The sequence below is a fragment of the Enterobacter sp. DC4 genome (assembly GCF_000568095.1).
GTDB lineage: Bacteria > Pseudomonadota > Gammaproteobacteria > Enterobacterales > Enterobacteriaceae > Enterobacter > Enterobacter pseudoroggenkampii.
In genome coordinates this window covers 344259-401929 of record NZ_AZUB01000001.1, presented here as the reverse complement: position 1 = coordinate 401929, position 57671 = coordinate 344259, and the positions used below count along the sequence as shown (strand labels likewise).

Genomic DNA, 57671 nt, shown 5'->3' with positions numbered 1-57671 from the left:
CGTTGCGGAATTCGACATCGCCACGGGCGCGCTCAATTTCGCGTGTACCTTCATCTTTTTCCTGCTCGGAATCCAGAATGCTGAACAGCGTCTGGCAGGCGGCCATCCCGCGCTGGAACTGGGCGTTGACGTTCGTCAGTGATTTCAGCGGACGCATCAGGGCGATCATAGAGGAGAAGACAACGGTGATGGTACCCGCCGTCAGCGTCTCCATGACGCTCGGGAAGCTTGCCGCATACAGGACGAATGCCAGTGCCAGAGAGGCAATCAGCTGAATAATCGGGTCAGAGATGGAAGAGGCCGAGACCATTTTCATCCCCTGCAGACGCATTTTATTGCTGACTTTGTCAAAGCGGTGGGTTTCGACGTCCTGACCGCCAAAAATCAGAACTTCTTTATGCCCTTTCAGCATCTGTTCCGCGCTGGTCGTCACCTGCCCCATCGTGTTCTGCATATTCTTACTGATATTGCGGAAGCGCTTTGAGACGACGCGAATAGCAATAGAAACTATCGGCGCCAGAACGATAAGGATGATCGACAGCTGCCAGCTGTAATAGAACATCATTGCGAACAGGCCGATGATCGATGCGCCCTCACGCACGACGGTGATCAGTGCGCTTGATGACGAGGAGGCAACCTGCTCGGAGTCGTAGGTAATACGGGATAGCAGCGTCCCGGTAGACTGCTTATCAAAGAATGAGACCGGCATCCCCATCATGTGACTGAACAGGCGACGGCGCATGGTCATCACCACTTTCCCGGATACCCAGGAAATACAGTAGCTGGAGATATAGCTGGTGATGCCGCGCAAGATCATCAGTCCGATAACCACCAGAGGCATCCATAGCAACACTGAGCGATCCGTTTTACCAAAACCGTCGTCCAGTAACGGTTTGAGAAGCGATAGCATAAAAGTATCGCTGGCTGCGTTGAGGATTAACGCTACTCCCGCCACGATCAGGCCTGTTTTAAAGGGCGCAATCATCGGCCAGAGTCGGCGGAAGGTTTGCCACGTGGAGAGATCTTTGTCGTTATGCATTCAAAAAACCAGCATTCGTTGAAATAGCCGCATATTCTACCCGTTATCGACGGGCGCGCCAAACCACTGATGATACCAAACGGGTAAAAATTGCTCTCGCAAGCGCCGGATTTGCCAGTGATGTTGCGAGAATGTCACCGATATTTGTCCAGAATGGGGAGTATCGTGCCAGATATACCCCTCTTTTCGATAACGTCGGACAACTTTTGCCGACGGGAATCGCCATGCGTTATACCGTGCCGCTGAATCCAGGGCGATCTGACCTTCCACCCGCTCTACCAGCGGCAATGAAGACGAGGTATTGCTGCCATGATGGGGCACCTGGATTAGCGTGGACGTCAGATAACGCCAGTAATGGCTAAGCATAGCCTGTTCCGCTTGCGCTTCAATGTCCCCTGTGAGCAGAACACTCTGCTCGCCGTCGCCCACCTTTACCACGCAGGAACGGTTGTTTCCCTGAGCCGGGTAACTTTCAGGGGGCCAGTGGACGCTGAAGGTGAGTCCCTGCCATTGCCATCTCTGCCCACGAAAACAGGGGCGATGTCCCGCCTGGTGCAAGGGGCTTCTTACCCACACGTCAGGCCACGTTTTTTGCAACGATGCGAGTCCTCCCGCATGGTCGAGATGTTCATGACTGAGAATAACGCCTTCTGGCCGCAGGTGATGCCAGCGCAGCCACGGAATAATTAACCGCTGCGCGCTATCCCCGCCCGGCCAGGCGAGCCCGGTATCATAGAGAATGGCTTTCCCCTGCCGTTCAATAACCATCGCCAGCCCCTGCCCCACGTCCAGCATATGCAGCGTCCAGCTCTCGCTTTTTGCCGTTCGCCAGAGAGGAAATGCCAGTAAGACGCTTCCTGCAAGACAAACGGCAGGAAGGGTTTTCCATGCGCGAAAACGCCAGACAATGATGCTCAACCACGGCAGTAATGTCGTGTATTGCCAGCGTTGGTCGACACTCTGCCAGCCATCAGGCAGGCGCATGAGGAGCCAGAACAACCCCGCCAGTGACTTATCGGCTGCGAACCAGACGACGCTTTCCAGTGCCGCCAGCGGCAGCAGATGAAGCAGCATACCGAGCAGGATCAGCGGCACGGAGACAAACGTCACCAGGGGAACGGCGAAGAGATTCGCGACCAGGGAGGAGATACTGAAGCCATGGAAAATCAGGACCTGTAACGGCATGAGCAACATCAGCATGCCGACCTGCAGATGGATCAGGTTTAGTAGCGGCCGTATACGTCGTGCCCGGTGCCAGTCAGGAAGAGGCAGCCACTGGAACCAGAAAATCAGCGCGGCGACGGCAAATGCGGACAGGGCCAGACTCTGCGAAAGTACGGCTAAAGGATCGCTTATGAGAATCGCCGCGATACAGCACACCCATACCTGCCAGGGAGACCATTGACGGGCAGCGATCCGCAATATGGCAAGCACAGCAAGCGCGATGGCCGTTCGTAGCGCAGGAGGTTGCAGACCGGTAAGCCAGGCGTAGAAAGCGGCAAAGCACAACCCGGCCAGGAGAGGCATCTGCCAGTGGACCCGGTGGCTGGGTAATAAAAACTGGAGCCCACGTGCGAGTAACCAGACGAGGGATGCCGCCAGCGCGATATGCAGACCCGAAATCGCCATCAAATGCAGCGTGCCGGTTTCACGCATCAGGTCTTTTATTTCCCGGGGAACATCCAGACGTTCTCCCATTCCCAGTCCGAGGATAACCGCCCCCCAGCGGTAAGCCGAAAGTCGGTTCTGCAGTGACATCAGGTATTGCGCTCGCAGGCTGCAGCGGCCATCGACGAGTTCAGCGCGGGTGAAGCGCCCGCTTAGCGTTTGATGTTGGGCAAAAGCGCTGCGCTGAGAATCATATCCTCCTTCGTTCAGTTCGCCATGGGCAGGCCTGAGTCTGAGCGTCATGGTCCAGCGCTGACCGGCGCACGATTTCTGGGGCAGATAATTGCCATACAGCGTTACGCCGGTGGAGGCCCACCAGCGCTTGCCATCGACGCTGCGAATGTTTCCCTGATGCAGAGTGGCGCCGTCGGTCGCGGTGAGCTCTACCTCAGCCTGCACAGCTCCTGTTGTTAAATGCTGCATCGGCCAGACGCTCTCCTGCGCGGCCAGAATGCCCCACGCACAAAATAACAGCGTAATACCAGCATACTTCACTCGATGGTTTTGCCATGCAGCAAGCACTATCCCGCCAGCCACCATGACCCACACGGTGTAAGGTGATGGCAGTTCAGGTAACCAGAGTAACGGAACTATCGCCAGAATGGCGCAGACGCTAAGCGCGGGAATTCCCATTGCTTCCTCCCTGTTTCAGGGTGGCAGTATGCAAGCAGGTTGAGCGGGTCGTCAGGTGTGAAGGATGCGATTTACAGCAAGCGCAGCAAGGTATTTAACGGGTTGCAGAAAACGAAACGAAAAATGCGGGACACATTCAGAATGAAAGCGACAGAGACAAAAAAAGCACCCGCAGGTGCTTTCTTTCGAACCCAGTTTAACCGGCTGGCTAAACTCAGTTGCCGTAAATATTGGCGCGATCGCGCAGTTCTTTACCCGGCTTAAAGTGTGGAACGTACTTACCTTCCAGCTCGACTTTATCGCCAGTTTTCGGGTTACGCCCGGTACGTGGAGCACGATAGTGCAGAGAAAAACTACCGAAACCGCGGATTTCAATGCGCTCGCCCTGGGCAAGAGTGGAGGCCATATGCTCCAGCATCTCTTTTACGGCATCTTCCACTGCCTTGGCAGGGATATGCGGTTGCTGACTGGCAAGTCTTTCAATCAATTCTGACTTGGTCATGATTCCTCCGGTTCCTTTCAAACCAATTAGCTGAACAGCTCATTAAACAAGGGCGGCCGTAGCCGCCCTTTGTTATTGATTACAGGACGAATCCTGCAATCTGTCAAGTTTGCTCCTCATCCTTCGCGCTGTAAATGCGTTACAGCGCAAATGATGCTGAGAACCTGATATTACTCGCCTTTAGCTGCTTTGAAAGCTTCAGCCATTGCGTTGTTAGAGAAGTTTGCATCTTCCTGTTTGTTAACAGTTGCGATTGCATCTTTCTCATCAGCTTCGTCTTTAGCACGAACAGACAGGCTGATTGCACGGTTCTTACGGTCAACACCGGTGAACTTAGCTTCAACGTCGTCGCCTACGTTCAGAACCAGAGTGGCATCTTCAACGCGGTCACGTGAAGCTTCAGAAGCGCGCAGGTAACCTTCAACGCCGTCAGCCAGTTCTACGGTTGCGCCTTTAGCGTCAACTGCAGTTACTTTACCGTTTACGATTGCGCCTTTCTTGTTCAGTGCAACCCAGTTGTTGAACGGATCTTCTGCGAGCTGTTTAACGCCCAGGGAGATACGCTCACGCTCTGCGTCAACCTGCAGAACAACTGCAGCGATTTCGTCGCCTTTTTTGTATTCACGAACTGCTTCTTCGCCTGCAACGTTCCAGGAGATGTCAGACAGGTGAACCAGGCCATCGATGCCGCCGTCCAGGCCGATGAAGATACCGAAGTCAGTGATAGACTTGATTTTACCTTCAACACGGTCGCCCTTGTTGTGGGTTTCCGCGAACTGCTGCCATGGGTTGTTTTTGCACTGTTTCAGGCCCAGGGAGATACGACGACGTTCTTCGTCGATATCCAGAACCATCACTTCCACTACATCACCAACGTTAACAACTTTGGATGGGTGGATGTTTTTGTTGGTCCAGTCCATTTCGGAAACGTGCACCAGACCTTCAACGCCTTCTTCGATTTCAACGAAGCAGCCGTAGTCAGTCAGGTTGGTTACGCGACCAGTCAGTTTAGTACCTTCTGGGTAACGCTTAGCGATAGCTACCCATGGATCTTCGCCCAGCTGTTTCAGGCCGAGGGATACACGAGTACGCTCGCGGTCGAACTTCAGCACTTTAACAGTGATTTCGTCGCCCACGTTCACGATTTCGCTTGGGTGCTTAACGCGTTTCCACGCCATGTCGGTGATGTGCAGCAGGCCATCAACGCCGCCCAGGTCAACGAATGCGCCGTAGTCAGTGAGGTTCTTAACGATACCTTTGACTTCCATGCCTTCCTGCAGGTTTTCCAGCAGCTGATCGCGTTCTGCGCTGTTTTCGGATTCGATAACGGCACGACGGGAAACAACAACGTTGTTACGCTTCTGGTCCAGCTTGATTACTTTGAACTCAAGCTCTTTGCCTTCCAGGTGCAGAGTGTCACGAACTGGACGAACGTCTACCAGAGAACCTGGCAGGAACGCACGAATACCATTCAGCTCAACAGTGAAGCCACCTTTAACTTTGCCGTTGATAACACCGACCACAGTTTCAGCTTCTTCGTAAGCTTTTTCCAGCGTGATCCATGCTTCGTGACGTTTCGCTTTCTCACGAGAAAGCAGGGTTTCACCGAAGCCGTCTTCTACTGCGTCCAGAGCAACGTCAACTTCGTCGCCAACCTGGATTTCCAGCTCGCCCTGGGCGTTTTTGAACTGCTCTGCCGGAATGGCGGACTCAGATTTCAGACCGGCGTCAACCAGTACTACGTCTTTGTCGATAGCAACAACAACACCGCGAACGATGGAACCCGGGCGGGTTTCGATTTCTTTTAAGGATTCTTCAAACAGTTGAGCAAAAGATTCAGTCATGTTTAATCTTCAGGTTAATATTAACGTCCACCTGGCTCCGTGCCGGATGGGGTTGTTTCACATACCCGCCGTCAATCCATTGCAGCGGGGGTACTGCTAAATCGGTCGCGATTACGCGAGTGCCAGTTTTTGGCGCGCATATTGTAGCGCTTTTTCAATCACTTGCTCAATAGTTAAACTGGTTGAATCCAGAACTAATGCATCTTCTGCTGGAACAAGTGGGGCGACGGCGCGGTTACGATCGCGGTCATCGCGCTCTTTTATCTCGGATAAAAGGCGATCAAAGTTAACACTAAACCCCTTTTCCTGCAACTGAAGCATGCGGCGTTGCGCACGTTCTTCCGAAGAGGCGTCAAGGAAAATTTTCACAGGTGCATCAGGGAAGACCACGGTTCCCATATCACGTCCGTCCGCGATCAGACCCGGGGCTTCACGAAACGCGCGCTGACGACGCAACAGCGCCTCGCGAACGCGCGGGAAGGCCGCGACCTGCGAGGCCGCATTCGCCACTTCCTGAGTACGGATTTCCCCGCTCACGTCTTCCCCTTCAAGGATGACTTCCAGGTTGCCATCGGTTGACACGAAGCGCACATCCAGATGCGCAGCCAGCGGAACCAGCGCCTCTTCAGACGCGACATCCACGTGATGATGCAGCGCGGCCAGCGCCAGCACGCGATAGATTGCTCCCGAATCTAAAAGATGCCATTGCAATGCTTCCGCCATCGCTTTGCACAGAGTCCCTTTCCCTGCGCCACTCGGCCCATCAATGGTGATTACCGGGGCAATTGCCGTCATCTTTTTCTCCTTAAATAAGGCATACCGTTTACATGAACGCCGCGCATTATACGCGCCAACGTGCGCAACTGTTACCTTTGCGTGCAAATTACGGAATGATTGAAGCAGAGTGTAGAAGAAATGAGCGGAGGTGTTCGTAATGAAGCGTAAGCAAATGCCGCATCGGGTGATGCGGCAAGGCGTTATCAGGCCAGCGTGCTAATGCGTGCCAGCTGTTCGAAGTAGTCCGGGAAGGTTTTCGCGGTACATTTCGGGTCAAGGATCGTGACAGGCGTATCTGACAGCGCCACCAGCGAGAAGCACATCGCCATACGGTGATCGTTGTAGGTTCCGATTTCCGCAAACTGCAGTTTTGCAGGAGGCGTGACGCGAATGTAGTCTTCGCCCTCTTCCACCTCGGCACCGACTTTTCGCAGCTCTGTCGCCATCGCGAACAGGCGGTCCGTCTCTTTTACGCGCCAGTTGTAGATGTTACGCAGCGTGGTGGTGCCTTTGGCGAACAGCGCCGCCGTGGCAATGGTCATCGCCGCATCCGGGATATGGTTCATGTCCATGTCGATGGCGTTCAGCTCACCGTGGGTACAGGAGATAAAGTCATCGCCCCAGGTGACAATGGCGCCCATTTTTTCCAGCACGTCCGCAAAACGGATGTCGCCCTGCACGCTGTTACGGCCAATACCGGTCACTTTTACCGTTCCGCCTTTAATCGCACCCGCGGCCAGGAAGTAGGACGCGGATGACGCATCCCCTTCAACCAGGTAGTTGCCCGGAGACTGGTACTGCTGTGCCCCGCGCACCACGAAGCGCTGATAAGACTGGTTTTCTACCTCAACGCCGAAGGTTTTCATCAGGTGCAGCGTGATATCAATGTACGGTTTGGAGACCAGCTCGCCTTTAATCGTGATAACTGTATCCTGCGGGGCCAGCGGCGCGGTCATCAGCAGTGCCGTCAGGAACTGGCTGGAGACGCTGCCGTCAACCTCGACGTGACCGCCGGTAAAACCGCCGCGCAGACGCAGTGGCGGATAGTTTTCCTGCTCCAGATAGTCAATCTGCGCGCCGCCCTGACGCAGGGCATCCACCAGGTGACCAATCGGGCGCTCTTTCATGCGCGGCTCGCCGGTCAGCACGATGTTGTTGCTTCCCAGGCACAGGGCCGCCGCCAGCGGGCGCATCGCGGTACCCGCGTTGCCCAGAAAAAGCTCAAGCTCTTCACCCGAGCGCAGCGCGCCGCCGTTGCCGGTCACTTCGCAGCGGGTACGATCGTCGGAGAGAGTGTAATGAACGCCCAACGCTTTCAGCGCATTGAGCATATGGCGCACGTCATCGCTGTCCAGCAGGTTTGTAAGGACGGTGGTGCCGTTTGCCAGAGCTGCCAGCAGCAGAGCGCGGTTCGAGACACTTTTTGAACCAGGCAGATTAATGGTGCCATCTACCCGCGCGATAGGTTGTAACGTCAGGGATTCCATGAAAACTAAACTCTCAACTCAACATAATAAAAACCCCGCAGGAGCGCTGCGGGGGTGAAAAACAGCAAATTAACCGTGACGACGTTCGAAGTCGATCATGAAATCCGTCAGGGCTTTAACGCCTTCCAGCGGCATCGCGTTATAGATGGAGGCACGCATGCCGCCAACGACACGGTGACCTTTGAGCGCATGCAGACCTGCCGCGAAGGACTCTTCCAGGAACACTTTGTCCAGGTTGCTGTCCGCCAGCTGGAACGGTACGTTCATGCGGGAACGGTTAGCGTTCGCTACATCGTTGCGGTAGAAATCGCTCTTGTCGATCACACCATACAGCAGTTCAGCTTTCTGCTGATTCACCTTGTCCATCTGCGCCACGCCGCCGTTTTGCTTCAGCCATTTGAAGACCAGGCCGGAGAGATACCAGGCAAACGTGGGTGGGGTGTTGAACATAGAATCGTTGTCGTTCAGCACGGTGTAATCAAGAATCGACGGGCAGGATTTATGTGCTTTACCCAGCAGATTTTCACGCACGACGACGATAGTCAAACCGGCCGGACCGATATTTTTCTGCGCGCCCGCATAGATAACGCCGTAGCGGCTGACATCAATTGGGGCAGACAGAATGCTGGAGGAGAAGTCGGCGGCAACCACGACATCGCTGCCGAAGTCTGGCGTCTCGTCGATGGCAATCCCGTCAATGGTTTCGTTCGGGCAGTAGTGCAGATACGCTGCATTATCAGAAAGCTGCCACTCGCGCATTGGCTTCACGGCGCGGAGACCGTCAACGGTCACTTTGGCGTCGATCACATTCGGCGTGCAGTATTTATGCGCTTCTTTAATGGCGCTTGCTGCCCAGTAACCCGCATCAACGTAGTCAGCCGTCGTTTTGTCACCGAGGATATTCAGCGGAATACCCGCAAACTGGCCGCGTCCACCGCCGTGACAGAACAATACTTTGTAGTTCGAGGGAATATTCAGCAGATCGCGAAAATCCTTTTCTGCCTCTTCTGCCACCTGAATAAACTCTTTACCCCGGTGGCTGATTTCCATCACCGACGTACCGAGACCGTTCCAGTCACAAAGTTCCTGTTGAGCCTGTTTAAGCACGTCTGCCGGCAACATTGCCGGACCTGAACTGAAATTAAAGACTTGAGCCATTTCCCCTCACCACGCTAAAAGCCATAAGTTATAACTGTGGATATCGGTTTTATCATTCAGTGACACGCGCCGCAATGTCTAAAACTTATGACCCGTGAAACGTGCCCCGCGTCACACAAAACAATCTGCCGCCTCGTTAAGACAAAACCGACAAAATGGCTGTCAGGTGATGCGTTTGGCCCGGCTAACCTTCGTCCATTCCGGATTTGCACAGCGGGGGCATAATTGACGATCCCCCGGCTGCATCGCGACGACATGGCTACATCTCACGCAGGCATACTCGCCTGACTCAGGTATGGTTCTGAAACGCTCGACCAGCATATCCGGCAGGATACACAGTCCCGGCTTCACCTCGTCGTCAGAATAGTAATAAACGCTGATCTGCCCGTTGGTTTCCATGATCGCCAGACGCACCTGCCCGAGCTGTTCAACGCTGTTCAGGCGTAGCTCCATAAAGAACTCAAACTCGGTCATATTGGCGCTTTGTACATTTTCCCAGGCCAGCTGTCCGTCCTCGACGATAACAACCGGCTTCCCTTCAAGCAGATCTTCCAGCTTTTCGCTTTTCGACATCAGCCACATGACAAGACGGTAAAGTAGCGCCAGTGAGACAAAAACGATAAACACCGGCACCATCGGCACATCATCATAGAAGGCGACGTCCCCCGCCGCTGAACCCAGCGTCAGAATAATCAACACCTCAAAGAGCGACATCTGCCGTACGCCGCGACGGCCGGTGATTTTAAGAAACAGGAAGACAAGTACGAAGGTATACAGGCTGCGCAGCGCCACTTCGCCCAGAAATTCAGGAGGAACTTTATCAAACGCCATCCGCTGGAGATCAAATGCTTTCATTTTTCTATGCCTTAACAGTCAGTTACTGCCACTAAGCATAGTCCAGCCATTTATTTTCGCCGAAGATAGCACCCGTCACGCAAAACCCGTATCATTGCGCGCTTTACGTACGATAAAAGTGACCGCCATGACTCAAACGTTTATCCCCGGCAAAGACGCCGCCCTGGAAGATTCCATCGCTCGCTTCCAGCAGAAACTGACCGACCTGGGTTTTAACATCGAAGAAGCCTCCTGGCTCAATCCGGTGCCTCATGTCTGGTCCGTGCATATTCGCGACAAAGAGTGTGCCCTGTGCTTTACCAACGGTAAAGGCGCGACAAAAAAAGCGGCACTGGCCTCTGCGCTGGGTGAGTATTTTGAGCGTCTGTCCACCAACTATTTCTTCGCTGACTTCTGGCTGGGCGAGACCATCGCTAACGGCCCGTTCGTTCACTATCCAAATGAAAAATGGTTCCCGCTGACCGAAGATGACGAACTGCCGACAGGTATTCTCGACGCGCGCCTGCGTGCCTTCTACGATCCGGACAACGAACTGACCGCCAGCATGCTGATCGATCTGCAGTCCGGTAACGAGGATCGCGGTATCTGCGCCCTGCCGTTTACCCGTCAGTCTGACGAGCAGACCGTCTATATCCCGATGAACATCGTCGGCAACCTGTATGTGTCCAACGGTATGTCCGCCGGTAATACCCGCAATGAAGCGCGCGTGCAGGGTCTGTCTGAAGTCTTTGAACGTCACATCAAAAACCGCATCATCGCTGAATCCATCAGCCTGCCTGAAATTCCGGCAGACGTGCTGGCACGCTACCCGGGCGTAGTGGAGTCCATCGCCAAGCTGGAAGCAGAAGGTTTCCCAATCTTTGCCTATGACGGCTCTCTGGGCGGTAAGTACCCGGTCATCTGCGTCGTGCTGTTTAACCCAACCAACGGCACCTGCTTCGCCTCCTTCGGCGCGCACCCGGACTTCGGCGTAGCGCTGGAGCGTACCGTTACCGAGCTGCTGCAGGGCCGTAGCCTGAAAGATCTCGACGTGTTTACGCCGCCAACGTTTGACGACGAAGAAGTGGCCGAGCATACCAACCTTGAAACCCACTTCATCGATTCCAGCGGCTTAATTTCCTGGGATATGTTCAAGCAGGACGCCGACTATCCGTTCGTGGACTGGAGCTTTGCCGGAACCACGGAAGAAGAGTTCGCTACGCTGATGGCGATCTTCAATGCTGAGGATCAGGAAGTGTACATTGCCGATTACGAGCATCTTGGCGTCTACGCGTGCCGCATTATTGTTCCGGGCATGTCCGACATCTACCCTGCTGAAGATCTTTGGCTGGCGAATAACAGCATGGGTGCGCACCTGCGCGAAACGCTGCTGGCACTGCCGGGCAGCGAATGGGAGAAAGAAGATTATCTGAACCTGATCGCTCAACTGGACGAAGAAGGCCACGATGACTTCACCCGCGTACGCGAACTGCTGGGTCTGGCGACCGGTAAAGACAACGGCTGGTATACCCTGCGTATCGGTGAGCTGAAAGCAATGCTGGCCCTGGCGGGTGGCGATTTGGATCAGGCTCTGGCCTGGACCGAGTGGACCATGGAATTCAACCAGTCGGTCTTCTCTGCCGAGCGCACCAATTATTACCGCTGCCTGCAAACCCTGCTGCTGCTTGCACAGGAAGAGGATCGCGAACCGCTGCAATACCTGAATGCTTTCGTGCGTATGTACGGTGCTGAAGCCGTAGAAGCAGCCAGCGCGGCCCTGAGCGGCGAAGCGCCGTTCTATGGCCTGCAGGCTGTTGATAGCGATCTGAAAGCCTTCCCGGCGCATCAGTCGCTGCTGAAGGCCTACGAAAAGCTGCAGAAAGCAAAAGCCGCTTACTGGTCAAAATAAGCGCACATAACATTACCAGCAGTAGGCGTATTCAATCGTCTGGGCTATATTACGGGGCAATTTCATTGCCCCGTTTTTTATTTTCTTCGGCAATGATTGTTGATTGTAATAATAAAGTTAAATACGGGTAAATATAATAATATTGATCTGGGCTTTACTGTTACTTTTTATGGTTAATACTCCATATTAATTAACTGCTTCAGAGGTGGCTGAACGAAAAAATTCAACTCTTTTCATAACTTTTAAAATTTATTTTTATACGGATAATCAAATACTTACTCCGCATTTGTCGTAAAACCATACACACTGCGGGCCTATAAGCCAGGCGAGATATGATCTATATCAATTTCTCTTCTATAATGCTTTGTTAGTATCTCGTCGCCGACTTAATAAAGAGAGAGTTAGTGTGAAAGCTGACAACCCTTTTGATCTTTTACTCCCCGCTGCAATGGCTAAAGTTGCCGAAGAAGCGGGTGTCTATAAAGCAACGAAACACCCGATGAAGACGTTCTATCTGGCGATCACGGCTGGTGTGTTCATCTCTATCGCTTTCGTCTTCTATATCACCGCCACCACCGGTACTGCCGGAATGCCTTTCGGCATGGCCAAACTGATTGGCGGCATTTGCTTCTCACTGGGTCTGATTCTCTGCGTCATCTGCGGCGCCGACCTCTTCACCTCAACGGTGCTGATTGTCGTGGCCAAGGCCAGCGGAAGAATTACCTGGGGTCAGCTGGCACGTAACTGGCTTAACGTCTACGTGGGTAACCTGGTTGGCTGTCTGCTCTTTGTTTTGTTGATGTGGCTTTCTGGCGAGTACATGACCGCCAACGGTGGCTGGGGCCTTAACGTCCTGCAAACCGCCGACCACAAAATGCACCACACATTTATCGAAGCCGTTGCTCTCGGCATCCTCGCTAACCTGATGGTCTGCCTGGCTGTATGGATGAGCTACTCGGGTCGTAGCCTGATGGACAAAGCCTTAATTATGGTTCTGCCGGTTGCGATGTTCGTTGCCAGCGGCTTTGAGCACAGTATCGCGAATATGTTCATGATCCCAATGGGCATTGTTATTCGCGACTTTGCGAGCCCGGAGTTCTGGACCGCAGTTGGTTCATCCCCGGAAAGTTTCTCTCACCTGACTATTATGAATTTCATTACTGATAACCTGATCCCTGTCACTATCGGGAACATTATCGGTGGGGGTCTGTTAGTTGGGTTGACATACTGGGTCATTTACCTGCGTGGCGACGATCATCATTGATGGTTTTCTCAGGCAGTAAATAAAAAATCCACTTAAGAAGGTAGGTGTTACATGTCCGAGCTTAATGAAAAGTTAGCCACAGCCTGGGAAGGTTTTGCGAAAGGTGACTGGCAGAATGAAGTAAACGTACGTGACTTCATTCAGAAAAACTATACCCCGTATGAAGGTGACGAATCCTTCCTGGCTGGCGCAACTGACGCGACCACCAAGCTGTGGGACAGCGTAATGGAAGGCGTTAAACTGGAAAACCGCACTCACGCGCCAGTTGATTTTGACACCTCCGTTGCTTCCACCATCACTTCTCACGATGCTGGCTATATCAACAAAGCCCTTGAGAAAATCGTTGGTCTGCAGACTGAAGCACCACTGAAACGCGCAATCATCCCGTTCGGTGGCATCAAAATGGTTGAAGGTTCCTGCAAAGCGTATAACCGCGAGCTGGACCCAATGCTGAAAAAAATCTTCACCGAATACCGCAAAACCCACAACCAGGGTGTATTCGATGTTTACACCAAAGACATTCTGAACTGCCGTAAATCTGGCGTTCTGACTGGTCTGCCAGATGCGTATGGCCGTGGCCGTATCATCGGTGACTACCGTCGCGTTGCGCTGTACGGTATCGACTTCCTGATGAAAGACAAATACGCTCAGTTCGTGTCTCTGCAGTCCGATCTGGAAAACGGCGTAAACCTGGAAGCGACTATCCGTCTGCGTGAAGAAATCGCTGAACAGCACCGCGCGCTGGGTCAGATCAAAGAGATGGCGGCTAAATATGGCTGCGATATCTCTGGTCCTGCTACCAACGCTCAGGAAGCTATCCAGTGGACCTACTTCGGCTACCTGGCCGCAGTTAAGTCTCAGAACGGTGCAGCAATGTCCTTCGGTCGCGTATCCACCTTCCTGGACGCGTACATCGAACGTGATATCAAAGCAGGCAAAATCACCGAGCAAGACGCTCAGGAAATGATTGACCACCTGGTCATGAAACTGCGTATGGTTCGCTTCCTGCGTACTCCAGAATACGATGAGCTGTTCTCCGGTGACCCAATCTGGGCAACAGAATCCATCGGTGGTATGGGCGTTGACGGCCGTACTCTGGTAACCAAAAACAGCTTCCGCTTCCTGAACACCCTGTACACCATGGGTCCTTCTCCGGAGCCAAACATCACCGTTCTGTGGTCTGAAAAACTGCCTCTGAACTTCAAGAAATTCGCCGCTAAAGTGTCCATCGACACCTCTTCTCTGCAGTACGAGAACGATGACCTGATGCGTCCGGACTTCAACAACGACGATTACGCTATCGCTTGCTGCGTAAGCCCAATGGTTGTTGGTAAACAAATGCAGTTCTTCGGTGCGCGTGCAAACCTGGCGAAAACCATGCTGTACGCAATCAACGGCGGCGTTGATGAAAAACTGAAAATGCAGGTGGGTCCTAAGTCTGAGCCGATCAAAGGCGACGTTCTGAACTTCGATGAAGTCATGGACCGCATGGATCACTTCATGGACTGGCTGGCTAAACAGTACGTCACTGCGCTGAACGTTATCCACTACATGCACGACAAGTACAGCTACGAAGCCTCTCTGATGGCGCTGCACGACCGTGACGTTATCCGCACCATGGCGTGTGGTATCGCTGGTCTGTCCGTTGCTGCTGACTCCCTGTCTGCAATCAAATATGCGAAAGTTAAACCAATTCGTGACGAAGACGGCCTGGCTGTAGACTTCGAAATCGAGGGTGAATATCCGCAGTTTGGTAACAACGACTCTCGCGTTGATGACATGGCGGTTGACCTGGTAGAACGTTTCATGAAGAAAATTCAGAAACTGACTACCTACCGTAACGCTATCCCGACTCAGTCTGTTCTGACCATCACCTCTAACGTTGTGTATGGTAAGAAAACCGGTAACACCCCAGACGGTCGTCGTGCTGGCGCGCCATTCGGCCCAGGTGCTAACCCAATGCACGGTCGTGACCAGAAAGGTGCGGTTGCCTCTCTGACCTCCGTTGCTAAACTGCCGTTTGCTTACGCGAAAGATGGTATCTCTTACACCTTCTCTATCGTGCCAAACGCGCTGGGTAAAGACGACGAAGTGCGTAAAACTAACCTCGCGGGTCTGATGGATGGTTACTTCCACCACGAAGCGTCCATCGAAGGTGGTCAGCACCTGAACGTGAACGTAATGAACCGTGAAATGCTGCTCGACGCGATGGAACATCCTGAGAAATATCCTCAGCTGACCATCCGCGTATCTGGCTACGCAGTACGTTTTAACTCCCTGACTAAAGAACAGCAGCAGGACGTTATCACCCGTACTTTCACTCAGTCCATGTAAGTGGAATTGACTGAAATCACGCGTTAACAAGCGTACAATAAAGGCTCCACGTCAGTGGGGCCTTTTTAGCACCCTCTCCACCTCAGTCTCTTTTGTCCGCTATCTATACTGAATGGATAACAGCCAAAACAGACTTAACACAGCCGGCTTTGAGCTGTGCATACACAGGCCCGGGACGGGCCGATGATGGAGATATCACCGCAATGTCAACTATTGGTCGTATTCACTCCTTTGAATCCTGTGGCACCGTCGATGGCCCGGGTATCCGCTTTATCACCTTTTTCCAGGGCTGCCTGATGCGCTGCCTGTACTGCCATAACCGTGACACCTGGGACACGCACGGCGGTAAAGAAGTCACCGTCGACGATCTGATGAAAGAGGTGGTGACCTATCGCCACTTTATGAACGCCTCCGGTGGCGGTGTGACCGCATCCGGCGGTGAAGCCATTCTGCAGGCTGAATTTGTCCGCGACTGGTTCCGTGCCTGCCGCAAAGAAGGCATTCATACCTGTCTCGATACCAACGGCTTTGTACGTCGCTACGATCCGGTGATTGATGAACTGCTTGAGGTGACCGATCTGGTGATGCTCGATCTCAAACAGATGAACGATGAGATCCACCAGAACCTCGTTGGTGTTTCAAACCACCGTACGCTGGAGTTTGCCAAATACATTGCCGATAAGGGCATCAAAACCTGGATCCGCTACGTGGTGGTGCCAGGCTGGTCAGATGACGACGACTCCGCGCACCGCCTGGGGGAATTTACCCGCGATATGGGCAACGTCGAGAAAATCGAGCTTCTGCCCTATCACGAGCTGGGTAAACATAAGTGGGTGGCTATGGGTGAAGAGTACAAACTCGATGGCGTGAAGCCGCCGAAAAAAGAGACGATGGAACGCGTCAAAGGTATTCTTGAACAGTACGGTCACAAGGTGATGTATTAAAGAAAAGGCCCGGTAAAAACCGGGCCTTTTTATATTCTATTTAAAGACGCCGTTAATAACGGCCGTCACAATCGCAGTACTCAGCGCAATTAAGACCAGGTCGTCACCCACTACGCGCCATTCATAGCCGGGATAGGAAGGAAGCTGGTCCAGCATTGAGGCCGGCACGGCCTTCTTCGCAATACCTGGAGGCAGTGGTTTACCGCGCGCCAGGTTTTTTGCGATCCCCGGAGGCAGAGACTTATAGCCCGTTAAGCCGTAATTCACGGCCAGATGGCGGGCATGATCGAAGCTCACGCGAGCATCAACGTCATTACCGACATCTTTGCTGTTTTTGAAGTTCTTATCCGATTTACCAGGGTTATCCTGACCGTTATTTTGCTTATTACCATGGTTACCAGCATTACCAGAATTCCCGTTACCATGATTGCCGCTGTTACCCTGTCCGCCTCCGTTTCCGTGACCATTGCCGTTCCCGTTGCCAGGATTAGCCATGACCGGAGCCGTTGCAAACGTTAAAGACAACACTACGGCCAGTGCGGTAGTGGAAAAACGACGAATAGACATGATTGCTGCCTTATTGTGGTAGGAGTCACCTGAATTATCGTCCGGCACAATAAACAAACAATAAGTAAAACTCTGAGTTGTGGTGGGGACAAAAAAGCCTGTCATCGACAGGCTTTTAATTCATCAGGCATGAGCCACAGGCGTTGGGTGTTCGCCGGCTTTACGCAGCAGCATTAACAGATAAATAAACGATACGCTGGCGATCATGATAAATAATAAATTATCAGAGTAATTCTGCATCAGCATCGCGGTAAACGTCGGCCCTAATAAACTGCCGATGGTATAGCTCAGTAACAGCGCCTGGTTCATTGCCACCAGCTGGTGATGTTCTACTTTCTCACAGGCCCAGGCCATCGCAACCGGATAGAGCGTAAAGCCGGCGGCCCCGAGAATAAACAGCGCAGGCGCCATCGCGGCGTTGCTGAGCATGGCAAGACAGCCCATGATCACCACGAAGACCTGAACGCGCAGCACCAGCAGACGACCGAAACGATCCGCCAGACGGCCAATCGGCCACTGCCCGACAATACCCGCGCTTACCATGACCGCCATCCAGAAGCCAATTCCGGAATCGCTGACGCCCTGATGATTAAGATAGAGCGGCATCAGGCCATAGAGCGAGCCCAGTACAATCCCCGAGATAATGCAACCGTTAACGCCCAGACGCGCCTGACGGAGTCTGAGCATTGGCCAGACGTGTGTCGCTTCCTGATGCTCGCTGTTCTGGTTCACAATGCGCGTGAAGAGCAGCGGCAGGATCGCGGCCAGCACCATGCCCGTTACCCACGGCAGAACGCTCATCAGGTCGGTTGGCAGCTTGCTGACCATCAGTTGTCCCAGCACGGTGCCGACGTAGTAAACCATCATATAGGCCGCCAGCAGGCGTCCACGGTTGCGGGAGGTGCCGCTGCACATGAGCGCACTTTCAACCACCACCCAAATCATCGCGCAGCCTACGCCAGCGATAAAGCGCCATGCCATCCAGCTCCAGAAGCCGACCATCAGGCCCAGCCCGGCACACCCGGCGGCGAAAATCAGCGATGCCAGATAATAGCTGCGATTAAAGCCAAAGCGCTTAATCAGGCTCCCGGTCACCAGCGTACCCAGCAGGTTCCCGGTAAAAAAGGACGAGCTGACCATACCCACCTGCCAGGTCGGTAAGTTTTCATGGGCGAGCCACAGCGGGACGAGCGTATTTAACACTGCTATCGCCAGGGTCAACAGAAGCAGGCCACAGAGCAACAGCAGCACTGGCCGGGTATAGGTGGTCATGGATTAAAAACCGTGAGGAAGTTCAGATTTCGTGCGCATCATGCCACTGGCAAAAACAAAGTCAATCCACTGATTTAGCCGCCTCGCACAATATGTTCCCTGTCGATTTAAAAAACTTATCCTGCTAATGCCACGCCTGCTATAGATATTAATTATGTCTCTGTTTTCATTTATTAATGGGCAAAATTAAAACAAAACGACAGTCGAAAAATTTCATGATCGAAAAAATAAAAAGCCGGGCACTCAGGCCCGGCTTGATATAACCCAATACACCGTTAACTGGCGACAGCCATACCAACGGTCATATGCAACCCGTAGAACACGCCGCGACCAATCAGTTCACCCGCCAGTACAAGCACAAAAGCCAGTGACAGCAGCGGCAGCGCTGGCTGATAACCTTTGAGCTGAGGGGCAATCCAGAATACCAGCGCGGCGACCAGCAGAACGATACGCCAGGCCATCAGAGAACCGTAGTCCGGCACCAGGGCAGAGGCCTGCTGGATAGAGCTGTGAATGGTTGCCAGTTCAGAACCCTGCATCAGGGCGACCATCGCACTCACTACCAGCGCCAGCAGCGAAACAGCGGGCAGCAAACGCATTGCCCACCCGTCTACGCCCGCCACGCGCAGCAGCAGGTAGCCCAGCAGCGGCCCGCCGATAAACATCGTCAGGAAGAAGCTCATCGGCGTCCAGACGCTGTACCAGGTGGGAACGGTATCGATAGTGTTATAGACACGCACCATCATCCACACGAACACCACGCCCAGCACCATGGTCACGATCAGCCACAGGCTGCGCAGACCCGCAGGTAATTTCTTCAGCACGGCCAGCAGCCAGCCCAGGCCACCGACGGCAAAGAAAATTGCCCCGCTGGCAATCTCATTACTGAGAGACGAGGCCCCCACGCGGTTCAGAGAATTGAACGCGCGCATTGGTGAACCGAGGTGCAGCGTAGAAGCAATAAAGCCAAGCCCCATCAGTACCCACAGGCCAAACATGCTCAGCACCAGACGCTGCTGCTGTTCAGCATTGAGATTACCCTTCAACAGCGCCAGCGCGAGCACAATGAAGCCACCCGCCACGCACTGACCAAAGACCGTGAAGATCATCAGCGGCCATTCATGCCATCCACTTCCCATCTCACACCTCCTTCGGATTTGCCAGGTAGCCGGTGGTGTCACCTGTAGGACGGCTGTTGGCGTTAGGTTTAATCACAATACTTGGCTTCGTGAAGTGCGCAGACGGCAGCGGCGCCACGGCGGCAAGCTGACCATGTTTTTGACGCAGCTCTTCAATAGGACCCAAGTCCAGCGCGCGCAGCGGACAAGACTCGACGCAAATCGGCTTTTTGCCATCCGCTACGCGGGTGTGGCAACCATCGCATTTGGTCATATGGCCTTTAGCGGCATTGTACTGTGGCGCGCCATACGGACAGGCCATATGGCAGTAGCGGCAGCCGATACAGACATCTTCATCCACCACCACAAAGCCATCTTCGCGCTTGTGCATCGCCCCGCTCGGACAAACCTTCGTGCAGGCAGGATCTTCACAGTGGTTACAGGCAATCGACAGGTAGTACGCAAAAACGTTCTGATGCCAGACGCCGTTATCTTCCTGCCAGTCACCTCCGGCGTATTCGTAGATGCGGCGGAAGCTGACGTCCGGGGTCAGGTCTTTGTAATCTTTACAGGCCAGCTCGCAGGTTTTGCACCCGGTGCAACGGCTGGAATCAATAAAAAATCCATACTGGGTTGTCATCGGCTACTCCTTAAACCTTTTCAACCTGGACAAGGTTTGTGTGGGATGGGTTGCCCTTCGCCAGCGGCGACGGACGCTGCGTGGTCAGCACGTTAATACTGCCCGCCTGGTCGATGCGGTTGGCATCAGGGCTGTACCAGGCCCCTTCCCCCAGCGCCACCACGCCTGGCATCATGCGCGGCGTCACTTTGGCCTCAATGTGCACCTCGCCGCGACCGTTGAAGATGCGTACGCGATCGCCATTGCTGATGCCGCGTGCTTTAGCATCCATCGGGTTGATCCACATCTCCTGACGGCAGGCGGCTTTCAGCACGTCGACGTTGCCGTAGGTCGAGTGCACGCGCGCTTTGTAGTGGAAACCGGTCAGCTGCAGCGGGAATTTCGCCGTCAGCGGATCGTTGTAGTTTTCGAAACCTGGCGTGTAGATCGGCAGCGGATCGATAACGTCCCCTTCCGGCAGCTCCCAGGTCGACGCGATTTTTGCCAACTCTTCGGAGTAGATTTCGATTTTGCCCGACGGCGTGGTCAGCGGATTCGCCTGAGGATCTTCACGGAACGCTTTATACGCTACGTGATGCCCTTCCGGATCGCGCTGTTTGTACATACCCTGCTTGCGGAAAGTATCGAAGTCCGGCAGGTCAGGGATCGCTTTACGGGAGAGTTCATGCAGATGACGCATCCACCCTTCCTGAGTACGTCCCTCGGTAAACTGCTGCTCAACGCCAAGACGTTTCGCCAGCTCAGAGGTCATCTCATAGATGGTTTTGCACTCGAAGCGCGGTTTAATCGCCTGGTCGGTAAAGATCACATAGGACATGTTGCCGCAGGAGGCGTCCAGCGCGAAATCCATCTGCTCAGAGGCGGTGCAGTCCGGCAGCAGGATATCGGCATATTTCGCCGAGGAGGTCATGTGGCAGTCGATCACTACAATCATCTCGCACTTCTTGTCATCCTGCAGGATTTCATGGGTGCGGTTGATTTCTGAATGCTGGTTGATGAGACAGTTACCGGCATAGTTCCAGATCATCTTGATCGGCACGTCCAGCTTGTCTTTGCCGCGTACGCCGTCGCGCAGGGCGGTCATTTCCGGACCCCGTTCGATCGCATCGGTCCACATAAACATGGAGATGCTGGTCTGAACCGGGTTATCCAGCGTCGGCATACGTTCGAACGGCACTTCATATGAGCCTTCACGCGCGCCGGTGTTACCGCCGTGAATGCCGACGTTGCCGGTCAGAATGGAGAGCATGGAGATGGCACGGGTCGCGATTTCACCGTTCGCATGACGCTGCGGCCCCCAGCCCTGGCTGATGTAGGCCGGTTTGGCTGAGCCAATCTCACGCGCAAGCTGAACGATACGCTCTGGCGGGATGCCGGTGATGGTGGACGCCCATTCCGGTGTTTTTGCTACACCATCGCTGCCCTGACCGAGGATATACGCCTTGTAGTGACCGTTTGCCGGCGCGCTGGCGGGCAGGGTTTTCTCGTCATAGCCGACGCAGTATTTATCCAGGAAAGACTGATCAACAAGGTTCTCTGTGATCATCACCCACGCCAGGGCGGAGACCAGCGCCGCATCGGTACCCGGACGAATGGGGATCCACTCATCTTCGCGTCCGGCACCGGTGTCGGTATAGCGCGGATCGATGATGATCATGCGGGCATTGGATTTAGCGCGAGCCTGTTCGAGGTAGTAGGTTACTCCGCCACCGCTCATGCGGGTTTCACCCGGGTTGTTACCGAACAGCACGACCAGCTTACTGTTTTCGATATCGGACGGGCTGTTGCCGTCAGCCCAGCCGCCGTAGGTGTAGTTCAACCCTGCCGCGATCTGCGCCGAGGAGTAGTCGCCATAGTGATTGAGATAACCGCCGCAGCAGTTCATCAGGCGCGCCACCAGCGTTTTACCCGGTGGCCAGGAGCGGGTCAGCGTGCCGCCAAGCGTCCCGGTACCGTAGTTCAGGTAGATAGATTCGTTACCGTACTCTTTAATCAAACGCTGCATGTTGGTGGCGATGATGTCGTAGGCTTCGTCCCAGCTAATTCGCTCGAACTTCCCTTCCCCGCGCTTACCGACGCGCTTCATCGGGTATTTCAGGCGGTCCGGATTATAGACACGACGACGCATGGAGCGACCACGCAGGCAGGCACGGACCTGATGTAACCCTTCGTAGTTATCGTCCCCGGTATTGTCGGTTTCGACATATTTAATTTCACCATCCACCACATGCATACGTAGCGGACAACGGCTACCGCAGTTGACGGTACAGGCACTCCACACCACTTTTTCCGGCGAAGTGGCCGGAGACAGAGCCTCTGCCGCCGACGCCAGTCGGGTAAAGGGGAGCGTGAAGGCACTGCTGGCTACGGCCAGGCCACCTATGGCCGTGGTTTTCATCAACCCACGGCGAGTGACCTCGGCAGCCATTAATGCTTCAGGCGCGTTGATTTTCATAGAGACTCACTTTGGTTGCTCACAAAGAAAAGAGAGGCGGCGCATACCGCTATGTAGTTTTATATATAACGAATATCTTCGTTATCAGCTTTTTGTGCTGACTTTCATTCGGAGGAGTATTACTACTTTAGAGGGAGAGGTTATTGCTTCGTATCAAATCAAAGGCATAAAAAAAGCGCCCTGAGGCGCTTTTTTGTTTTAAGACAAATATTAGCCGATGTACTGCTGGCCTTTCATGTATGGACGCAGCACTTCAGGGATCTCAATACGACCATCTGCCTGCTGGTAGTTTTCCAGCACGGCAACCAGCGTACGGCCTACAGCCAGACCAGAACCGTTCAGGGTATGCACCAGACGGGTTTTCTTGTCAGATTTGCTGCGGCAGCGAGCCTGCATGCGGCGCGCCTGGAAATCCCAGACGTTAGAGCAGGAGGAGATTTCACGGTAGGTGTTCTGCGCAGGCACCCACACTTCCAGGTCGAAGGTTTTGCAGGCGCCAAAGCCCATATCACCGGTACACAGCGCCATACGACGGTACGGCAGACCCAGCAGCTCCAGCACTTTCTCAGCGTGGCCGGTCATCTCTTCCAGCGCGTCCATGGATTCTTCAGGACGGACGATCTGCACCATCTCAACCTTGTCGAACTGGTGCATACGGATCAGACCACGCGTGTCGCGACCGTAAGAACCGGCTTCAGAACGGAAGCACGGAGAGTGCGCCGTCAGTTTGATTGGCAGGTCGTCTTCGTCAATGATCTCATCACGCACGAGGTTAGTCAGCGGCACTTCAGCGGTTGGGATCAGCGCGTAGTTGCTGCTGTCTGCTTCTTCGTCCAGCGGACGGGTATGGAACAGATCGCCGGCAAATTTCGGCAGCTGGCCCGTACCGTACAGCGTATCGTGGTTAACCAGATACGGTACGTAGGTTTCGCTGTAGCCATGCTGCTCGGTGTGCAGATCCAGCATGAACTGCGCCAGCGCACGGTGCAGATGGGCAATCTGGCCTTTCATCACCACGAAGCGAGAGCCGGTCAGCTTAACCGCTGCCGCAAAGTCCAGGCCCGCGTGCATTTCGCCCAGCGTCACGTGATCGCGCACCTCGAAGTCAAACTCACGAGGCGTGCCCCAGCGTTTCACTTCAACGTTGTCGTTTTCATCTTTGCCGACAGGCACGCTGTCGTCAGGAATATTCGGGATAGCCAGGGCAATATCACGAATCTCGGCCTGAAGAACGTCCAGCTCAGCTTTCGCCTGATCCAGTTCTTCACCCAGTTTGTTCACTTCCAGGCGTAATGGCTCAATATCTTCCCCGCGCGCTTTCGCCTGGCCGATGGATTTCGATCGAGAGTTACGCTCTGCCTGCAGATTTTCAGTTTGTACCTGCAGAACTTTACGACGCTCTTCAAGAGCGCGCAGCTTATCTACATCCAGCTTAAAGCCCCGGCGTGCCAGTTTTTCAGCGACTGCGTCTGGCTCATTACGCAGCAGATTGGGATCGAGCATGCTTATCCTGTGCTTATCGAATTAAAATAGGAAAATGTGACCACAGCCTGCGGCCACAAGGATACATTGCCAACATTACCGCAACGATTGAACTAACGGTAGCGTTTTATAGGGCTATTTTGATCCTGTCCGGCGAGCCAGGTGAGCTTTTCACCAATCTTGCCTTCAAGACCTCTGTTTGTGGGGTGATAATAGCGCGTTTGTGCCATCTCCTGCGGGAAATATTCCTCCCCGGCAGCGTAGGCATTGGGTTCGTCGTGAGCGTAGCGATACTCCTGCCCGTAACCCATCTCTTTCATCAGCTTGGTCGGCGCGTTACGCAGATGAACCGGCACATCGTAGTCCGGGCGTTCGCGCGCGTCGGACATCGCCGCTTTGAAGGCGGTATAAACCGCATTGCTTTTCGGCGCGCAGGCCAGATAGACAATCGCCTGCGCTATGGCACGTTCGCCTTCCGCGGGTCCAACGCGGGTGAAGCAGTCCCAGGCCGACAGCGCGACCTGCATGGCGCGAGGATCGGCATTGCCGACATCTTCTGATGCAATCGCCAGGCAGCGACGCGCGACGTATAACGGATCGCCGCCCGCAGTGATAATGCGCGCGTACCAGTAAAGCGCCGCATCCGGCGCGCTGCCGCGCACGGACTTATGCAGCGCCGAGATCAGGTCGTAAAAACGGTCGCCTTTGTTATCGAAACGTGCGCTGCGCTCCCCGGCAATTTCGGTGAGCAGTTCCTGCTTCAGCACCCGCTTCCCGGCATCGTCAACTTCGGCCATATCGGCCATCATTTCCAGCGTATTCAGCGCCCGACGCGCATCGCCGTTGACCAGCTCGGCAATCGCACGACGCGTGTCGTCAGGCAGAACGATATCCTGCCCGCCGTAGCCCCGCGCTTTGTCGTCCATCGCCTGAGTAAGAACCTTTTCGATATCCTCGGTCGTCAGCGATTTGAGCAGGTAAACGCGCGCGCGGGAAAGCAGCGCCGAGTTCAGCTCAAACGACGGGTTTTCGGTGGTCGCGCCGATGAAGAAGATCGTGCCGTCTTCAATATGCGGCAGGAAGGCATCCTGCTGGCTCTTGTTGAAGCGGTGGACTTCGTCCACGAAGAGGATGGTGCGCCGCCCGGCATTGCGGTTCTGCCGCGCACGCTCGATCGCTTCGCGGATCTCTTTCACGCCGGAGGTGACCGCCGAGATGCGTTCAACGTCCGCGTTGGCATAACGGGCGATCACTTCTGCAAGCGTGGTCTTGCCGGTGCCAGGGGGCCCCCAGAGGATCATGGAGTGAAGATGCCCGGCCTCAATGGCGCGCGGCAATGGCTTACCGGCAGCCAGCAGGTGCTGCTGGCCGATGTACTGCGCTAAATTTTCTGGCCGCATGCGAGCGGCCAGAGGTTGAAACGCGTTATCTGAAAAATCGAGCGACAGATTGCCCACTCACGCCTCTTACTTATTGCGTTGGTCGTCCACCGTTACGCCCTTCGGCGGGGTAAAGGTGAATTTCGATGCATCAACGGCGCCGTTCTGCTGAGATTTAAGCTGGTAGCTGCTGCGCTGATCGTCCTGCTCAACCGCGCCGAACTGATTAATGGTACCGTTGGTGCTTACGTTAATGGTGAACTGTTTCAAGTTGCCGTTGCTGCCTTTCGGCGTCAGGACAAACTCGTCACCCGTCTGTTTAATATTGTACTGCTGCCAGTCGCTGGCCTGGTTACGGGCAATCAGCATAAACGGCGTATTGCTGGTGGCATCCTTCAGCCAGGTCGCCGTAGCCTGCTCAACGAACGGGTTGAAGAACCATAAGGTTTTGCCGTCAGATACCAGGATGCTCTCATCCGGCTGGGTCATGTGCCAGTTGAACAGATTCGGGCGTTTTACCCACAAATCTCCCTGGCCTTCCTGCACCGCGTTGCCGCTGCCGTCAGTCACTTTTTGCGTGAAGCTGGCGTGGAAGCTGCTTACTTTATCCAGTCGGCTTTTAAGGTCGCTGGCTGCATCAGCCCAGACGCCGCTGGCGACAAAACTGGTGAGTAATGCACAGGCGATGGCGATTTTTTTCATTGTTATTCCTTAAAATACGTCTTCCCGATATGGGGTTTCCGTCTTCTATTCTGGACCTGCCCGAAGGCAGGCGACAGAAGAAAATGCTTAATTTTGGCTGATTTACCCTTCTTTGCAATCGCTGAAGGTTAATCAAACGGCGGCGGTGCCAGCACCTCGCGGTTACCGTTATGCCCCTGCTCGCTCACAATGCCCTGCGCTTCCATCTGCTCGATGATACGCGCCGCGCGGTTATAGCCGATGCGGAACTGACGCTGCACCCCAGAGATGGACGCTTTGCGTTTTTCGGTAACGAAGCTAACCGCCTGATCGAATAACGGATCCAGCTCTTCGCCGCCGTCGAAGCCACCGCCGCCGCCTTCGCTTTCCGTATCGCTGGTGATCCCGTCAACATATTGTGGACGACCGCGCGCTTTCCAGTCCTGCACGACGGCGTGAACTTCCTCATCGCGGACGAACGCACCGTGGACACGCACCGGAGAGGTGGAGTTCGGGCCGGAATAGAGCATGTCACCCATACCCAGCAGCGACTCTGCGCCGCCCTGGTCAAGAATGGTACGGGAGTCAATTTTACTTGATACGGTAAAGGCGATACGCGTCGGAATGTTCGCTTTGATAAGGCCGGTAATAACGTCCACAGAAGGACGCTGGGTCGCCAGCACAAGGTGAATACCGGCCGCACGCGCTTTCTGCGCCAGACGGGCAATCAACTCTTCCACTTTCTTACCGACGGTCATCATCAGGTCAGCGAATTCATCGACCAGCACGACGATATAAGGCAGTTTTTCCAGCACCGGATGCTGGGCATCCATGCTGTCACCCGGTTTCCAGTAAGGATCCGGAATCGGACGTCCCATGCGCACCGCCTGGGCGATTTTCTCGTTATAACCGGCCAGGTTACGCACGCCCAGCGCAGACATCAGCTTGTAGCGGCGTTCCATCTCATTGACGCTCCAGCGCAGGGCGTTGGCGGCATCTTTCATATCGGTCACAACTTCGGTCAGCAGATGCGGGATGCCTTCGTAGACCGACAGTTCGAGCATTTTCGGGTCGATCATGATGAAACGCACATCTTCCGGCTGCGCTTTATACAGCATACTGAGGATCATGGCGTTCACACCGACAGACTTACCGGAACCGGTAGTACCCGCGACCAGCAGGTGAGGCATTTTGGCGAGATCTGCCACCACCGGATCGCCCGCGATATCTTTACCCAGCACCACGGTCAGCGGGGATGGGTTATCGCGGAATTTGGTGTTATCCAGCACTTCACGCAGGTAGACGGTCTGACGTTTCTTGTTCGGCAGTTCAAGGCCAACGTAAGGTTTGCCCGGAATCACTTCCACCACACGTACCGCCACGGTCGACAGAGAACGCGCCAGGTCGCGGGACAGGTTGGAAATGCGCGCGGCTTTAACGCCTGGCGCCAGGTTCAGTTCAAAACGGGTGATAACAGGACCCGGCGAGTAGTTCACCACGTCCGCCTTGATGCGGAAGTCAGCCAGACGGGCTTCGACCAGACGCGCCATTTGTTCGAGCGCGAAGGTATCGACCGGTTCCACTTCTGACGGCGGCGGCGTTAACAGATCCAGAGACGGCAGCGGCGTGCTTGGACGCTGCAGCGGACGGCTGTCACCGTTACGCATCAGCAGCGGGTGAATCAGGCTCTCCTGCGGCTGAGGCGCAGGCTGCTGGAACTGCGGCGGCTGTGGTGCCTGCTGCGGTTGCGCATACGGCTGCTGAACTGGTTGTTGAGGCTGCGAGTATGTCTGTGGTGTTGGCTGCTGGCGCACAGGCTCTGCTTCCGGCATCACGCTCGGGGTAAATAAAGGCTCGCTCGGGCCATCATCCACCAGATCCTTCATCGGCGAAAATTCAAAATCAGACAGCGAGAACGGGTTTGCACCCGCCGGTTGCTCACCGGAATAGCGCTGCTGCTGGGTGGCGGCAAACTGGCGCGCCAGTTCTGCTTCTGCCGCGTCCTCTTCATCTTCCAGCATCGGTTCATCGTGCTGGTATTCTTCACCGTAGCGCTGATTCTGCTGCGCAGCGAACTGGCGGGCCAGCTCGTCCTGCTGCATTTCATCGGCGTCATCTTCGTAGTCAGGCTCGCGCGCTTTCTCTTCAGCCATACGCTGGGAAGGCAGCTTGATACCATAAGAGGCAAGCTCTCGGCGGGTTGGAACGCGAACGCGGTTAGGGCGAGGCAGTTGCGGACCAATCCCCTCCTTCACCTGAGGGCGTGGCGCGCCCCCTGTTGCCAGACTAAAGACAGGTGCAGCCGCGGCAGCGGCCGCAGTAGCCTGCTTCACACTTTCCGCTACCGGTGCGACTGCAGGCGTCGGGTCGATCGGTGGAACGGAAACAGAAGGCGCTTTCGTCACCGGCTCCTGCACCGGTTCAGGCACCGGCTGGTACCAGGCAGCCAGCTGCTCGCGTTCACGCGCACGTCGCTCTTCGACTTCTTCGAAATAGTACAGCGGTGGACGGGCGGGCTTCACCTCTTCCACGATTTCAGGTTCAGGCTGCGGCTCAATATAAGGCTGCACAGGTTCAACCTTATCAGGCACATACTCCTGATAAGGTTGGGCCACCAGCTGTTCATCGTACGGGTAATTTTGCGGTTCACACGCAGGCTGCGGCGGCTGATAAGGCTGTTGCCACTGCTCCTGCTGCACAGGGACATAGCTTTCAGGTCCAGGTGCGATAACGGGCTCCGGCGTGTGAACACCGGGCGCAGTCTGCCAGTCAACCTGCGGCTGCTGAATAACGGATTCCGGCGGCGAAACCGGCGCGGATGGCATCACAGCGTCGACCGGCGCGGCATACGCCTGCGCAGCGGTCGTCGCGGCGGCTGCTGCCGCAACCGGCTCGGTAACCGAGTGGCCATTTAACAGCGGATCGTATTCGTCGAAGTCACCCGGCATGGCCCGGCTGCCGGAGAAGAGCACATCGTCAGGATCGACGGCGACACCCGCCGCACGATACGCCACCTGCTCGTCTTCATCCATGCGTTTACCGGAGAAGAGCGCCGCATCGGTTTTACGGCCAAGCGGGTTGGCAAATTTCTCAGCAACACGCTGACGACGCGCCAGCGCGCCGCGCAGGATACGCGCACGACGAGACTCGCGACGCTGCACAGGCGCGTCATCTTCCTCTTCCTCTTCGTACTCGTCTTCATCAACCCACGTATCGTCACGACGGGTACGGTTGCTGGCGAAGGTCAGAATGGTGAGGATAAAACTGCCGATTTTCTCGGCAATGCTCACCCAGGACCAGCCGGTAAACAACGTCAGCCCGGCCGCCCAGATGCAGAGCAATGCGAGCGTGCCGCCGCTGCTGTGCAGCATCGGCTGTAGTGCAGAGCTCAACAAACTGCCGATCACCCCGCCCGAGGCGAAGTACCAGATATCATCCGCATTAATCGCTGCCAGCCCGCACGAGGTGAGGATCAGCGCCAACGCGCCAATCAGGCGCAGCGACACGGCGAAATAGTCGATGTAATCATCGTTCTGACGATGACGCCAGGCAAACCAGCATCCGCCAATGATAATGACGGGAAGGGTATAGGCCATCACACCGAAAATGAAAAACAGCGTGTCCGCAAGCCAGGCACCGGGGACACCGCCTAAATTATGGATAGGCTCATGCCATGCAGTTTGTGACCAGCTGGGATCCGAGGGGTTGAAACTGAGTAAGGCTGCCATCAGCCAGACGGCAAAAAGGGCAATAACAATCAGCAAAGCCTCGAGGAGACGACGTCCGCTGCTTAGCTTCGATAGTGTGACTTCTTTGTCTTCAGTGTATTCCTGGCTCAAGAAAGGCTCTCCAGGTATCAGGCATATCCTGCCTGTTTGCTAAAACGGACAACAGTGCCGGGACTCCCCGGCACTGTTGCTGTATGGATTAACAGGAGTGTAATCAAACTACGCTGATTTTGCACCTGTTCCGTGTTAGCGCGTCTTAATAACCAGACGATTGCTCTGTTTGACCTCTTCCATCACCACATAGGTACGGGTGTCGTTCACGCCTGGCAGACGCAGCAGGGTTTCACCCAGCAGCTTACGGTAGGCGGACATATCAGGCACACGGGTTTTCAACAGGTAGTCGAAATCACCGGATACCAGGTGACACTCTTGAATTTCTTCAAGTTTCTGTACAGCGGCGTTAAATTGCTCAAACACATCCGGCGCACCACGATTCAGAGTAATCTCAACAAATACCAGAAGTGAGGCATCCAGATAATGCGGGTTCAGCAGAGCAGTATAGCCCTGAATGAAACCCTGTCTTTCCAGTCGGCGCACACGCTCAAGGCACGGCGTCGGGGAAAGTCCCACACGTTTTGAAAGCTCGACGTTGGAAATACGCCCATCCTTTTGCAATTCATTAAGAATGTTACGATCGATACGGTCGAGATCTTTGCCAGGGCGCTTCTTGCTATCTACCATTATTATTGTCTCTCTGTATTCCTTCCCTACTCCTGCCTGGACCCTGTGCACATCACTGTTCAGAGCCTGTACCCGTTAGTCATCACATCGCCTGATTATGTATTAGACGCGATGCGGATTCGGGTTCTGTTGGTAAGAAGACCGTTGCCCGAAGGCAGTCACCGACATCACGTATGGCGTCTGTCCACGCCATGCGTAGATTTCACTGACCCGGTAAAAATGGCATTTACGTGCATGCCTATGCGGCATACGGTTAACACGGTTTTTTCTTCTTCCTTGAATGTTTTCGCAAAAGCGCAGGGGATTGTCAAAGCAAAACATCGTTTTTTAGTACAACATGCCGGATATTCATTGCGGCAGGGTATTAATCCTCATTTTATTGCCTTACAAACGACCGGTTTTCAGGAGAAAGCGTGATGTTATCGCGCGCTATTCATCGTCCGTGGCTATTACACAGATTGATATCAAAATTGCTGCGCTCTTTTTTTACGACAACAAATTCCCTACAATCCAGCCAAATGTCTGCCAACAACAATGGGGATCTCATGGGCACGGCCAAACACAGTAAGCTGCTAATCCTTGGTTCTGGACCTGCGGGATATACCGCGGCGGTCTATGCTGCACGCGCTAACCTGCACCCGGTACTCATCACCGGCATGGAAAAAGGCGGTCAGCTGACCACCACCACCGAAGTGGAAAACTGGCCAGGCGACCCGAATGACCTGACCGGGCCGCTGCTGATGGAGCGTATGCACGAGCATGCTGCTAAATTCGAAACCGAAATTTTGTTCGATCACATCAATAAGGTCGATCTGCAGAACCGTCCGTTCCGCCTGACGGGCGACAGCGGCGAATACACCTGTGACGCGCTGATCATCGCCACCGGCGCCTCTGCCCGTTACCTCGGTCTGCCATCCGAAGAAGCGTTCAAAGGCCGCGGCGTTTCTGCCTGCGCAACCTGCGACGGTTTCTTCTACCGCAATCAGAAAGTCGCGGTCATCGGCGGCGGCAACACCGCCGTGGAAGAAGCGCTCTACCTGGCGAACATTGCCTCTGAGGTGCATCTGATCCACCGTCGCGACACCTTCCGCGCGGAGAAGATCCTGATCAAACGTCTGATGGATAAAGTGGCAAGCGGCAACATCGTGCTGCACACCAACCGTACCCTGGAAGAGGTGACGGGCGACCAGATGGGCGTTGCCGGTCTGCGTATCCGTGATACCCAGAACACCGATAACGTCGAAACGCTGGAAGTGGCGGGTCTGTTTGTGGCGATCGGTCACAGCCCGAACACCGCGATCTTCGACGGTCAGCTGGAGCTGGAAAATGGCTACATCAAAGTGCAGTCCGGCATTCACGGTAACGCGACCCAGACCAGCATCCCGGGCGTGTTCGCGGCCGGCGACGTGATGGACCATATTTACCGTCAGGCGATCACCTCTGCGGGCACCGGCTGTATGGCCGCGCTGGACGCTGAACGCTACCTCGATGGACTGGCTGAACAAGGTAAATAATCTTTACAAGTCAGTAACAAACGTAAATAAAGGCGGCGATAAGTCGCCTTTATTGTCTCCCCGTTGTAACATTGCGCTGCCCAATTTCTAATAACGTCACCTGCAAAGTACGCAATGGAAAAAACCCGTCAACAAGAGTTAACACGCTGGCTGAAACAGCAAAGCGTTATTTCCCGCCGCTGGCTTACGATCTCCCGTCTCCTGGGGTTCGTTAGCGGCCTGTTGATTGTTGCCCAGGCATGGCTGCTGGCCCGCATTCTTAATCACATGATCATGGAGAACATTCCACGCGAAGCGCTCCTGCTGCCCTTTATTGTCCTGATCCTGATTTTTATCCTGCGCGCCTGGGTGGTGTGGCTGCGTGAGCGCGTCGGTTTTCACGCCGGACAGCACATCCGCTACGAGATCCGTCGTCAGGTGCTCGACAGGCTTCAGGAAGCCGGGCCCGCGTGGATCCAGGGTAAACCAGCCGGTAGCTGGGCGACGCTGATCCTTGAGCAGATTGACGATATGCACGACTACTATGCGCGCTATCTGCCGCAGATGGCCCTTGCCGTCTTCGTTCCGCTGCTGATCGTGATCGCCATCTTCCCGGTGAACTGGATGGCTGCGTTGATTCTGATGGGCACCGCCCCGCTGATCCCGCTGTTTATGGCGCTGGTCGGCATGGGGGCAGCGGATGCCAACCGCCGTAACTTCCTGGCACTGGGTCGCCTGAGCGGCCATTTCCTCGATCGTCTGCGCGGCATGGAGACGTTACGCATTTTTGGCCGTGGTGAAGCGGAAACCGAAAACATTCGCCAGGCGTCACAGGACTTCCGTCAGCGCACCATGGAAGTGTTACGCCTCGCCTTCTTGTCTTCCGGCGTACTGGAATTCTTTACCTCTCTGTCGATTGCCCTCGTGGCGGTCTACTTCGGTTTCTCCTACCTCGGCGCGCTGGATTTTGGCCATTACGGCACGGCGGTGACCCTTTCTGCCGGGTTCCTGGCGCTGATCCTGGCCCCGGAGTTTTTCCAGCCGCTTCGCGATCTGGGGACCTTCTATCACGCCAAAGCCCAGGCGGTTGGCGCAGCCGATAGCCTGAAAACGTTCCTGGAAACGCCGCTGGCAAACCCGGAGCGCGGTGACGTTACGCTGAATGCTAAAGAGCCCGTGACCATCGAAGCACAGGACTTTTCCATTCTGTCACCCGAAGGCAAAGTGCTTGCGGGTCCGCTGAACTTTACCTTACCTGCCGGACAACGCGTGGTGCTCGTCGGCACCAGCGGTTCCGGGAAAAGTTCTCTGCTGAATGCGCTATCCGGATTTATGGCCTATACGGGTTCACTGCGGATCAACAGAACCGAACTGCGCAACCTCGATCCTGACGCCTGGCGTAAACAGCTCAGTTGGGTGGGCCAAAACCCACAGCTTCCCGCCTCTACGCTGCGTGAAAATGTGCTTCTGGCGCGCCCGGATGCGCGTGAAGATGAACTGCAATCGGTTCTCGACCGCGCCTGGGTCAGCGAGTTTCTGCCGCTGCTCCCGCAAGGGGTAGATACCGTGGTCGGTGACCAGTCCGCCGGGCTGTCGGTCGGACAGGCGCAGCGTGTGGCCGTTGCCCGCGCGTTGTTGAATCCTTGCCAGCTGATGCTGCTGGATGAACCCGCCGCCAGCCTGGATGCCCACAGCGAGCAGCGCGTAATGGAAGCCCTGAACGCCGCCTCCCGGCAGCAAACCACCCTGATGGTCACCCATCAGCTGGAAGGCATTGCCGACTGGGACCAGATCTGGGTCATGGAGAACGGCCGTATTGTTGAGCAAGGCGATTACGCCTCTCTCGTTGCCGCGCAGGGACCGTTTGCCGCCCTGCTGGCGAACCGTCAGGAGGACATCTGATGCGTGCTCTGCTGCCTTATCTTGCGCTCTATAAACGCCACAAATGGATGCTGACGCTGGGGATTGTGCTGGCCATTGTCACGCTGCTCGCCAGCATCGGACTGCTCACGCTTTCCGGCTGGTTCCTGTCGGCCTCAGCCGTCGCAGGGTTCGCCGGATTATACAGCTTCAACTATATGCTTCCGGCTGCCGGGGTTCGCGGTACCGCCATCACCCGTACTGCCGGACGCTATTTCGAACGGCTGGTCAGCCACGACGCCACTTTCCGCGTGCTGCAGCACCTGCGCATCTACACTTTCAGCAAGCTGCTGCCCCTCTCCCCTGCCGGGCTGGCGCGTTTTCGTCAGGGTGAGCTACTCAACCGTGTCGTTGCGGATGTCGACACGCTGGATCACCTGTACCTGCGCGTGATCTCCCCGATCGTGGGCGCATTTGTGGTGATTGTGGTTGTCACGCTGGGGCTGTCTGTTCTGGATGTTCCCGTTGCGCTGACGCTGGGCGGGATCATGCTGCTGACGCTCATCATTCTGCCGCCGCTGTTTTACCGCGCCGGGAAATCCACCGGGGAAAACCTGACGCGTTTGCGCGGAGACTACCGCCAGCAGCTAACCTCCTGGCTTCAGGGGCAGGCTGAGCTGACCATTTTTGGTGCCAGCAAGCGCTACCGCGCGCGGATGGAAAGTACGGAGCTGAACTGGCATGAGGCCCAGCGCCGCCAGTCGGAGCTGACGGCCTTCTCTCAGGCACTGATGATGTTAATCGGCGGCGTGGCGGTGATTGCCATGCTGTGGCTGGCCTCCGGCGATGTCGGGGGAAATTCACAGCCGGGTCCGCTTATTGCCCTTTTCGTCTTCTGCGCGCTGGCGGCGTTTGAAGCGCTGGCCCCGGTGACGGGCGCCTTCCAGCATCTGGGTCAGGTCATCGCCTCTGCCCTGCGCATCACCCAGATTGCGGAGCAGGAGCCTGAAGTTACGTTCAGTGCCGGGCAAACCGCTGTTCCAGAGCAGGTTGCGCTAACGCTTGAAGATGTCACCTTCGCCTACGACAAACAGGCGCAGAACGCGCTGGAAGGTATCAACCTTTCTGTTAAGGCAGGACAGCGAATTGCGATCCTCGGCCGTACCGGCTGCGGTAAATCGACGCTGCTGCAGTTGCTGACCCGCGCCTGGGATCCGCAGCGCGGTCAGATCCGTTTTAATAATACGTTGCTGACTGATTTCAGCGAGCAGGCCCTGCGCAAGGCCGTGAGCGTCGTTCCGCAGCGCGTGCATCTGTTTAGCGCCACGCTGCGTGATAACCTGCTGCTGGCCGCGCCAGAGGCGTCTGATGATGCGCTTCGCGCCGTGCTGGAGCAGGTCGGACTGCAAAAGCTGCTTGAGGACGAGGGGTTGAACAGCTGGCTGGGCGAAGGCGGCCGCCAGCTCTCCGGCGGTGAACTGCGCCGTCTGGCCATTGCGCGCGCGCTGCTGCACGATGCGCCGCTGATGCTGCTCGACGAGCCCACCGAAGGGCTGGACGCCACAACCGAGAGTCAAATCCTTGATTTACTGGCGAATGTTATGACCGGCAAAACCGTGCTGATGGTCACGCACCGCCTGCGCGGACTGGCGAGTTTTGATCGGATAATTGTGATGGACAACGGACACATTATTGAGCAAGGTAGTCACGCAGAGCTGTTGGCGAAACAGGGTCGCTACTACCAGTTTAAACAGCGTCTGTAGACTATATTTGTAGCGTCCTCACTCGCGTACTGGAGTTTTGCTGTCATGCGCCTGGTCCAGCTTTCTCGTCATAACATCGCGTTCCCTTCTCCGGAAGGGGCGCTGCGTGAGCCCAACGGGCTGCTGGCCCTTGGCGGTGACCTCAGTCCCGCTCGACTATTAATGGCGTACCAGCGCGGTATATTCCCCTGGTTTTCCCCCGGCGATCCGATTTTATGGTGGTCTCCCGATCCGCGTGCCGTGCTGTGGCCAGGGCAGTTTCACGTGAGCCGCAGCATGAAGCGTTTCCATGCGAAATCACCTTACCGCGTCACCCTCAACCACGCCTTTGGTCAGGTCATTGAAGGCTGTGCTGAAGACCGTTATGAAGGGACATGGATAACCCGCGATATTATTACCGCCTACCACCAGCTCCATGAGCTTGGCTACGCCCACTCCATCGAGGTGTGGGAAGGCGGAGCACTCGTTGGCGGCATGTACGGCGTGGCGCAGGGGACGCTGTTCTGCGGTGAGTCGATGTTCTCTCGTGCTGTTAACGCCTCGAAAACTGCACTGCTGGTCTTCTGCGAGGCGTTTGCCCAGCGCGGCGGACGCCTGATCGATTGTCAGGTGCTCAACGAGCACACGGCCTCCCTGGGTGCTGTTGAAATTCCGCGACGCCAGTACATCGAACAGCTGGATGCCAGCCGTCAGGAGAAGCTCCCGCGCGACTTCTGGATACCGAGAACGCTCTTTATGCCCAATGCCTAAATGTTTTCCGCATATTTTTTGTGAGGGTGTTATAATTACGCCGCAGAGTAGCTTCTGCCTGTTGCCCCGCCGCCGTTTGGGACCCTCGCTTCAGATAACGTCCTGACGTTTATCCTGTCGTCTCCCCTTTACGAATGCGCTTCCTGTACGGTTGTACCGTGACGCTTGGGCAATGCGCCGAAACTGTTTTGCTGCGTTTTAATCGCGCAATTCTTTACTTAATTGATGAATTTCGGCATTATCTTGCCGGTTCAAAACTTGGTAGTGATACCCCAGAGGATTAGATGGCCAAAGAAGACAATATTGAAATGCAGGGTACCGTACTTGATACGTTACCTAATACCATGTTTCGCGTAGAGCTGGAAAACGGTCACGTGGTAACTGCGCACATCTCCGGTAAAATGCGCAAAAACTACATCCGCATTTTGACGGGCGACAAAGTGACTGTTGAACTGACCCCGTACGACCTGAGCAAAGGCCGCATTGTCTTCCGTAGTCGCTAATTGTTTTCGCCTGTAATGGCAGATGAATATTTAAAAGGTCGGGATTATCCCGGCCTTTTTTATTTATGGCTTTAGTGTTGCTGCGTCGGAAGATGTATTGTCATCCATGGTTGTACAGGAGCGATTAAATCTCCTGCCATAGAATGCGCCATGTCGTGAAGTAATCCCGTAAGATGCGGCAGCATATTGCGGTCAAAATGCGACACCAGCAGCACGTGGTTTAACGCCCGGCAGTAGTCACATTTCGTTTCTGTATCTTCCAGCAGCCACTCTTTTTGTCGCGGCTGTGCCGCTTCTTCCTCAAATTCCAGTATCTGAAAATCACGCATGGATTCCGTGAGGCCGGTTTTCACCTCTTCCAGATAAGCCCCCAGGCAACGGCATACGGGCTGCGTTTGAGGGAGTGATTTGCAGTCGAGGAGGATTTCGGTGAGCAGTTTGCAGCGCTCGGCGAGGGTGGGGAGATCGGGGTTGAGGGAGAGTTCGCTGTAAAGTTGGGCGAAATTATTAATATCAGTCATATGTGATCCTTTATGCACGTAAGATTGTTTGTGCACACTTTCAGGACGCCAATCCCGGCACCTGATTTTGCAGGTGCGCCGCCATTTTATTACTGTGTATTTATCCAGCAACTGACTTCGAAAGAAACTGGAAAGCGCCTCGCAAAATTCCTCTGCGGCCTGTTGCCCTCACCCCAGTCCTCTCCCACGGGGAGAGGGAGAAAACAAAAAAAACGGCAACCGAAGTTGCCGTTTTGCTTTTATCTTACAACTCAGTGAGCCGCTTCCGGCTTGTGCTTCGCCGCACTCTGGAAATCGTACGTCAGTTCGTTCTTCGCCTGGTCCAGCGCCACGGTCACCTGGCCGCCGTCCACCAGCGAGCCAAACAGCAGCTCGTTCGCCAGCGGTTTCTTCAGGTTGTCCTGAATCACACGCGCCATCGGACGGGCACCCATCGCACGGTCGTAGCCTTTCTCGGCCAGCCAGTTGCGGGCCTCCTGGCTCACTTCCAGCGACACGCCTTTCTGATCCAGCTGAACCTGCAGCTCGACGATGAACTTGTCCACCACCTGATGGATCACCTCGGTAGACAGGTGATCGAACCAGATAATGTTGTCCAGACGGTTACGGAACTCCGGCGTGAAGATCTTCTTGATCTCCTCCATCGCATCGGTGCTGTTATCCTGGTGGATCAGGCCGATGGATTTACGCTCGGTTTCACGTACACCGGCGTTGGTGGTCATCACCAGCACCACGTTGCGGAAGTCCGCCTTGCGCCCGTTGTTGTCAGTCAGCGTCCCGTTGTCCATCACCTGCAGCAGGATGTTGAACACGTCCGGGTGCGCCTTCTCGATTTCATCGAGCAGCAGGACCGCGTGCGGATGCTTGATCACCGCGTCGGTGAGCAGGCCGCCCTGGTCAAAGCCCACGTAGCCCGGAGGTGCACCAATCAAACGGCTGACGGTGTGACGCTCCATATACTCGGACATGTCAAAGCGCAGCAGCTCAATGCCCAGCGCTTTGGAGAGCTGAACCGTCACCTCGGTTTTCCCCACGCCGGTCGGGCCAGCGAACAGGAAGGAACCGACAGGCTTGTGGTCATGCCCCAGTCCGGCACGGGCCATTTTGATCGCTTCGGTTAAGGCCTCGATGGCTTTATCCTGACCAAAGACCAGCATTTTCAGGCGATTGCCGAGGGTGCGCAGCGTGTCGCGGTCGCTCTGAGAGACGCTCTTCTCAGGGATACGCGCGATGCGGGCCACCACGGACTCAATATCCGCCACGTTAACGGTTTTCTTACGCTTGCTGGCCGGCATCAGACGCGCACGCGCACCTGCCTCGTCAATCACGTCAATCGCCTTATCCGGCAGATGACGATCGTTGATGTATTTCACCGCCAGCTCCACCGCCGCACGGACCGCTTTCGCGGTGTAACGCACGTCGTGGTGCGCTTCGTACTTCGGCTTCAGGCCGTTGATGATCTGCACCGTTTCCTCGACGGACGGTTCGGTCACGTCAATTTTCTGGAAGCGGCGCGCCAGCGCACGGTCTTTCTCAAAGATGTTGCTGAACTCCTGGTAGGTCGTGGAGCCAATCACGCGGATCTTGCCGCTGGAGAGCAGCGGTTTGATCAGGTTAGCCGCATCCACCTGGCCACCGGAGGCCGCACCTGCGCCGATGATGGTGTGGATCTCATCGATAAACAGGATGCTGTTGGTGTCCTGCTCCAGCTGTTTTAACAGTGCCTTGAAGCGTTTTTCAAAATCACCGCGGTATTTGGTGCCCGCCAGCAGCGAGCCGATATCCAGCGAGTAGATGGTGCAGTCGGCAATCACTTCCGGCACGTCGCCCTGCACAATGCGCCAGGCAAGCCCTTCGGCAATCGCGGTTTTACCCACGCCTGATTCCCCCACCAGCAGCGGGTTGTTCTTGCGGCGACGGCACAGCACCTGGATCGCGCGCTCCAGCTCTTTATCGCGACCAATCAGCGGGTCGATACCGCCAACGCGAGCAAGCTGGTTAAGGTTGGTGGTGAAGTTTTCCATACGATCCTCCCCGCCTGCTTGCTCTTCATTGTTATTGACCTGATTGCTGGAATCCGATGCCTGGTTAGGCTCGTCTTTGCGCGTTCCGTGAGAAATAAAGTTAACCACGTCGAGGCGGCTGACTTCATGTTTGCGCAGCAGGTAGGCAGCCTGTGACTCCTGCTCGCTGAAGATGGCGACTAAGACGTTTGCGCCAGTCACTTCGCTACGTCCGGAAGACTGGACGTGGAAAACCGCGCGCTGCAGCACGCGCTGGAAGCTGAGCGTCGGCTGCGTGTCGCGCTCTTCTTCACTGGCTGGCAGCACCGGTGTGGTTTGTTCGATGAAGGCTTCGAGTTCCTGACGTAGCGCCACCAGATCCACGGAGCAGGCTTCCAGCGCTTCGCGGGCAGATGGGTTGCTAAGCAGTGCGAGCAGTAAATGCTCGACGGTCATAAACTCATGTCGGTGCTCACGCGCTCTGGCGAAAGCCATGTTTAAACTGAGTTCCAGTTCTTGATTGAGCATAGGCACCTCCCCCAATTTTATGCCTTATCAGGCCTTTTCCAGCGTACACAGCAACGGATGCTCGTTCTCCCTCGCATAGTCGTTCACCATCGCTACTTTGGTTTCCGCCACTTCGGCTGTGAAGATGCCGCAGATAGCTTTGCCACGATAATGAACGGTAAGCATCAGTTGCGTTGCACGTTCTACATCATAAGAAAAGAACTTTTGTAGCACGTCAATAACAAATTCCATCGGCGTGTAATCATCGTTCATTAACATAACTTTATACATAGATGGCGGTTTTAGCGCGTCGCGCACTTTATCTTCCGCCAGCTGGTCAAAATCCAGCCAATCGTTGGTCTTACCCATTATGCATAACCACTTTGAATCTACCTCAGATGTTAGATAACAATCATCTATTACTGTCATCCGCGATGTCTGTCACAAACTATTGCAATAGCGTTAACTGCTTCAAACTTTGGTTGATTATTGTCCCATCTCCAGCGCCAAACGCTTGACGACTTCTTTCGTTTCTCTAAATTGTACAAGCGTGAGATGGCGAGGTTTTGAACAGCCCCCACTCCACCACCGGTTCATTCCATCTTAACTTATAAGATTTACGAAGGATGTCGAAGCATGGAAATGGGTACTGTTAAGTGGTTCAACAACGCCAAAGGGTTTGGCTTCATCTGCCCCGAAGGCGGCGGCGAGGATATCTTCGCTCACTATTCCACCATTCAGATGGATGGTTACAGAACGCTCAAAGCCGGGCAGTCCGTCCGGTTCGATGTACACCAGGGACCAAAAGGCAATCATGCAAGCCTAATCGTACCCGTTGAAGCAGAGACGGTTGCATAGCTCTCTGTTTTATTGTGTACATCCCGCAGTCAAAATGCCAGCCCGATCGGCTGGCATTTTTATTTTCGGGTTATTCCCGCGCCAGCGCGTCCACCGGATCCAGCCGCGCCGCGTTGCGGGCGGGCAACCAGCCAAACAAAATGCCGGTAAAGGTCGAACACAAAAATGCGGTAATAATGGCAACCGGCGAGAAGCCAATCTCCCAGCCGGGTAAAAAGAGCTGGAGTGCAAACGCGATCATCATCGAGAGCGCAATGCCCATCGCCCCGCCGACCAGACACACCAGCACGGCTTCAATCAAAAACTGCTGCAGCACGTCACTGGCGCGGGCCCCGACCGCCATGCGGATGCCGATCTCCCGGGTACGCTCGGTTACCGACACCAGCATGATGTTCATCACCCCGATGCCGCCGACGACCAGCGAAATCACCGCCACCAGCGTGAGGAACAGCTGAAGAGTACGTGTGGTCTTTTCCGCCGTTTTCAAGAGGCCGTCCATATTCCAGGTGAAGAAATCTTTCTTCCCGTGGCGCAGAGTTAACAGCCGCTCAAGCTGCTGTTCGGCGAGCGCGCTGTCGTAGCCCTCCTTCACGCGCACGGTGATGGAGTTGAGCCAGGACTGCCCCATAATCCGCCCGGAGATGGTGGTGTAGGGCAGCCAGACGCGCAGGATCTTGCTGCTGCCAAACATCGACTGCTTCTCTTCCGCCACGCCGATGACCGTGGCAGGCATGTTGCCGACCAGGATCACTTCGCCTACCACGTTGACTTTATTGGGGAAGAGCTGCCTGCGCGAGTTCGCGTCCAGCACCACCACCTGCGCCCTGCCCGCCAGCTGTTCGGCGTTAAAGGTAGCGCCTTCACTGAAGGTCATGCCGTAGACGTTGAAATAGTCTCCGCTAACGCCGTTCGCACTGGCGGCAACGTCGACATTGCCCACCCGCAGGCGCAGGTTCTGCGACACTGCAGGCGTGGCGGAGTTGACCCACGGCTGCTTCTGAATGGCCGCGAGATCGTCGTATTTCAGCGCCTGCTGATACTGTGGCTCGTCGTCGCCAAAGTCTTTGCCGGGATAGACGTCAATGGTATTGGTGCCGATGGCGCGGATATCTGCCAGCACCAGCTGCTTGGCCGCGTCGCCCACCACCACAATCGACACCACCGAGGCGATACCGATGATGATGCCGAGCATCGTCAACAGGGTACGCATTTTGTTGGCCGCCATCGCCAGCCAGGCCATGGTCAGCGCTTCACGAAAGCCGCTGGAAAACTGCCCCCAGCCGGTTGATGCCGGAAGCACTTCTTTCGGCGCCGCTGCTCTGGACTCACGCGGCGGCGGATTGCTGACCAGTTCGCCGTCGTGGATCTCAATAATGCGTTCCGCCTGCGCCGCCACCTGCGGATCGTGGGTAACAATGATGACCGTGTGCCCCTGATCGCGAAGCTGATGGAGGATCGCCATCACCTCTTCGCCGGAATGGCTGTCGAGCGCGCCGGTCGGCTCATCCGCGAGGATCACCTGCCCGCCGTTCATCAGGGCGCGGGCAATACTCACGCGCTGCTGCTGGCCGCCGGAAAGCTGCGAGGGCTGGTACTCCACCCGCTCTGCCAGCCCCAGACGCGTCAGCAGCATCTGCGCGCGCTCGAGGCGTTTTTTACGCTCGACGCCCGCATAGACCGCAGGTACTTCCACGTTCTGCGCGGCATTGAGGTGAGAAAGCAGATGGTAACGCTGGAAGATAAAGCCGAAGTGTTCCCGGCGCAGCTTCGCCAGCGCGTCGCCATCCAGCGTGGAGACATCCGTCCCGGCCACGCGGTAGGTACCGCTGGTGGGTTTATCCAGGCAGCCGAGAATGTTCATCAGTGTCGATTTACCGGAACCCGATGCGCCGACAATCGCCACCATCTCGCCCGCTTCCACGCGCAGGGAGATGCCTTTCAGCACCTCCACCGGGCCATCGCCGGAGGGATAGCTGCGACGAATGTTATTCAGCTCAAGCAGCGCCGTCATTTGGCGGCTCCGGGCAGGCTTTCGCTGACAACAACCTCCTCGCCCTCTTCCAGCCCTTTCACCACCACCACATCAGTGTCGTTGCGCGCGCCAATCACAACCTCGCGTTCGCGCGTCTCCCCGTTGCGCAGCACTTTCACTTTATAACGGCTATCCCCGGCGGATTCGCCGAGCGCAGAGAGCGGAATGGTCAGCACGTTCTTCACGCCGGTCAGCTGGATATGCACCTGTGCGGTCATGTCCAGACGCAGCACGCCCTGCGGGTTTGGCACTTCAAAACGGGCATAGTAGAAGATAGCGTCGTTCACTTTTTCCGGCGTCGGCAGAATATCTTTCAGCACGCCTTCGTAGCGCGTCTGCGGATCGCCCAGTACCGTAAACCAGGCGTTCTGCCCCGGCTTAAGATGGATCACATCCGCCTCTGAGACCTGGGCTTTGACCAGCATGGTGCTCATGTCCGCCAGCGTCAGAATGTTTGGCGCCTGCTGCGCGGCAATCACCGTCTGCCCCTGCAGCGTGGTGATCTGAGTGACCTCACCGGCCATCGGCGCCACGATCTGGGTGTAATCGAGATTGGTTTTCGCCGTATCCAGCGAGGCCTGATTGCGTTTGATTTGCGCGTCAATCGTGCCAATCTGCGCCTGTTTCACCGCCAGTTCAGTGGTGGCGGTATCTAAATCCTGCTTCGAGATCGCCTGGGTTTTGGCCAGCGCCTGCTGACGGGTCAGCGTCACCTGGGCCAGGTTACGTTCTGCCAGCGCCTGCGCACGCTGCGCGCGCAGTTCCATCAGCGTGGCTTCCACCTCGCGGATCTGGTTCTCAGCCTGCTCTGGATCGATAACGCCGAGTAGCTGGCCTTTTTTCACCTTGTCGCCAATCTCAACCGACAGCGTTTTCAGCTGGCCGCTGACCTGAGCGCCGACGTCAACCTTGCGCAGCGCGTCAAGCTTGCCCGTCGCGAGGACGTTTTGCTGCAGTTCGCCCGGGCGAACAATCAGTGTCTGATACTGTGGTACCGGCGCGTTCAGCACCTGCCAAAGCCAGTATCCACCGGCTAAAACCACGACCGCCAGCAGCAGAAACAGTGTTCTGCGTTTTCCCTTGAGGTTCATAAATATTCCAAATAAATGTTCTGGCAATGATAAGTGTTGATTCTAACTAAACGCCCCTTCAACGAAAGACCTGTTCTCCGAAATCGTCCTAATTTGTTTACGAGATGTTGACATTTCTCCTGCTGAAATAGCGATATTCCAAAAGGATCAGGATCTACCATGTCTTCTATCATCGATACATCGCTTTCAAACCTGCCGCAGCCAAAATCCGGCTGGCAGCTCTTCAAAAACCTGGCTTTCGGTGAGATCGCACCCGGGCTGGCATGGGAAAAAACCGCCTATCGACGCAAGTTCATGCTGCGTTCACTGGCGACACCGCTCAGCACCGCTCGCCTGCTGTCTGATCTTGCGAAACATCCGCACCTGATGCAAATGCTCCAGGTTCAGCCAGGGCTGCCCTGTCGCCTTCATCGTCCGTGGTTAACGGTCAATATGGATCGACAGCGTGTGCTGGAATCGCTGTCCTGGCACTATCAGATGATGTGCCGCCAGCTGCCGGCGACGCTCATTAATGGTTACCTTTCAAAGCCGGGCGTGGCCCTGCTGACCTTAACCGGAAAAGATGAACAGCAATTTACCGTCCGCCTGTGTGCCGACGCGTTTATGGATAAAGAGGGAGAAGCTACCCTCGTTTTCTGTGACAGTCAAAATACGGCGCTGGCGGAGATGACCTTTACGCTATGCCAGTTTGAGGGAAAATCGACGCTGTTCATTGGCGGTTTGCAAGGGGCAAAAGCGCATGTTCCCCATGAGCTGATCCAGGGAGCGACGAAAGCCTGCCATGGTCTGTTCCCGAAACGTCTGCTGGTCGAGGCCGCCATGGCCCTCGGCGCTGCGTTCCCGGTAGAGCAGATTATCGCCGTCAGTAACGATACCCATATTTATCGCAGCTGGCGCTACCGCAAGAAAAAAGAGGGGAAGCTGTTGGCCGATTACGACAGTTTCTGGATCTCTATCGGCGGTGAAAAACAGGACAACGGTAACTTTATGCTGCCGCTCGTCATGCTGCGTAAACCGATGGAAGAGATCGCCAGCAAAAAACGTTCCGAATATCGCCGCCGCTACGCGCTGCTGGATAGCCTGATTCAGCAGGTGAAACAGGCGACCCAACGCTAATCCGCTTTTCCGCGTGCCAGCCAAAGCACGCGGGAAAACATCTTCCGCAGCAGGGTCGGTACCGCCTCTACGCCCCGCCTTCCCGCTTCCGTCGCCACTTCAATGGCTAAATCCGGTTTTGACGAACGATGAATGGCTTTGGCGATCACGCGCCGCATGTTCATCGGGACATCGACCGGCACCATGGCAATGCGGTGGAAGACGTCATCGAACCCCTGACGATACATAAAGTGTTCCATGTCCATCGCAGGGAGCATGGTTAAATGGTCACGCTCTTCCTCACGCTCGTTATTCAGCAGGCTGCGTACGGTGGAGGCATATTTTTTGCCCGCCTCATCACCGTCGACCAGAACGTGCCACTCGATCCCCATCCGGCGAGCAAATTTTATCAGCGGCTTTAGTCCCGACTGGGCGAATTCAATCACCTTAATGCCTTCCGCATCAAAATGGTGGCCGCACTGGCGCGCCAGTTCGTTGATAACCCAGGTTTCCGTTTCCCCCTCCACCAGCAGCCAGCAGCGGGCAAAGAGCGACGACGCGCGGTTAAAGCGAATATGAAACGCGATGCGTCGCCCGTCTTCCGCGTTCAAACCACCCGGTCCAAGCCGGAAAGCGGAGACGCGGGAGGACTCACGGACCAGACGACAGACGTGTTCTACCGGCGTCAGCGATAATAATTCACCGGAATTAGTGGTCGTAATGCGCTGGAGCGGCAGCAGATTCAGCAGATGCCATGCCACGGAGAGCATGATGGGATGCAGCCGCGTTTCCGGGTCTTCCACCAGCAGCAGCGGCCGGGCGTCCCGGTCAAGACGAACGGTGCCTTTGGCCTGCAGAAGCGTTGAAAACAGCCCCAGCAAAATCACCCGATGGGTACGACCGCCGGGCCGGTCGATCATCCGGTTAATGATGTCGAGGTAACGCCAGCTGCGCTGCTCATCATGAGAACGGCGGCGCATCAGACGATGACGCGACTCAGAGGTTCCCTGCTCGGAAAAATAGTGCTCCAGGAGTTGCACCATTGCGGACAACCCCTGACGGATTTGACCATCGGTCAGATTTTGCGGACGCGATACCAGCTCTCTTGCCAGAAAATCCAGCTCGCGGGCGGTGACTTCCACGTCCGGCATATTGGGTACGGTACCGTTACGAATACGCCGCATAAAACGCGCATCGCGCAGGCGTAACACCGGCGTCAGGCGAATCAGGTGGCGGGCCAGATCGTCGATATTGTCAAGCGGGATCGGGTTGGCTTTCTCATCGAGAAAATCACGCAGGGTGAGTACCCCCTCGTTCTCCGCCATCTCCCCTTCCAGTCGATAGAAAATCCGGTGGAAACCGTCATCGCACGGCACCCAGCAGGGTGAAAGCGGGCGGAAGCGACGCACGCGATGACGTCCGGGCTCGGATTCGCGGAACGTCAGGATGATATGCAGGTGCTTCTCGCGCCCCGTCACGTCGCCGGGCGGGAACCAGAAATCGTCGCGAACAAAGTGATACAGATCGTCTTCGGGCGAAAGCAGTAATGTCAGCGCATCCAGCAGGCTGGACTTACCCCACGCGTTCTCGCCGATCAGGACGTTGTTCTGCTCCAGCTGCAGCGACAGACGGTTAATACCGCGAAACCCGACAATTTCCACACGTTCGAGAAGCATAAATCCCCCGACAAATGATCACTTTTTCCTTCAAGTTATCAGCAGTATAGCGGGAGGCGTTCTGTCACGACAGCACAACATTCACCCTTGCGAGAATTAGTCTATGCTCTATTTACCGCTAATTTGAACAAGGATTGACATCGCATTGCCTAAAATCAAACCAACAGAATTTATTTAAGTGGCGAAGGGGTGTTGTTATTTTTTAGAATAGAGACTCTTTGAGTCGTCATCCCTTTATGACGATATATCCCGCGCGCGGGAAAGCGTGCGGATAATTATTTTGAGGTGGTTATGTTTAGAAAATTAGCGGCAGAATGCTTTGGTACATTCTGGCTGGTATTTGGTGGCTGCGGTAGCGCCGTTCTGGCAGCAGCATTCCCGGAATTGGGTATTGGTTTTGTCGGCGTCGCGCTGGCGTTTGGTTTAACCGTATTAACCATGGCGTTTGCCGTGGGACATATTTCCGGTGGTCATTTTAACCCGGCAGTGACATTAGGTTTATGGGCGGGCGGCCGTTTCCCGGCGAAAGACGTGATTGGCTACATCGTGGCGCAGGTGGTTGGCGGTATTATTGCAGCTGGCGTTCTGTACGTGATTGCCAGCGGTAAAGCCGGGTTCGACGCGGCGGCCAGCGGCTTTGCCTCTAACGGCTTCGGCGAACACTCTCCGGGCGGTTACTCCATGCTGTCTGCCATCGTGATTGAAATTGTGCTGACCGCCGGCTTCCTGCTGGTGATCCACGGCGCAACGGACAAACACGCGCCAGCCGGTTTTGCCCCGATTGCGATTGGCCTGGCGCTGACGCTTATCCATCTGATTTCGATTCCGGTCACCAACACCTCCGTTAACCCGGCACGCAGCACCGCCGTCGCCATCTTCCAGGGCGGCTGGGCGCTTCAACAGCTGTGGCTGTTCTGGGTGATGCCAATTATCGGCGGTATTCTGGGCGGCGTGCTGTACCGCACCCTGCTGGAAAAACGCGATTAATCGAGCGCGGTGTCGGGTGCGCTAACGCTTACCCGACCTACGTTAGAGTGCACTTTGTAGGCCGGGTAAGGCGTAGCCGCCACCCGGCTTTTTTATTGCTCCTTTACCTGACAGCCTTTATTGGGTAGTGTCTCTGGCGCTCAACAGATACTCAAAAGGACCGGCTGTTCATGTTTTCAGGACTCCTCATTATTCTGCTGCCCCTGATTGTGGGCTACCTTATCCCGCTGCATCAGGAATCTGCATTACGGCTTATCAACCGTTTTCTCAGCTGGATTGTTTACGTTATTCTTTTCTTTATGGGGATAAGCCTGGCATTCCTGGATAACCTGTCGGCGAATTTACTCTCCATCCTCCATTATTCTGTTGTCACCGTGGTGGTTATTTTGCTGTGCAATATTGCCGCGCTGCTGTGGCTGGAACGCACTATTCCATGGAAAAATCACCATCATCAGGAAAAACTCCCTTCACGAATTGCCATGGCGCTGGAATCATTAAAACTGTGCGGCGTCGTGGTGCTCGGTTTTCTTCTTGGGCTGACCGGTTGGGCATTTTTACAGCACGCGACAGAGGCCAGCGAATATACGCTTATCTTCCTGCTGTTCCTGATCGGTATTCAGCTGCGAAATAATGGCATGACCCTGAAGCAAATTGTCCTCAACCGGCGGGGAATGATGGTCGCCGTCATTGTGGTCGCCAGCTCCATGGTGGCGGGCGTCATTAACGCCTTTATTCTCGATCTGCCGCTGAAAACCGGCCTGGCGATGGCGTCAGGTTTTGGCTGGTATTCCCTCTCCGGTATTCTGCTGACCGAATCATTCGGCCCGGTGATCGGCAGCGCCGCCTTCTTTAACGATCTGGCGCGAGAGCTGATTGCCATCATGCTGATCCCAAGCCTGGTTCGCCGCAGTCGTTCCACCGCGCTGGGCCTGTGCGGCGCAACGTCGATGGACTTTACTCTGCCGGTACTACAGCGCTCCGGAGGGCTGGAGATGGTGCCCGCGGCTATCGTACACGGCTTTATTTTAAGTCTGCTGGTTCCTGTTCTGATGGCCTTCTTCTCTGCCTGATACTTCTTTGGCGGTAGGTTTCCTGCCGCCAAAATTGCGCTAAATCAATCTCCCTCTATTTTGTAGCAGAAAGCCCTTTTCACCGTTCTGGCACAAGCATAACCTTAAACATGTATATCAAATATAACTTTAACAGGTGTGATTATGTTTTGTGTGCAATGTGAACAAACCATCCGTACCCCGGCAGGCAATGGCTGCTCTTACGCACAGGGTATGTGCGGCAAAACCGCAGAAACATCTGACCTGCAGGACCTGCTGATTGCGGCCCTGCAAGGCCTTTCCGCCTGGGCGTTCAAGGCCCGCGAATACGGTATTGTCGACCACTACGTCGACAGCTTCGCCCCGCGCGCCTTCTTCTCCACGCTGACCAACGTTAACTTCGACTCTCCGCGCATTGTTGGCTATGCCCGCGAAGCCATTGCCCTGCGTGAAGCGCTGAAGGCGCAGTGTCTGAAGGCGGATGCCAGCGCCCGCGTGGAAAACCCGATGTCAGACCTTCAGCTGGTCAGCGACGATCTCGGAGATCTCCAGCGTCAGGCGGCAGAATTCACCCCGAATAAAGACAAGGCGGCGATTGGCGAGAACATTCTCGGCCTGCGCCTGCTGTGCCTGTACGGGCTGAAAGGCGCGGCGGCCTATATGGAACACGCACACGTGCTCGGGCAATACGACAATGACATCTACGCCCAGTACCACAAAATCATGGCGTGGCTGGGCACCTGGCCTGCTGATATGAATGCCCTGCTTGAGTGCTCAATGGAAATCGGCCAGATGAACTTCCGCGTGATGAGCATCCTGGATGCCGGTGAAACCAGCACCTACGGCCACCCGACGCCGACGCAGGTCAACGTCAAGGCGACCGAAGGCAAGTGCATCCTGATTTCCGGTCACGACCTGAAAGATCTCTACAATCTGCTGAAGCAAACCGAAGGCACCGGCGTTAACGTCTATACCCACGGTGAAATGCTGCCCGCGCACGGCTACCCGGAGCTGCGTAAATTTAAGCATCTGATTGGTAACTACGGCAGCGGCTGGCAGAACCAGCAGGTGGAGTTCGCCCGCTTCCCAGGCCCTATCGTGATGACCTCTAACTGCATCATCGACCCTACCGTCGGCGCGTATGACGACCGCATCTGGACCCGCAGCATCGTCGGCTGGCCGGGCGTGAGCCACCTCGAAGGTGACGATTTCGGTCCGGTTATCACCCAGGCGCAGCAGATGGCGGGCTTCCCGTACAGCGAGATCCCGCACCTGATCACCGTCGGCTTTGGTCGTGAAACCCTGCTCGGCGCCGCTGATTCGCTGATCGACCTCGTCAGCCGTGAAAAGCTGCGCCACATCTTCCTCGTTGGCGGCTGCGACGGCGCGCGCGGCGAGCGTAACTACTTCACCGATTTCGCCACCAGCGTGCCGGAAGACTGCCTGATCCTGACCCTGGCGTGCGGCAAATACCGTTTCAACAAGCTGGACTTCGGCGACATCGAAGGCCTGCCGCGCCTGATCGATGCGGGCCAGTGTAACGATGCTTACTCGGCCATCATTCTGGCGGTCACGTTGGCGGAGAAACTGGGCTGCGGCGTGAACGACCTGCCGCTGTCGCTGGTGCTCTCATGGTTTGAGCAGAAGGCGATTGTCATCCTGCTGACCCTGCTCTCTCTCGGCGTGACCAACATCGTGACCGGCCCGACCGCGCCTGGCTTCCTGACGCCGGACCTGCTGGCGGTGCTGAACGAGAAATTCGGTCTGCGTTCCGTGACCAACGTTGAAGATGATATGAAGCAGCTGCTGAGCGCGTAAGGAGTAACTCATGACCATGCCAACCCCACAATGTCCGTGGCGGATGCAGGTTCATCACATCCATCAGGAGACGCCGGATGTGTGGACGCTGTCGTTGCTGTGCCATGACTACTATCCGTACCGTGCGGGTCAGTATGCGCTGGTTAGCGTTCGCAATTCGGCGGACACCCTGCGCGCCTACACGATCTCCTCAACGCCGGGCGTGAGCGAGTACATTACGCTCACCGTCCGCCGTATTGATGACGGCGCGGGCTCGCAGTGGCTGACGCGGGACGTGAAGCGAGGGGATTATATCTGGCTGTCTGACGCACAGGGGGAATTCACCTGTGACGATAAGACGGAGGATAAATTCCTGCTGCTGGCGGCGGGCTGTGGCGTAACGCCTATTATGTCGATGCGCCGCTGGCTGGCAAAAAATCGCCCGCAGGCTGACGTGCAGGCGATCTTCAGCGTACGTTCACCGGAAGATGTCATTTTTGCCGATGAGTGGCGGAATTATCCGGTAACGCTGGTGGCGGAGCACAACGCGACCCACGGCTTTGTGCCCGGTCGCCTGAGCCGCGAGCTGCTGCAAAGCGTGCCGGATATGGCAAACCGTACCGTGATGACCTGCGGTCCGGCGCCGTACATGGATAGCGTGGAAAAAGAGGTGAAAGCGCTTGGCGTGACCCGCTTCTTCAAAGAGCAGTTCTTCACGCCGGTGGCGGAAGCGGCAACCAGCGGCGTTAAGTTCACCAAACTTCAGCCTGCGCAGACCTTCTTTGGCCGCGTGGGGACCACGCTGCTGGAGGCGCTGGAAAGCAATAAGGTGCCGGTAGTGGCTGCCTGTCGTGCGGGCGTGTGCGGTTGCTGTAAAACGAAGGTGGTTTCCGGGGAGTATACCGTCACCAGCACCATGACGCTGTCCGACGCGGAAATTGCCGAGGGTTACGTGCTGGCGTGTTCATGCCATCCACAGGGAGACCTGGTGCTGGCGTAATCTGATGCGGTGCCGCCATTTTTGCCGGGTGGCACTTCGTTTACCCGGCCTACTTTGTACAGGTTTGCTCTTCGTAGGCCCGGTAAGCGCAAGCGCCACCGGGCTTTTGTTATCCTCACCGCCACGCAGGACCTTTCCCTACCGCAAACCGCCCTGCCCCTAAAAACGCCACCGCCAGCGAGCCGATAAAGAAGTACACCAGGCTTTCAATCGCCCATGCGCCTACCTTATCAAGGGCGAGCGTTTCCCCCATTCCCACCATCAGCCACGCCACAATCATCGTAAACGCCAGCACCAGCGCAGCCGGGCGCGTAAAGAGCCCAACAATAATCAGGATCGGTGCCACCACTTCGCCAATCAACACGCCGTAGGCAATAAACCCCGGCAACCCTTTTTCCACCAGCATGCCGCTGATAAAGCCCACCCCACCAAACAGCTTGTGCAGACCGTGAAAAAGCATCAGCCCGCCGACGGCAAGTCGTAACAAGAGTTTGCCAAGATCGTCGCACGATAGCTTTTCATTAACAGCAATTAACAATGATTTAACCATTTGAAATGATTCCTGTTTTCACCGAGGTATTGCCAGATTATGCCGAATAATTGCGCGTGAAAAGCACCTTTTAATTAGGGGGAGATGACGGGCAATACGGAGACTTTCTTCTAAGCTTGTAAGCGATATCACAAAAAGGAGACGGACAACCATGAAACAAACCGTGGCTGCATATATTGCGAAAACGCTCGAACAGGCTGGCGTGAAACGTATCTGGGGCGTAACCGGCGATTCCCTGAACGGACTTAGCGACAGCCTCAACAAGATGAAGACCATCGAATGGATGCCCACCCGCCATGAAGAGGTTGCCGCCTTCGCCGCAGGCGCTGAAGCACAGCTTACCGGTGAACTGGCCGTCTGCGCCGGATCCTGCGGGCCGGGTAACCTGCATCTGATCAACGGGCTGTTCGACTGTCACCGCAATAACGTCCCGGTGCTGGCGATTGCCGCCCATATCCCCTCTTCCGAAATCGGCAGCGGCTATTTTCAGGAGACGCATCCGCAGGAGCTGTTCCGTGAATGCAGCCACTATTGCGAGCTGGTTTCATCCCCGGAGCAGATCCCGCAGGTGCTGGCGATCGCCATGCGCAAGGCCGTGCTGAACCGCGGCGTTTCGGTGGTCGTTATCCCGGGCGATGTGGCCCTCAAGGCCGCACCGGAAGGTGCCAGCACCCACTGGTATCACGCTCCGCAGCCGGTGGTGACGCCAGCCGAGGAGGAGCTGAAAAAGCTGGCACAGCTGCTGCGTTACGCCAGCAATATCGCCCTGATGTGCGGCAGCGGCTGCGCGGGGGCGCACAAGGAGCTGCTTGAATTTGCCGGTAAGCTGAAATCCCCGATTGTCCACGCCCTGCGCGGCAAAGAGCACGTCGAGTACGACAACCCTTACGATGTGGGGATGACCGGGCTGATCGGTTTCTCCAGCGGCTTCCACACCATGATGAACGCCGACACGCTGGTCCTGCTCGGCACCCAGTTCCCGTACCGCGCGTTCTACCCGACGGATGCGAAAATCATTCAGATTGATATCAATCCGGCCAGCATCGGCGCGCACAGCAAAGTCGATATGGCGCTGGTGGGCGACATTAAATCCACCCTTGCCGCCCTGCTGCCGCTGCTGGAAGAGAAAACCGATCGCAAGTTCCTCGATAAAGCGCTAAGTGACTATCGCGATGCGCGCAAGGGGCTGGACGATCTCGCCAAACCGAGCGACAAAGCCATTCACCCGCAGTATCTGGCGCAGCAGATCAGCCATTTCGCGGACGACGATGCCATCTTTACCTGCGACGTAGGCACGCCAACCGTCTGGGCCGCTCGCTATCTGAAGATGAACGGCAAGCGCCGCCTGCTCGGCTCGTTCAACCACGGCTCGATGGCCAACGCCATGCCGCAGGCGCTGGGCGCAAAAGCGACAGCGCCGGAGCGTCAGGTAGTGGCGATGTGCGGCGACGGCGGGTTCAGCATGCTGATGGGGGATTTCCTGTCGGTGGTGCAGATGAAGCTCCCGCTGAAAATTGTGGTCTTCAACAACAGCGTGCTGGGCTTCGTGGCGATGGAGATGAAGGCTGGCGGATATCTGACGGACGGCACCGAGCTGCACGATACCAACTTCGCGCGTATCGCCGAGGCCTGTGGCATCACCGGTATTCGCGTGGAGAAAGCCTCCGAGGTGGATGAAGCCCTGCAGCGCGCCTTTTCCATCGACGGTCCGGTGCTGGTGGATGTCGTCGTCGCCAAAGAGGAGCTGGCGATCCCGCCGCAGATCAAGCTTGAGCAGGCCAAAGGCTTTAGCCTCTATATGCTGCGCGCGATCATCAGCGGGCGCGGTGACGAGGTTATCGAACTGGCAAAAACCAACTGGCTCAGGTAAAACATCTGGCATCGCCTTTTTAATAATAAGGACATGCCATGATCGATTTACGCAGTGATACCGTAACCCGCCCGAGCCGCGCCATGCTCGAAGAGATGATGGCCGCCCCGGTCGGGGACGACGTCTACGGTGACGATCCGACGGTAAACGAACTGCAGCGCTATGCCGCAGAGCTCAGCGGAAAAGAGGCCGCCCTGTTCCTGCCAACCGGTACGCAGGCTAACCTCGTGGCGCTGCTCAGCCACTGCGAGCGCGGTGAAGAGTACATCGTGGGCCAGGGCGCGCATAACTACCTCTACGAAGCCGGCGGTGCCGCGGTGCTTGGCAGCATTCAGCCGCAGCCGATTGACGCCGCGCCGGACGGCACCTTGCCGCTCGATAAGGTCGCGGCGAAAATCAAAGCCGACGATATTCACTTCGCCCGCACCCGGCTGCTCAGCCTTGAAAACACCCACAACGGCAAAGTGCTGCCGCGCGAATACCTGAAAGCCGCATGGGAGTTTACCCGCGAGCGCAGGCTCGGCCTGCACGTGGACGGCGCGCGCATCTTCAACGCCGTGGTGGCGTACGGCTGCGAGTTGAAAGAGATTACGCAATACTGCGACTAGTTCACCATCTGCCTCTCTAAAGGGCTGGGCACGCCAGTGGGTTCCCTGCTGGTGGGCAATGCGGACTACATCAAACGCGCGAACCGCTGGCGCAAAATGACCGGCGGCGGCATGCGTCAGGCGGGTATTCTGGCGGCAGCGGGGCTGTATGCCCTGAAAAACAACGTGGCGCGCCTGAAGGACGATCACGACAACGCCGCGTGGATGGCGGCTCAGCTGCGCGAGATTGGCGCCGACGTGATGCGCCACGACACCAACATGCTGTTCGTCCGCGTGGGCGAGGATCGCGCCGCTGCGCTGGGTGAATTTATGAAAGCCCGTGGTGTGCTGATCAACGCCTCACCCGTCGTGCGTCTGGTCATGCATCTTGACGTCAGCCGCGAGCAGCTGGCGGACGTGGTGAAACACTGGCAGGCGTTTTTACAGCGATAAGGAGCATCACGTGCCGCAACGCATTCTGGTGCTCGGCGCCAGCGGATATATCGGTCAACACCTCACCGCGGCGCTAAGCCAGCAGGGACACCGGGTGCTGGCAGCGGCACGCAACACGGAGCGCCTGCAAAAGCTCAGTTTACCTGGCGTCACCTGCCACAATGTTGATCTCAACTGGCCGAAGGAACTTCCCGCACTGCTGGAAGGGGTCGACACGCTTTACTATCTGGTGCACAGCATGGGCGAAGGCGGGGATTTTATCGCCCACGAGCGTCAGGTGGCGATGAACGTCCGCGATGCTCTTCTGCAAACGCAGGTGAAACAGGTGATTTTTTTAAGCTCGCTCCAGGCGCCCGAACACGAGCAGTCCGATCACCTGCGCGCCCGCCAGCTGACGGCTGACACCCTGCGCGGCGCTGCTATTCCCGTCACCGAACTGCGCGCCGGAATTATCGTCGGCGCAGGCTCCGCCGCCTTCGAAGTGATGCGTGATATGGTGTATAACCTGCCAGTGCTCACGCCGCCGCGCTGGGTCCGTTCGCGCACCACGCCGATTGCGCTGGAGAACCTGCTGCATTATCTGGTGGCATTGCTGGATCACCCAACCGACCAGCACCGCGTGCTGGAGGCCGCCGGGCCTGAAGTCCTGAGCTATCAGGAGCAGTTCGAACATTTCATGCGCGTCAGCGGCCGCCGCCGCTGGCTGATCCCCATCCCCTTTCCAACCCGCTGGATCTCGGTATGGTTTTTGAATGTGATCACCTCCGTGCCGCCGACGACCGCCAAAGCGCTGATCCAGGGGCTGAAGCACGATCTGCTGGCGGACGATCGCGCGCTGCGGGCACTCATACCCCAGGACCTGATCCGCTTTGACGATGCCGTACGTAATACGCTGAAAGAGGAAGAGCAACTGGTGAACTCCAGCGACTGGGGCTACGACGCCCAGGCGTTTGCCCGCTGGCGCCCGGAGTATGGCTATTACCCGAAACAGGCGGGCTGCACGGTGAAAACCCACGCCAGTCTGGCCGCGCTGTGGGAGGTGGTGAACCAGATTGGCGGCAAAGACGGTTATTTCTTCGGCAATATCCTCTGGCAAACGCGCGGGGCAATGGATCTGCTGGTGGGGCACAGGCTGGCAAAAGGCCGCCCGGCACGCCCGTATCTTGAGGTGGGCGATGCGGTCGACAGCTGGAAGGTGATCATCGTCGAGCCGGAAAAACGGCTGGCGCTGCTGTTCGGTATGAAGGCCCCGGGGCTAGGCCGACTCTGCTTTACCCTGAAAGACAAAGGCGATCACCGTGAGCTGGACGTCCGCGCCTGGTGGCATCCGCACGGAATGCCGGGGCTGTTCTACTGGCTGTTGATGATCCCTGCCCACTTGTTTATCTTCCGCGGAATGGCGAAACGCATTGCGCAACGGGCAGAACAAAAGACGGAAAAGATATAAATAAAACTCTCTTTCTTTCACCTTTCCCATTGCATAGCGCCGTAATTCACGAAAGAATGCGCACGAAATTCTTTTTCAACACAGTGGATAGCTATGAAGGTACTGGTTACCGGGGCGACCAGCGGCTTAGGCCGAAATGCGGTCGAATTTCTGCGCAATAAAGGCATCAGCGTCAGGGCTACCGGTCGCAACGAAGCGATGGGTAAACTGCTGCAAAAAATGGGCGCAGAGTTCGTCCATGCTGACCTGACGGAGCTCGTCTCCTCGCAGGCAAAGGTGATGCTCGCCGGTATCGACACGCTATGGCACTGTTCCAGTTTTACCTCCCCGTGGGGGACCCAGGAAGCCTTCGATCTCGCCAACGTGCGCGCCACCCGTCGTCTGGGTGAATGGGCTGTTGCCTGGGGCGTGCGTAACTTTATTCATATCTCGTCACCGTCACTCTATTTCGACTATCACCACCATCGTGACGTGCAGGAAGATTTCCGCCCTGCTCGCTTTGCCTGTGAATTTGCCCGCAGCAAGGCGGCCAGCGAAGAGGTGATTGACCTGCTGGCGCAGTCAAACCCGCATACCCGCTTTACGGTCCTGCGTCCGCAGAGCCTGTTCGGGCCGCACGACAAGGTGTTTATTCCCCGTCTGGCGCAGATGATGCACCACTACGGCAGCGTGCTGCTGCCGCGCGGCGGCGATGCGCTGGTGGATATGACCTATTACGAAAACGCCGTCCACGCCATGTGGCTGGCCAGCCAGCCGGACTGCGATAAGCTGATCTCCGGTCGCGCCTACAACATCACCAACGGCGAGCCCTGCACGCTGCGCAGCATTGTGCAGCGGCTGATTGACGAACTGCAGATCGACTGCCGTATCCGTTCCGTGCCCTACCCGATGCTGGATATGATCGCCCGCAGCATGGAGCGCTTTGGCAGTAAAACAGCCAAAGAGCCTGCGCTGACGCATTACGGCGTCTCTAAACTCAATTTTGACTTCACGCTGGATATTTCGCGGGCGGAGAACGAGCTGGGGTATAAACCGGTTGTGACGCTGGATGAAGGGATTATGCGCACCGCGGCGTGGCTGCGGGATCACGGGAAGCTTCATCGCTAGCCTTTTTGCCCGGTGGCGGCTTCGCCTTACCGGGCCTACAACTGCACCGTATTGTTCCCTCGCCCCTTTGGGGAGAGGGTTAGGGTGAGGGGAAAGAGCAAACACTAAAACGGCAACCTTTCGGTTGCCGTTTGCTTTTACAGTGCCGTCCAGGCATCAGCCCATGCCAGACCTGCGCCTGGCTCGTAGTATGCCGGGGCGTTGTTACACCAGCCG

General features: G+C 56.0%; 44 protein-coding genes and 1 pseudogene (2 of these 45 cut by a window edge). 19 read left to right on the top strand and 26 right to left on the bottom strand.

Annotation, left to right across the window (positions count from 1 at the left end; all coding sequences use genetic code 11):
- From msbA to P349_RS22140, 8 genes are all read right to left on the bottom strand, one after another.
- Window positions 1-1039, bottom strand: the 5' portion of a protein-coding gene (gene msbA, locus P349_RS22105) for a lipid A ABC transporter ATP-binding protein/permease MsbA (RefSeq protein WP_032649185.1). Its footprint begins 710 nt before the window's first position; the window shows 1039 of its 1749 coding nt (coding positions 1-1039); the start codon lies at window positions 1037-1039; its stop codon lies beyond the left edge, outside the window.
- A gap of 36 nt (window positions 1040-1075) precedes the next feature.
- Complete coding sequence (locus P349_RS22110) at window positions 1076-3340, bottom strand: ComEC family protein (protein WP_032649187.1); 2265 nt, start codon at window positions 3338-3340, stop codon at window positions 1076-1078.
- A gap of 214 nt (window positions 3341-3554) precedes the next feature.
- Window positions 3555-3842: an integration host factor subunit beta gene (ihfB, locus tag P349_RS22115; protein ID WP_008499965.1), complete on the bottom strand. Its 288-nt coding sequence runs from the start codon at window positions 3840-3842 to the stop codon at window positions 3555-3557.
- A gap of 170 nt (window positions 3843-4012) precedes the next feature.
- On the bottom strand, window positions 4013-5686 hold the full coding sequence (gene rpsA, locus P349_RS22120; protein WP_008499966.1) for a 30S ribosomal protein S1: 1674 nt from the start codon (window positions 5684-5686) through the stop codon (window positions 4013-4015).
- A 111-nt stretch (window positions 5687-5797) separates the two neighbouring features.
- Entirely contained in the window at window positions 5798-6481 is a 684-nt protein-coding gene (gene cmk, locus P349_RS22125) for a (d)CMP kinase (RefSeq protein ID WP_024907794.1), read from the bottom strand.
- Window positions 6482-6666: 185 nt separating this feature from the next.
- The gene (gene aroA, locus P349_RS22130; protein ID WP_024907795.1) at window positions 6667-7950 is read right to left on the bottom strand and encodes a 3-phosphoshikimate 1-carboxyvinyltransferase; all 1284 of its coding nucleotides are present in this window, start codon (window positions 7948-7950) and stop codon (window positions 6667-6669) included.
- A gap of 69 nt (window positions 7951-8019) precedes the next feature.
- Window positions 8020-9108 (bottom strand): 3-phosphoserine/phosphohydroxythreonine transaminase, encoded by a 1089-nt coding sequence (gene serC, locus P349_RS22135; RefSeq protein WP_032649190.1) that lies wholly within the window; start codon window positions 9106-9108, stop codon window positions 8020-8022.
- A gap of 162 nt (window positions 9109-9270) precedes the next feature.
- The gene (locus P349_RS22140) at window positions 9271-9963 is read right to left on the bottom strand and encodes a DUF421 domain-containing protein (RefSeq protein ID WP_032649192.1); all 693 of its coding nucleotides are present in this window, start codon (window positions 9961-9963) and stop codon (window positions 9271-9273) included.
- Window positions 9964-10090: 127 nt separating this feature from the next.
- Here P349_RS22140 and ycaO point away from each other — a divergent pair, with 127 nt between their 5' ends.
- The 4 genes from ycaO (at window position 10091) to pflA (ending at window position 16393) form a co-directional block, all read left to right on the top strand.
- Window positions 10091-11851, top strand: a complete 1761-nt coding sequence (ycaO, locus tag P349_RS22145) for a 30S ribosomal protein S12 methylthiotransferase accessory factor YcaO (protein ID WP_032649194.1) — start codon at window positions 10091-10093, stop codon at window positions 11849-11851.
- A gap of 406 nt (window positions 11852-12257) precedes the next feature.
- Window positions 12258-13115 (top strand): formate transporter FocA, encoded by an 858-nt coding sequence (gene focA / locus P349_RS22150; RefSeq protein ID WP_008499974.1) that lies wholly within the window; start codon window positions 12258-12260, stop codon window positions 13113-13115.
- Window positions 13116-13166: 51 nt separating this feature from the next.
- The gene (pflB, locus tag P349_RS22155) at window positions 13167-15449 is read left to right on the top strand and encodes a formate C-acetyltransferase (protein WP_024907798.1); all 2283 of its coding nucleotides are present in this window, start codon (window positions 13167-13169) and stop codon (window positions 15447-15449) included.
- A 203-nt stretch (window positions 15450-15652) separates the two neighbouring features.
- Window positions 15653-16393, top strand: coding sequence for a pyruvate formate lyase 1-activating protein (gene pflA / locus P349_RS22160; RefSeq protein ID WP_024907799.1), 741 nt, complete (start codon window positions 15653-15655; stop codon window positions 16391-16393).
- Window positions 16394-16429: 36 nt separating this feature from the next.
- On the opposite strand, the gene P349_RS22165 is transcribed toward pflA, so the two are convergent.
- The 10 genes from P349_RS22165 to lrp form a co-directional block, all read right to left on the bottom strand.
- On the bottom strand, window positions 16430-16960 hold the full coding sequence (locus tag P349_RS22165) for an anti-virulence regulator CigR family protein (RefSeq protein WP_032649196.1): 531 nt from the start codon (window positions 16958-16960) through the stop codon (window positions 16430-16432).
- A gap of 123 nt (window positions 16961-17083) precedes the next feature.
- Complete coding sequence (locus tag P349_RS22170; RefSeq protein WP_008499979.1) at window positions 17084-18232, bottom strand: MFS transporter; 1149 nt, start codon at window positions 18230-18232, stop codon at window positions 17084-17086.
- Between the two features lie 275 nt (window positions 18233-18507).
- Window positions 18508-19371: a dimethyl sulfoxide reductase anchor subunit family protein gene (locus tag P349_RS22175; protein ID WP_032649198.1), complete on the bottom strand. Its 864-nt coding sequence runs from the start codon at window positions 19369-19371 to the stop codon at window positions 18508-18510.
- A 1-nt stretch (window position 19372) separates the two neighbouring features.
- A complete protein-coding gene (locus P349_RS22180) occupies window positions 19373-19990 on the bottom strand; it encodes a DMSO/selenate family reductase complex B subunit (protein WP_032649200.1) in 618 nt (205 codons plus the stop codon).
- A gap of 10 nt (window positions 19991-20000) precedes the next feature.
- A complete protein-coding gene (dmsA, locus tag P349_RS22185) occupies window positions 20001-22445 on the bottom strand; it encodes a dimethylsulfoxide reductase subunit A (RefSeq protein ID WP_032649203.1) in 2445 nt (814 codons plus the stop codon).
- 210 nt (window positions 22446-22655) lie between these two features.
- Window positions 22656-23948 (bottom strand): serine--tRNA ligase, encoded by a 1293-nt coding sequence (serS, locus tag P349_RS22190; protein WP_008499983.1) that lies wholly within the window; start codon window positions 23946-23948, stop codon window positions 22656-22658.
- A gap of 92 nt (window positions 23949-24040) precedes the next feature.
- Complete coding sequence (gene rarA / locus P349_RS22195) at window positions 24041-25384, bottom strand: replication-associated recombination protein RarA (RefSeq protein ID WP_029739490.1); 1344 nt, start codon at window positions 25382-25384, stop codon at window positions 24041-24043.
- A gap of 9 nt (window positions 25385-25393) precedes the next feature.
- Window positions 25394-26008 carry an outer membrane lipoprotein chaperone LolA gene (lolA, locus tag P349_RS22200; protein WP_032649206.1) on the bottom strand — a complete coding sequence of 205 codons (615 nt, stop codon included), beginning with the start codon at window positions 26006-26008 and terminating at the stop codon, window positions 25394-25396.
- A gap of 128 nt (window positions 26009-26136) precedes the next feature.
- A complete protein-coding gene (locus tag P349_RS22205; protein ID WP_032649209.1) occupies window positions 26137-29826 on the bottom strand; it encodes a DNA translocase FtsK 4TM domain-containing protein in 3690 nt (1229 codons plus the stop codon).
- Between the two features lie 135 nt (window positions 29827-29961).
- Complete coding sequence (lrp, locus tag P349_RS22210) at window positions 29962-30456, bottom strand: leucine-responsive transcriptional regulator Lrp (RefSeq protein ID WP_000228469.1); 495 nt, start codon at window positions 30454-30456, stop codon at window positions 29962-29964.
- A gap of 545 nt (window positions 30457-31001) precedes the next feature.
- On the opposite strand from lrp, the gene trxB reads away from it, so the two are divergent.
- From trxB to infA, 5 genes are all read left to right on the top strand, one after another.
- Complete coding sequence (gene trxB, locus P349_RS22215) at window positions 31002-31970, top strand: thioredoxin-disulfide reductase (RefSeq protein WP_024907808.1); 969 nt, start codon at window positions 31002-31004, stop codon at window positions 31968-31970.
- Window positions 31971-32084: 114 nt separating this feature from the next.
- Entirely contained in the window at window positions 32085-33851 is a 1767-nt protein-coding gene (gene cydD / locus P349_RS22220) for a heme ABC transporter permease/ATP-binding protein CydD (protein WP_032649211.1), read from the top strand.
- Entirely contained in the window at window positions 33851-35572 is a 1722-nt protein-coding gene (gene cydC / locus P349_RS22225) for a heme ABC transporter ATP-binding protein/permease CydC (RefSeq protein WP_032649213.1), read from the top strand. Before cydD ends, cydC begins: the two co-directional genes overlap by 1 nt.
- Before the next feature lie 45 nt (window positions 35573-35617).
- On the top strand, window positions 35618-36322 hold the full coding sequence (aat, locus tag P349_RS22230) for a leucyl/phenylalanyl-tRNA--protein transferase (protein WP_032649215.1): 705 nt from the start codon (window positions 35618-35620) through the stop codon (window positions 36320-36322).
- Between the two features lie 284 nt (window positions 36323-36606).
- The gene (gene infA, locus P349_RS22235; protein ID WP_002211347.1) at window positions 36607-36825 is read left to right on the top strand and encodes a translation initiation factor IF-1; all 219 of its coding nucleotides are present in this window, start codon (window positions 36607-36609) and stop codon (window positions 36823-36825) included.
- Window positions 36826-36896: 71 nt separating this feature from the next.
- On the opposite strand, the gene P349_RS22240 is transcribed toward infA, so the two are convergent.
- From P349_RS22240 to clpS, 3 genes are all read right to left on the bottom strand, one after another.
- Window positions 36897-37346: a hypothetical protein gene (locus P349_RS22240; protein ID WP_032649217.1), complete on the bottom strand. Its 450-nt coding sequence runs from the start codon at window positions 37344-37346 to the stop codon at window positions 36897-36899.
- Between the two features lie 251 nt (window positions 37347-37597).
- Entirely contained in the window at window positions 37598-39877 is a 2280-nt protein-coding gene (gene clpA, locus P349_RS22245) for an ATP-dependent Clp protease ATP-binding subunit ClpA (RefSeq protein ID WP_008499992.1), read from the bottom strand.
- A gap of 27 nt (window positions 39878-39904) precedes the next feature.
- A complete protein-coding gene (clpS, locus tag P349_RS22250; RefSeq protein WP_006174393.1) occupies window positions 39905-40225 on the bottom strand; it encodes an ATP-dependent Clp protease adapter ClpS in 321 nt (106 codons plus the stop codon).
- A gap of 267 nt (window positions 40226-40492) precedes the next feature.
- Here clpS and cspD point away from each other — a divergent pair, with 267 nt between their 5' ends.
- Window positions 40493-40714 carry a cold shock-like protein CspD gene (gene cspD, locus P349_RS22255; RefSeq protein ID WP_006809408.1) on the top strand — a complete coding sequence of 74 codons (222 nt, stop codon included), beginning with the start codon at window positions 40493-40495 and terminating at the stop codon, window positions 40712-40714.
- A gap of 70 nt (window positions 40715-40784) precedes the next feature.
- On the opposite strand, the gene macB is transcribed toward cspD, so the two are convergent.
- Both macB and macA read right to left on the bottom strand, forming a co-directional pair.
- Window positions 40785-42725 (bottom strand): macrolide ABC transporter ATP-binding protein/permease MacB, encoded by a 1941-nt coding sequence (macB, locus tag P349_RS22260; RefSeq protein WP_032649220.1) that lies wholly within the window; start codon window positions 42723-42725, stop codon window positions 40785-40787.
- Window positions 42722-43837: a macrolide transporter subunit MacA gene (gene macA / locus P349_RS22265; RefSeq protein ID WP_032649222.1), complete on the bottom strand. Its 1116-nt coding sequence runs from the start codon at window positions 43835-43837 to the stop codon at window positions 42722-42724. The genes macB and macA overlap by 4 nt, the downstream gene beginning before the upstream one ends.
- A 159-nt stretch (window positions 43838-43996) precedes the next feature.
- On the opposite strand from macA, the gene P349_RS22270 reads away from it, so the two are divergent.
- A complete protein-coding gene (locus P349_RS22270) occupies window positions 43997-44953 on the top strand; it encodes a VirK/YbjX family protein (RefSeq protein WP_032649225.1) in 957 nt (318 codons plus the stop codon).
- On the opposite strand, the gene P349_RS22275 is transcribed toward P349_RS22270, so the two are convergent.
- A complete protein-coding gene (locus tag P349_RS22275) occupies window positions 44950-46608 on the bottom strand; it encodes an ATP-dependent endonuclease (RefSeq protein WP_032649228.1) in 1659 nt (552 codons plus the stop codon). The genes P349_RS22270 and P349_RS22275 overlap by 4 nt on opposite strands.
- Window positions 46609-46899: 291 nt before the next feature.
- On the opposite strand from P349_RS22275, the gene aqpZ reads away from it, so the two are divergent.
- From aqpZ to hcr, 4 genes are all read left to right on the top strand, one after another.
- The gene (gene aqpZ / locus P349_RS22280) at window positions 46900-47595 is read left to right on the top strand and encodes an aquaporin Z (protein WP_023335104.1); all 696 of its coding nucleotides are present in this window, start codon (window positions 46900-46902) and stop codon (window positions 47593-47595) included.
- Between the two features lie 170 nt (window positions 47596-47765).
- The gene (locus P349_RS22285; protein ID WP_024907818.1) at window positions 47766-48665 is read left to right on the top strand and encodes a lysine exporter LysO family protein; all 900 of its coding nucleotides are present in this window, start codon (window positions 47766-47768) and stop codon (window positions 48663-48665) included.
- Window positions 48666-48809: 144 nt separating this feature from the next.
- Window positions 48810-50462: a hydroxylamine reductase gene (hcp, locus tag P349_RS22290; protein ID WP_032649230.1), complete on the top strand. Its 1653-nt coding sequence runs from the start codon at window positions 48810-48812 to the stop codon at window positions 50460-50462.
- A gap of 10 nt (window positions 50463-50472) precedes the next feature.
- The gene (hcr, locus tag P349_RS22295) at window positions 50473-51441 is read left to right on the top strand and encodes an NADH oxidoreductase (RefSeq protein ID WP_032649233.1); all 969 of its coding nucleotides are present in this window, start codon (window positions 50473-50475) and stop codon (window positions 51439-51441) included.
- Window positions 51442-51556: 115 nt separating this feature from the next.
- Here the strand turns inward: hcr and P349_RS22300 are convergent, their stop codons facing one another.
- Complete coding sequence (locus P349_RS22300) at window positions 51557-51991, bottom strand: DoxX family protein (protein WP_032649236.1); 435 nt, start codon at window positions 51989-51991, stop codon at window positions 51557-51559.
- A gap of 151 nt (window positions 51992-52142) precedes the next feature.
- On the opposite strand from P349_RS22300, the gene poxB reads away from it, so the two are divergent.
- The 4 genes and pseudogenes from poxB (at window position 52143) to P349_RS22315 (ending at window position 57455) form a co-directional block, all read left to right on the top strand.
- Window positions 52143-53861, top strand: coding sequence for a ubiquinone-dependent pyruvate dehydrogenase (gene poxB, locus P349_RS22305; protein WP_032649238.1), 1719 nt, complete (start codon window positions 52143-52145; stop codon window positions 53859-53861).
- A gap of 38 nt (window positions 53862-53899) precedes the next feature.
- A pseudogene (gene ltaE, locus P349_RS0124010) lies at window positions 53900-54901 on the top strand (low-specificity L-threonine aldolase).
- Window positions 54902-54911: 10 nt separating this feature from the next.
- Window positions 54912-56348, top strand: a complete 1437-nt coding sequence (locus P349_RS22310) for an SDR family oxidoreductase (protein ID WP_032649239.1) — start codon at window positions 54912-54914, stop codon at window positions 56346-56348.
- A gap of 93 nt (window positions 56349-56441) precedes the next feature.
- Complete coding sequence (locus P349_RS22315) at window positions 56442-57455, top strand: NAD-dependent epimerase/dehydratase family protein (protein WP_032649241.1); 1014 nt, start codon at window positions 56442-56444, stop codon at window positions 57453-57455.
- 137 nt (window positions 57456-57592) lie between these two features.
- Here P349_RS22315 and P349_RS22320 read toward each other — a convergent pair whose 3' ends face one another.
- Window positions 57593-57671, bottom strand: the 3' end of a protein-coding gene (locus P349_RS22320) for a glycoside hydrolase family 19 protein (protein ID WP_032649244.1). The gene runs 1748 nt beyond the window's last position; 79 of the gene's 1827 nt are visible here — the last part of the coding sequence; the start codon falls outside the window, past its right edge; its stop codon occupies window positions 57593-57595.

Excerpts from the sequence above, each read along its gene's own strand:
- hcp (WP_032649230.1), top strand. The coding sequence starts at position 48,810 with ATGTTTTGTGTGCAATGTGAACAAACCATCCGTACCCCGGCAGGCAAT.
- serS (WP_008499983.1), bottom strand. The coding sequence starts at position 23,948 with ATGCTCGATCCCAATCTGCTGCGTAATGAGCCAGACGCAGTCGCTGAA.
- ihfB (WP_008499965.1), bottom strand. The coding sequence starts at position 3,842 with ATGACCAAGTCAGAATTGATTGAAAGACTTGCCAGTCAGCAACCGCAT.
- pflB (WP_024907798.1), top strand. The coding sequence starts at position 13,167 with ATGTCCGAGCTTAATGAAAAGTTAGCCACAGCCTGGGAAGGTTTTGCG.
- P349_RS22300 (WP_032649236.1), bottom strand. The coding sequence starts at position 51,991 with ATGGTTAAATCATTGTTAATTGCTGTTAATGAAAAGCTATCGTGCGAC.
- P349_RS22180 (WP_032649200.1), bottom strand. The coding sequence starts at position 19,990 with ATGACAACCCAGTATGGATTTTTTATTGATTCCAGCCGTTGCACCGGG.
- P349_RS22270 (WP_032649225.1), top strand. The coding sequence starts at position 43,997 with ATGTCTTCTATCATCGATACATCGCTTTCAAACCTGCCGCAGCCAAAA.
- P349_RS22275 (WP_032649228.1), bottom strand. The coding sequence starts at position 46,608 with ATGCTTCTCGAACGTGTGGAAATTGTCGGGTTTCGCGGTATTAACCGT.
- P349_RS22165 (WP_032649196.1), bottom strand. The coding sequence starts at position 16,960 with ATGTCTATTCGTCGTTTTTCCACTACCGCACTGGCCGTAGTGTTGTCT.
- dmsA (WP_032649203.1), bottom strand. The coding sequence starts at position 22,445 with ATGAAAATCAACGCGCCTGAAGCATTAATGGCTGCCGAGGTCACTCGC.
- trxB (WP_024907808.1), top strand. The coding sequence starts at position 31,002 with ATGGGCACGGCCAAACACAGTAAGCTGCTAATCCTTGGTTCTGGACCT.
- lrp (WP_000228469.1), bottom strand. The coding sequence starts at position 30,456 with ATGGTAGATAGCAAGAAGCGCCCTGGCAAAGATCTCGACCGTATCGAT.
- P349_RS22140 (WP_032649192.1), bottom strand. The coding sequence starts at position 9,963 with ATGAAAGCATTTGATCTCCAGCGGATGGCGTTTGATAAAGTTCCTCCT.
- poxB (WP_032649238.1), top strand. The coding sequence starts at position 52,143 with ATGAAACAAACCGTGGCTGCATATATTGCGAAAACGCTCGAACAGGCT.
- lolA (WP_032649206.1), bottom strand. The coding sequence starts at position 26,008 with ATGAAAAAAATCGCCATCGCCTGTGCATTACTCACCAGTTTTGTCGCC.
- serC (WP_032649190.1), bottom strand. The coding sequence starts at position 9,108 with ATGGCTCAAGTCTTTAATTTCAGTTCAGGTCCGGCAATGTTGCCGGCA.
- P349_RS22285 (WP_024907818.1), top strand. The coding sequence starts at position 47,766 with ATGTTTTCAGGACTCCTCATTATTCTGCTGCCCCTGATTGTGGGCTAC.
- aqpZ (WP_023335104.1), top strand. The coding sequence starts at position 46,900 with ATGTTTAGAAAATTAGCGGCAGAATGCTTTGGTACATTCTGGCTGGTA.
- P349_RS22315 (WP_032649241.1), top strand. The coding sequence starts at position 56,442 with ATGAAGGTACTGGTTACCGGGGCGACCAGCGGCTTAGGCCGAAATGCG.
- P349_RS22110 (WP_032649187.1), bottom strand. The coding sequence starts at position 3,340 with ATGGGAATTCCCGCGCTTAGCGTCTGCGCCATTCTGGCGATAGTTCCG.
- macA (WP_032649222.1), bottom strand. The coding sequence starts at position 43,837 with ATGAACCTCAAGGGAAAACGCAGAACACTGTTTCTGCTGCTGGCGGTC.
- ycaO (WP_032649194.1), top strand. The coding sequence starts at position 10,091 with ATGACTCAAACGTTTATCCCCGGCAAAGACGCCGCCCTGGAAGATTCC.
- P349_RS22240 (WP_032649217.1), bottom strand. The coding sequence starts at position 37,346 with ATGACTGATATTAATAATTTCGCCCAACTTTACAGCGAACTCTCCCTC.
- infA (WP_002211347.1), top strand. The coding sequence starts at position 36,607 with ATGGCCAAAGAAGACAATATTGAAATGCAGGGTACCGTACTTGATACG.
- P349_RS22175 (WP_032649198.1), bottom strand. The coding sequence starts at position 19,371 with ATGGGAAGTGGATGGCATGAATGGCCGCTGATGATCTTCACGGTCTTT.
- aroA (WP_024907795.1), bottom strand. The coding sequence starts at position 7,950 with ATGGAATCCCTGACGTTACAACCTATCGCGCGGGTAGATGGCACCATT.
- aat (WP_032649215.1), top strand. The coding sequence starts at position 35,618 with ATGCGCCTGGTCCAGCTTTCTCGTCATAACATCGCGTTCCCTTCTCCG.
- cydD (WP_032649211.1), top strand. The coding sequence starts at position 32,085 with ATGGAAAAAACCCGTCAACAAGAGTTAACACGCTGGCTGAAACAGCAA.
- hcr (WP_032649233.1), top strand. The coding sequence starts at position 50,473 with ATGACCATGCCAACCCCACAATGTCCGTGGCGGATGCAGGTTCATCAC.
- cspD (WP_006809408.1), top strand. The coding sequence starts at position 40,493 with ATGGAAATGGGTACTGTTAAGTGGTTCAACAACGCCAAAGGGTTTGGC.
- clpS (WP_006174393.1), bottom strand. The coding sequence starts at position 40,225 with ATGGGTAAGACCAACGATTGGCTGGATTTTGACCAGCTGGCGGAAGAT.
- cmk (WP_024907794.1), bottom strand. The coding sequence starts at position 6,481 with ATGACGGCAATTGCCCCGGTAATCACCATTGATGGGCCGAGTGGCGCA.
- macB (WP_032649220.1), bottom strand. The coding sequence starts at position 42,725 with ATGACGGCGCTGCTTGAGCTGAATAACATTCGTCGCAGCTATCCCTCC.
- P349_RS22170 (WP_008499979.1), bottom strand. The coding sequence starts at position 18,232 with ATGACCACCTATACCCGGCCAGTGCTGCTGTTGCTCTGTGGCCTGCTT.
- clpA (WP_008499992.1), bottom strand. The coding sequence starts at position 39,877 with ATGCTCAATCAAGAACTGGAACTCAGTTTAAACATGGCTTTCGCCAGA.
- rpsA (WP_008499966.1), bottom strand. The coding sequence starts at position 5,686 with ATGACTGAATCTTTTGCTCAACTGTTTGAAGAATCCTTAAAAGAAATC.
- cydC (WP_032649213.1), top strand. The coding sequence starts at position 33,851 with ATGCGTGCTCTGCTGCCTTATCTTGCGCTCTATAAACGCCACAAATGG.
- pflA (WP_024907799.1), top strand. The coding sequence starts at position 15,653 with ATGTCAACTATTGGTCGTATTCACTCCTTTGAATCCTGTGGCACCGTC.